At 64.6% G+C, this 57671-nt stretch carries 47 protein-coding genes (1 of these 47 running past the window's edge); 14 read left to right on the forward strand and 33 right to left on the reverse strand.

Features of this window, described 5'->3' with window-relative positions; translation table 11 throughout:
• Position 1: 1 nt before the first annotated feature.
• The 8 genes from ABIB78_RS17440 to ABIB78_RS17475 form a co-directional block, all read right to left on the reverse strand.
• On the reverse strand, positions 2-1702 hold the full coding sequence (locus ABIB78_RS17440) for an acyl-CoA dehydrogenase family protein (protein WP_429026672.1): 1701 nt from the start codon (positions 1700-1702) through the stop codon (positions 2-4).
• On the reverse strand, positions 1699-2343 hold the full coding sequence (locus ABIB78_RS17445; RefSeq protein ID WP_429026675.1) for a TetR/AcrR family transcriptional regulator: 645 nt from the start codon (positions 2341-2343) through the stop codon (positions 1699-1701). The genes ABIB78_RS17440 and ABIB78_RS17445 overlap by 4 nt, the downstream gene beginning before the upstream one ends.
• 380 nt (positions 2344-2723) lie before the next feature.
• Positions 2724-3458, reverse strand: coding sequence for a phosphorylase (locus ABIB78_RS17450; RefSeq protein ID WP_429026677.1), 735 nt, complete (start codon positions 3456-3458; stop codon positions 2724-2726).
• Positions 3455-5416 (reverse strand): squalene--hopene cyclase, encoded by a 1962-nt coding sequence (gene shc / locus ABIB78_RS17455; protein ID WP_429026679.1) that lies wholly within the window; start codon positions 5414-5416, stop codon positions 3455-3457. The genes ABIB78_RS17450 and shc overlap by 4 nt, the downstream gene beginning before the upstream one ends.
• Before the next feature lie 164 nt (positions 5417-5580).
• Positions 5581-6831, reverse strand: coding sequence for a hydroxysqualene dehydroxylase HpnE (gene hpnE / locus ABIB78_RS17460; RefSeq protein ID WP_429026682.1), 1251 nt, complete (start codon positions 6829-6831; stop codon positions 5581-5583).
• Entirely contained in the window at positions 6831-7667 is an 837-nt protein-coding gene (gene hpnD / locus ABIB78_RS17465; protein WP_429026684.1) for a presqualene diphosphate synthase HpnD, read from the reverse strand. Before hpnD ends, hpnE begins: the two co-directional genes overlap by 1 nt.
• Positions 7664-8542, reverse strand: a complete 879-nt coding sequence (hpnC, locus tag ABIB78_RS17470) for a squalene synthase HpnC (RefSeq protein WP_429026686.1) — start codon at positions 8540-8542, stop codon at positions 7664-7666. Before hpnC ends, hpnD begins: the two co-directional genes overlap by 4 nt.
• Positions 8543-8737: 195 nt before the next feature.
• Positions 8738-8977 carry a hypothetical protein gene (locus tag ABIB78_RS17475; RefSeq protein ID WP_429026688.1) on the reverse strand — a complete coding sequence of 80 codons (240 nt, stop codon included), beginning with the start codon at positions 8975-8977 and terminating at the stop codon, positions 8738-8740.
• 405 nt (positions 8978-9382) lie between these two features.
• Between ABIB78_RS17475 and ABIB78_RS17480 the strand changes: the two genes are divergently transcribed.
• Entirely contained in the window at positions 9383-9886 is a 504-nt protein-coding gene (locus ABIB78_RS17480; protein ID WP_429026690.1) for a hypothetical protein, read from the forward strand.
• A 77-nt stretch (positions 9887-9963) separates the two neighbouring features.
• Here ABIB78_RS17480 and ABIB78_RS17485 read toward each other — a convergent pair whose 3' ends face one another.
• The 4 genes from ABIB78_RS17485 to ABIB78_RS17500 all read right to left on the reverse strand — a co-directional run bounded on the left by ABIB78_RS17485 (position 9964) and on the right by ABIB78_RS17500 (position 16446).
• Positions 9964-12348, reverse strand: a complete 2385-nt coding sequence (locus tag ABIB78_RS17485; RefSeq protein ID WP_429026693.1) for an efflux RND transporter permease subunit — start codon at positions 12346-12348, stop codon at positions 9964-9966.
• Positions 12349-12549: 201 nt separating this feature from the next.
• Entirely contained in the window at positions 12550-13344 is a 795-nt protein-coding gene (gene eutC / locus ABIB78_RS17490; protein WP_429026695.1) for an ethanolamine ammonia-lyase subunit EutC, read from the reverse strand.
• A 4-nt stretch (positions 13345-13348) separates the two neighbouring features.
• Positions 13349-14935: a B12-binding domain-containing radical SAM protein gene (locus ABIB78_RS17495; protein ID WP_429026697.1), complete on the reverse strand. Its 1587-nt coding sequence runs from the start codon at positions 14933-14935 to the stop codon at positions 13349-13351.
• Positions 14936-15063: 128 nt separating this feature from the next.
• Positions 15064-16446: an ethanolamine ammonia-lyase subunit EutB gene (locus ABIB78_RS17500; protein WP_429026698.1), complete on the reverse strand. Its 1383-nt coding sequence runs from the start codon at positions 16444-16446 to the stop codon at positions 15064-15066.
• Between the two features lie 347 nt (positions 16447-16793).
• On the opposite strand from ABIB78_RS17500, the gene ABIB78_RS17505 reads away from it, so the two are divergent.
• The 3 genes from ABIB78_RS17505 to ABIB78_RS17515 all read left to right on the forward strand — a co-directional run bounded on the left by ABIB78_RS17505 (position 16794) and on the right by ABIB78_RS17515 (position 21880).
• Positions 16794-18500, forward strand: coding sequence for a methyl-accepting chemotaxis protein (locus ABIB78_RS17505; RefSeq protein ID WP_429026700.1), 1707 nt, complete (start codon positions 16794-16796; stop codon positions 18498-18500).
• Between the two features lie 852 nt (positions 18501-19352).
• The gene (locus tag ABIB78_RS17510; RefSeq protein WP_429026702.1) at positions 19353-20069 is read left to right on the forward strand and encodes a hypothetical protein; all 717 of its coding nucleotides are present in this window, start codon (positions 19353-19355) and stop codon (positions 20067-20069) included.
• 308 nt (positions 20070-20377) lie between these two features.
• Complete coding sequence (locus ABIB78_RS17515) at positions 20378-21880, forward strand: sensor domain-containing diguanylate cyclase (RefSeq protein ID WP_429026704.1); 1503 nt, start codon at positions 20378-20380, stop codon at positions 21878-21880.
• A 40-nt stretch (positions 21881-21920) separates the two neighbouring features.
• On the opposite strand, the gene ABIB78_RS17520 is transcribed toward ABIB78_RS17515, so the two are convergent.
• The 10 genes from ABIB78_RS17520 to ABIB78_RS17565 all read right to left on the reverse strand — a co-directional run bounded on the left by ABIB78_RS17520 (position 21921) and on the right by ABIB78_RS17565 (position 37454).
• Positions 21921-22799, reverse strand: coding sequence for a transglutaminase family protein (locus ABIB78_RS17520; RefSeq protein ID WP_429026706.1), 879 nt, complete (start codon positions 22797-22799; stop codon positions 21921-21923).
• On the reverse strand, positions 22796-25327 hold the full coding sequence (locus ABIB78_RS17525) for a circularly permuted type 2 ATP-grasp protein (RefSeq protein WP_429026707.1): 2532 nt from the start codon (positions 25325-25327) through the stop codon (positions 22796-22798). Before ABIB78_RS17525 ends, ABIB78_RS17520 begins: the two co-directional genes overlap by 4 nt.
• Positions 25328-25347: 20 nt before the next feature.
• Positions 25348-28614, reverse strand: coding sequence for a DUF2126 domain-containing protein (locus tag ABIB78_RS17530; RefSeq protein WP_429026709.1), 3267 nt, complete (start codon positions 28612-28614; stop codon positions 25348-25350).
• Between the two features lie 591 nt (positions 28615-29205).
• Positions 29206-30729: a UxaA family hydrolase gene (locus tag ABIB78_RS17535; protein WP_429026711.1), complete on the reverse strand. Its 1524-nt coding sequence runs from the start codon at positions 30727-30729 to the stop codon at positions 29206-29208.
• Positions 30730-30924: 195 nt separating this feature from the next.
• A complete protein-coding gene (locus tag ABIB78_RS17540) occupies positions 30925-31701 on the reverse strand; it encodes an HpcH/HpaI aldolase family protein (RefSeq protein ID WP_353703721.1) in 777 nt (258 codons plus the stop codon).
• Between the two features lie 39 nt (positions 31702-31740).
• The gene (locus tag ABIB78_RS17545) at positions 31741-32826 is read right to left on the reverse strand and encodes a malate/lactate/ureidoglycolate dehydrogenase (RefSeq protein ID WP_429026714.1); all 1086 of its coding nucleotides are present in this window, start codon (positions 32824-32826) and stop codon (positions 31741-31743) included.
• A gap of 36 nt (positions 32827-32862) precedes the next feature.
• Positions 32863-33591 (reverse strand): ABC transporter ATP-binding protein, encoded by a 729-nt coding sequence (locus ABIB78_RS17550; RefSeq protein WP_429026717.1) that lies wholly within the window; start codon positions 33589-33591, stop codon positions 32863-32865.
• On the reverse strand, positions 33591-35363 hold the full coding sequence (locus ABIB78_RS17555) for an ABC transporter permease subunit (RefSeq protein ID WP_429026718.1): 1773 nt from the start codon (positions 35361-35363) through the stop codon (positions 33591-33593). Before ABIB78_RS17555 ends, ABIB78_RS17550 begins: the two co-directional genes overlap by 1 nt.
• A complete protein-coding gene (locus ABIB78_RS17560) occupies positions 35360-36235 on the reverse strand; it encodes a branched-chain amino acid ABC transporter permease (RefSeq protein WP_429026720.1) in 876 nt (291 codons plus the stop codon). Before ABIB78_RS17560 ends, ABIB78_RS17555 begins: the two co-directional genes overlap by 4 nt.
• Before the next feature lie 73 nt (positions 36236-36308).
• Positions 36309-37454, reverse strand: coding sequence for an ABC transporter substrate-binding protein (locus ABIB78_RS17565; protein ID WP_429026722.1), 1146 nt, complete (start codon positions 37452-37454; stop codon positions 36309-36311).
• 288 nt (positions 37455-37742) lie between these two features.
• On the opposite strand from ABIB78_RS17565, the gene ABIB78_RS17570 reads away from it, so the two are divergent.
• On the forward strand, positions 37743-38738 hold the full coding sequence (locus ABIB78_RS17570) for a GntR family transcriptional regulator (RefSeq protein WP_429026724.1): 996 nt from the start codon (positions 37743-37745) through the stop codon (positions 38736-38738).
• Between the two features lie 24 nt (positions 38739-38762).
• Here the strand turns inward: ABIB78_RS17570 and hpaR are convergent, their stop codons facing one another.
• The gene (gene hpaR, locus ABIB78_RS17575; RefSeq protein WP_429026725.1) at positions 38763-39296 is read right to left on the reverse strand and encodes a homoprotocatechuate degradation operon regulator HpaR; all 534 of its coding nucleotides are present in this window, start codon (positions 39294-39296) and stop codon (positions 38763-38765) included.
• A 111-nt stretch (positions 39297-39407) separates the two neighbouring features.
• On the opposite strand from hpaR, the gene hpaH reads away from it, so the two are divergent.
• The 6 genes from hpaH to ABIB78_RS17605 all read left to right on the forward strand — a co-directional run bounded on the left by hpaH (position 39408) and on the right by ABIB78_RS17605 (position 45969).
• Positions 39408-40214: a 2-oxo-hept-4-ene-1,7-dioate hydratase gene (gene hpaH / locus ABIB78_RS17580; protein ID WP_429026727.1), complete on the forward strand. Its 807-nt coding sequence runs from the start codon at positions 39408-39410 to the stop codon at positions 40212-40214.
• A gap of 21 nt (positions 40215-40235) precedes the next feature.
• A complete protein-coding gene (locus tag ABIB78_RS17585; protein WP_429026729.1) occupies positions 40236-40634 on the forward strand; it encodes a 5-carboxymethyl-2-hydroxymuconate Delta-isomerase in 399 nt (132 codons plus the stop codon).
• Positions 40627-42171 carry a 5-carboxymethyl-2-hydroxymuconate semialdehyde dehydrogenase gene (gene hpaE / locus ABIB78_RS17590; RefSeq protein WP_429026731.1) on the forward strand — a complete coding sequence of 515 codons (1545 nt, stop codon included), beginning with the start codon at positions 40627-40629 and terminating at the stop codon, positions 42169-42171. Before ABIB78_RS17585 ends, hpaE begins: the two co-directional genes overlap by 8 nt.
• A 123-nt stretch (positions 42172-42294) precedes the next feature.
• Positions 42295-43278, forward strand: a complete 984-nt coding sequence (gene hpaD / locus ABIB78_RS17595) for a 3,4-dihydroxyphenylacetate 2,3-dioxygenase (RefSeq protein WP_429026733.1) — start codon at positions 42295-42297, stop codon at positions 43276-43278.
• Between the two features lie 166 nt (positions 43279-43444).
• Positions 43445-44317, forward strand: a complete 873-nt coding sequence (locus ABIB78_RS17600) for a fumarylacetoacetate hydrolase family protein (RefSeq protein WP_429026735.1) — start codon at positions 43445-43447, stop codon at positions 44315-44317.
• A gap of 23 nt (positions 44318-44340) precedes the next feature.
• Positions 44341-45969, forward strand: coding sequence for a thiamine pyrophosphate-dependent enzyme (locus ABIB78_RS17605; RefSeq protein WP_429026736.1), 1629 nt, complete (start codon positions 44341-44343; stop codon positions 45967-45969).
• Here the strand turns inward: ABIB78_RS17605 and ABIB78_RS17610 are convergent.
• From ABIB78_RS17610 to ABIB78_RS17655, 10 genes are all read right to left on the reverse strand, one after another.
• Positions 45966-47180 carry an MFS transporter gene (locus ABIB78_RS17610; protein ID WP_429026738.1) on the reverse strand — a complete coding sequence of 405 codons (1215 nt, stop codon included), beginning with the start codon at positions 47178-47180 and terminating at the stop codon, positions 45966-45968. The genes ABIB78_RS17605 and ABIB78_RS17610 overlap by 4 nt on opposite strands.
• Before the next feature lie 26 nt (positions 47181-47206).
• Positions 47207-47860: a DNA oxidative demethylase AlkB gene (gene alkB / locus ABIB78_RS17615; protein WP_429026740.1), complete on the reverse strand. Its 654-nt coding sequence runs from the start codon at positions 47858-47860 to the stop codon at positions 47207-47209.
• Between the two features lie 12 nt (positions 47861-47872).
• Positions 47873-48616, reverse strand: a complete 744-nt coding sequence (locus ABIB78_RS17620; RefSeq protein ID WP_429026741.1) for a 2OG-Fe(II) oxygenase — start codon at positions 48614-48616, stop codon at positions 47873-47875.
• Positions 48617-48870: 254 nt separating this feature from the next.
• Positions 48871-49557 (reverse strand): DUF2848 domain-containing protein, encoded by a 687-nt coding sequence (locus ABIB78_RS17625; RefSeq protein ID WP_429026742.1) that lies wholly within the window; start codon positions 49555-49557, stop codon positions 48871-48873.
• Positions 49550-50899, reverse strand: coding sequence for an amidase (locus ABIB78_RS17630; protein ID WP_429026743.1), 1350 nt, complete (start codon positions 50897-50899; stop codon positions 49550-49552). The genes ABIB78_RS17625 and ABIB78_RS17630 overlap by 8 nt, the downstream gene beginning before the upstream one ends.
• Before the next feature lie 178 nt (positions 50900-51077).
• Positions 51078-51797, reverse strand: a complete 720-nt coding sequence (locus tag ABIB78_RS17635) for an ABC transporter ATP-binding protein (RefSeq protein ID WP_429026744.1) — start codon at positions 51795-51797, stop codon at positions 51078-51080.
• Entirely contained in the window at positions 51787-52518 is a 732-nt protein-coding gene (locus tag ABIB78_RS17640) for an ABC transporter ATP-binding protein (RefSeq protein ID WP_429026746.1), read from the reverse strand. The genes ABIB78_RS17635 and ABIB78_RS17640 overlap by 11 nt, the downstream gene beginning before the upstream one ends.
• Positions 52508-53428, reverse strand: a complete 921-nt coding sequence (locus ABIB78_RS17645) for a branched-chain amino acid ABC transporter permease (RefSeq protein ID WP_429026748.1) — start codon at positions 53426-53428, stop codon at positions 52508-52510. The genes ABIB78_RS17640 and ABIB78_RS17645 overlap by 11 nt, the downstream gene beginning before the upstream one ends.
• Positions 53421-54344 (reverse strand): branched-chain amino acid ABC transporter permease, encoded by a 924-nt coding sequence (locus ABIB78_RS17650; RefSeq protein ID WP_429026751.1) that lies wholly within the window; start codon positions 54342-54344, stop codon positions 53421-53423. Before ABIB78_RS17650 ends, ABIB78_RS17645 begins: the two co-directional genes overlap by 8 nt.
• Positions 54345-54390: 46 nt before the next feature.
• Positions 54391-55638, reverse strand: a complete 1248-nt coding sequence (locus ABIB78_RS17655) for an amino acid ABC transporter substrate-binding protein (RefSeq protein ID WP_429026752.1) — start codon at positions 55636-55638, stop codon at positions 54391-54393.
• 232 nt (positions 55639-55870) lie between these two features.
• On the opposite strand from ABIB78_RS17655, the gene ABIB78_RS17660 reads away from it, so the two are divergent.
• The 3 genes from ABIB78_RS17660 to ABIB78_RS17670 all read left to right on the forward strand — a co-directional run.
• Positions 55871-56284, forward strand: a complete 414-nt coding sequence (locus ABIB78_RS17660) for a Zn-ribbon domain-containing OB-fold protein (protein ID WP_429026755.1) — start codon at positions 55871-55873, stop codon at positions 56282-56284.
• Positions 56285-56288: 4 nt separating this feature from the next.
• Entirely contained in the window at positions 56289-57428 is a 1140-nt protein-coding gene (locus ABIB78_RS17665; protein ID WP_429026757.1) for a thiolase C-terminal domain-containing protein, read from the forward strand.
• 155 nt (positions 57429-57583) lie between these two features.
• Positions 57584-57671: the start of an SDR family oxidoreductase gene (locus ABIB78_RS17670; protein ID WP_429026759.1), read on the forward strand. It continues 827 nt past the right edge of the window; 88 of the gene's 915 nt are visible here — the first part of the coding sequence; it begins with the start codon at positions 57584-57586; its stop codon lies off the right edge, out of view.

Raw genomic sequence — 57671 nt, forward strand, 5'->3', positions numbered from 1 at the left:
TTTACCGGGGCCCTTGGTGACGAATGACGGAGGCGCGCTCGACGATACTGCCAAGGTCTTCCGATGATGGAAGCGAGCCGAACACATGCATCCCGTCCGCGCCAAGCCTGGATTGCACGAAGAGATCGGCGGCAGCGGCGTCGGCATGCCTCAACATCTCGGCTGCCTGCAACGCATGCGCCATACGGGTGACGAGCGCCCTCGCATGCCCGTCGTCCGGATATCGTGCATGCAATCGATCGGCGAGGTCGCCCGTGCTCTTGTCATAGATCGGGTTGAGGCCCCTGCTCGCACGCAACTCGTCGACGAATGCGTCGCGGCAATTCGCATCGCGCTGCATCGCGCGCAGGACGTCCATGCACATCATGTTCGAGGTGCCTTCCCAGATCGAATTCAGCGGCGCCTCGCGATAGAGCCGCGCCATCGCGTTCTCCATGATGAAGCCATTGCCGCCATGCACCTGCAGGCACTCATAGGTGAAAGCCGGCGCGCGCTGGCAATTCCAGAACTTGACCACCGGTGTCGCGACCCGCGCCAGCAGCCGCTCGTGTTCACTTGTCTGCAAACCCTCGGTCGCACGCGCGACGCGAAATGCGCCGAGCATCGCTGCCTCGCTCTCGAGTGCGAGGTCGGCGAGCACATTGCGCTGCATTGGAAGCTCGGACATCGGCTTGCCGAACCCGGTTCGCGTTTGCGCGTGATTCAGGGCCAGGCTCAGCGCCTGCCGCATCAGCCCGGCGGAGCCAACCGCGAAATCCAGCCGCGTCAGATGCGCATGCGAGAGGATCTCCGCGATGCCGCGGCCTTCTTCACCGACCAGGATCGACCACGTGTCGTGGTACTCGATCTCGCTCGAGGCGTTCGAACGGTTGCCGCATTTGTCCTTCAAGCGCTGAATGTGGACGCGGTTGGCGCTGCCGTCCGGCAACAGGCGCGGCACGAACAGGCAGCTGACGCCGGATTGGGTGCGCGCCAGCGTGTAGAATCCGTCGGCGACCGGCACCGAGAAGAACCATTTGTGGCCGGTGATCGAATAGATCTCGCCATGCGCGCCGCGCTCGACGAAGCGCGCGGTGGTCTGGGTCTCGCGCAGATCGGAGCCGCCCTGCTTCTCGGTCATCGCGTAGCCGATGACCGCCGCACGCTTGGCCTCGATCGGAAGCCGCCGCGGATCGTAGTCCGCCGCCAACGTTCGCTCCCGCCACAAATTGAATTGTGCCTTGCCGGTAAATCCCGCGATTGCCGCGTAAGCCATCCCGGTCGGACAACCGACGCCGTTCTCGATCTGATTCCACAGATAGCTCAGCGCCGCGCGCGCCAGATGGCCATGAGGCTCGCTCGTCGACCAGGCAAGGCCATGGACCTCGCTCTGAAACGCGAGCGCCATCAGCTGATGCCATGCCGGATGAAATTCGACCCAGTCACTGCGATTGCCGTACCGGTCATGGGTCAAGAGCTTCGGTTCGTGCTCGTTGGCAAGCCGCGCCGCCTCCTGCACGGTTTCGCTGCCGGCATGAGCTCCGAGCGCGGAAAGCTTGGCCTTCGCCCACGGTGCGATCTTTGCGATCAGGCCGCTCAAGGCGCGGTCGTCATCGAACGCGTTGAAGCCAGTGGCCGGCCGCGCCTGATTGCGGACGTCGTGGGTCGCAAACGGACCGGCTTTCGGGTCTCCCACAGCAACCGGCTCGGCACGCGCATTCATGCGGAGACTCTCGATACAGGGGTCAGTTCCGGCGTGGCGTGCCGAAACAGCATGCGGGCGGAAAGCCCGGCGATCGCCTGTGCGATCGCCTTTGCCGCATCGGAATCCGGGGCCGCTTCGGGCGCCAGCGGACCAACCAGCGCTTCCATGAAAGCACCGGTCACACAGGATGCCGCGACGTTGGCGTCGATCTCGACGAACTCACCGCTCGCAATGCCGCGCCGGACCAGCCTTGCGATCTGATCGGCCAGGGCGGCCCGGTATTTCAGGCGCGCCGCGTCGATCTCGGGTTCGCAGGGTTCGGCGATCAGCGCGTAGGCCAGACGGCGGCCGCGCATCGCCCGAATCGAGAAGGTGTAGATCGCGTCCACCAGACATTGGGACGCAGACCCATCCGCCTCGACGATCGCGGCAACCACGGCCACCTCGCGCTCGGAAACCAGCCCCAGCACCTGCGCATACAGATCCGCCTTCGAGTCGAAGTAGCGATACACGCTGCCGGTGGCCACGCCGGCCCGTGAGGCGATCAGGGCGATCTGGGCGTCCTTCCACCCACTCAGCGCCACGGCCTCCCTGGCGGCATCCAGGATGCGTGTCTTGGTTTCGACGAGCTGATTGAGGCGAACCGCTGCGATTGCCATAATGAACCTTAGTTCATGAATACAGGATCATAATTCATTCTCGGCTGAACGCCGACATCTGTCAAGTATCCACCCGGTGCCCTCGGCTCACAGAACGGCGTCAGCCGCCACGGTGCGGCGGCATGCCCTACAAGGCCAACGATCCGTCGCAGACCGTCGGCAATCCGCACAGGCGGCAGAGACAGGGCTCGCTAGGACATGCCCCCAGCCGGCAAATGCGGGCCGACAACTCCCACCATCTCAGGAACCGGAACGGCGTGGCAGCAAACCCGTGATCGGGCACCCAAGCAAAAGGCCCGATCGCGATGCGATCGGGCCTTTTTGCTTTCAGCGTTTGTCCAGTGCGGCCCGCCGTGTCTGGCGAGGGCTTACCCGGCCCGTCAGGCTTCCACCGGAACCAGCACGTCGTTGCCGAGCAGGAAGCCGCGGCAGCTGCGCAGCGAGCGCAGCGCGCGGTTGAAGTCGATGCCGGTCGACACCAGCGCCCGCAGCGTCCGCGGATTGCGCGCGATACCGCGCAGCACCTTGCGCAGGTCGATGTCGCCGTTCGGTTTCACCGCCGATTTCGCAAGCTCGGGCAACGCCCGGTGCGCGGGATCGCTGATCACGCGCAGCGCGGCAAACGGAACTCCCGCCTTGGCGGCATAGGCTGCCGCGATATGGCTCTCCATGTCGACCGCCGCAGCGCCCGTCACCGAGCGCAGCGCGGCCTTGCAGGCCTTCGCCGCGATCACTTGTTCCACGCCAGCAAGTCCGCCGCGGACGATCCTGCGGCGCTTCAGCGCGGCACTGGCGATCATCTCCTCGTTCAGTGCGGACGCCGCCAGGAAACGGGTATCGCCGGACATCACCTCGGTCGCGACCACGACATCGCCCGATTTGAGCGACGGGTCGAGCCCGCCAGCCACGCCGAACGAAATCACGCCGCGGAACGTCGTCGGATCCAGCGTCGCCAGCAATGCACGCAGCTGCTGCGGATCGCTCGAACTGCAGATCACGATCATGCCCGGACCCGCTGCGATGCGAGCCTCCTGCACCAATCCAGTCACAATCAATACCGGCCGAGGATCAATTCTACTGCCCACGGTCTCGGCGGCCCCCGCCTCAACAATCACATCCCGACCCCTACCACCCTGCTATTGGTGCTTCTCAAATTTCGATACCGCGCCAGTGCCCAGAGCGGAAAGAACTTCGAGTAGCCATGATATCGCAAGTAAAATACCCGCGGAAACCCCGTAGCGGTGTATCGCTGCTCGTCCCACAGCCCTTTTTCCGTCTGTGTTGCCTTTAGGTACTCCACCCCCCGCGCAACAGCGGGATTTTCGACCTCTCCGGCGGCCATTAATCCAAGCAAGGCCCATGCCGTTTGCGAAGAGGTCGACGGCGCAACTTCATAACCCTTGTAATCCAGCCGGTAACTGACCGCGTCCTCGCCCCAGCCGCCGTCCTGATTCTGGACTGACGCCAGCCAGTCTACCGCTTTCCGAATCATCGGGTCGTTGCGATCGACCCCTGCGACATTTAGCGCTGAGAGCACCGACCAGGTGCCGTAGACGTAGTTCAGGCCCCAGCGGCCGTACCAGGAGCCCTCGGCAAGCTGGGTGCGGCGCAGATAGGCAACGCCGTCGGCCATCGCCTTGCTGCTCGCGGCGGTCTCGCCGAGCTGACCCAGCATCGAGATGCAGCGCGCCGTAACATCCTCGGTCGGCGGATCGAGCAATGCGCCGTGGTCGGAGAACGGGATGTTGTTGAGGTAATATTCGAGGTTGTTGGCATCGAACGCAGCCCAGCCGCCGTCGCGGCTCTGCAGCCCCTCGATCCACTCGCGGCCGCGCGCGATCGCCTCGTCATATTCCCTGGTTCCGGTGTGGCGCCGCGCACGGTCCATCGCCATCACGACGACGGCGGTGTCGTCGAGATCGGGATAGTGGTCGTTGTTGTACTGGAATGCCCAGCCGCCGGGACGGACAGCCGGCGCCTTGACCGCCCAATCGCCCTTCAGCTCCAGCACCTGGCGTGGCTTCAGCCAGTCGAGGCCCTGCCTGGCCTTGGCCAGGGTATCGTCGCTGCCCGTCTCCAGCAGCGCATGACAGGTCAGTGCTGTGTCCCACACCGGCGAGACGCAGGGCTGGCAGTAGGCCTCGTGTTCGCCGATCACGAGCAGCTTGTCGATGCCGCGACGGGTGACGGCGCGCGGCGGAAAATTCTCGTCCTTGCCGAGCGCCTCGTACATCATGACGATGTTGGCCATCGGCGGATAGATCGCGCCCATGCCGTCTTCGCCGTTCAGCCGCTCTTCGATGAAGGCGAGCGCGGCGTCGATCGCACGCTGGCGCAGGCTGTTCGGAAACATCGGCTCGATCACGCGCAGCACGGCGTCGAGCGAGCGGAACAGATAGAACCAGCTCGGGCTCTGATGCGGCGCCTTCGGCGCCATGCGGACCGATTTCGGATCCTCCAGGAACAGTTCGTCGATGCTGACGCCCTTCGGGTTCCTGGCACGCGGCTTCAGCGCGGCGAGCACCATCAGCGGCACCATGGTGGTACGCGCCCAGTAGGAGATCTTGTTGATGTGGAACGGCGACCACAACGGCAGCAGCATGATCTCGATCGGCAACGCCGGCGTCGCGCGCCAGGTCACGACGCCATAGAGCGCAAGCAGAAAGCGCGTGAACACGTTGCTGCCCGCAGCCCCGCCGCGGGAACGGATCGCCTCGCGCGCCCGCACCATGTGCGGCGCGTCGACGGAATCGCCGATCATCTTCAGCGCGAAGTACGACTTCACGCTGGCGCTCATGTCGAACGGGCCGTCATGCACCAGCGGCCAGCCGCCATGCGCGCCCTGGACTCGGCGCAGATAATTGCCGAGCTTGGCCTCGAGTTCGGCGTCGACCGGCTCGGCCAGATAGTGACGCAGCAGGATGTACTCGGCCGGAATGGTGCTGTCGGCCTCGAGCTCGAATATCCAGTGTCCGTCGGACTGGCGATAGCCGAGCAGCGCTTCGGTTGCCTTGGAGATGCTCTTCTCCAGCGCGACCGGGTCGACTGCGACGCCGTGATCTCTCGAAAGCATGTCGCTCGATATCCTCTTCATCGCGGAGCGGCTGATCGACAGCCGCGGCCACTCCAGAACATGGTCCGATTGAATCGGATCATGTTCTTGTCTTTTTGTTTGGTCGCATTTTCTTTACGCGAACCGGTAACCACTTCGCTCGAAAATGCTCCAACAGGCCGAATCTAACGCCTGGCCAGAACCAGATCTGCGGCGCGATCACCGGACCGCACCGACCCCTCGATGGTTGCCGGCAACCCGGTAGCAGTCCAATCGCCGGCAAGGAACAGGTTTTTTTGCGTCGTCTCGGGCCCCGGACGCAGGGCGTTCTGCTCCGGCGTCGCCTCAAATGTGGCACGGCGCTCGCGCACGATCTGCCACGGCGGCAGGTCGCCGGAAACGCCCGACGCCTTGCAGATGTCCCGCCAGATCGCCTGCGCTAGCTCCTCGCGCGGCATGTCGACCAGGCGGTCGCCGTTGCTGATCGTCACCGACAACCGTTGCGGGAACGCGAACAGCCACTCCACGAGGCCGCCGACCACGCCGAGAATGGACGCGGCGTCGCGCGGCGGATCGACGCGGAAGTGCGCGTTCACGATGGCGCGGAATTTGGTCGGCGTTTTCAGGCCGGGCAGCAGGGATGCCGCAGCGCGCGGCGGCACCGCAAGCACGACGGCATCGTCGGCGGCCAGCGCGATCTGGTCGCCACCGCCAAAATCGAGTTCGCTAACGCGATCCCCCGACATGCCAAGCGTCCGCAATTCGTGACTGAACTGGACGCTGTAGCCCCTCTCCTGCAGCAGCTTCACCGCCGGCTCGATCAGGACCGAGCTCAGGCCGTCGCGCGCGATCAGCGGGCGGCAAGCCCGCCCGCCTGCGAGCAGCGTCTCGCGCACGATGGCGCCGGCAAGCCCGGCCGAGCCTTCCGGCGGATCGACGTTCAGCGCCGCGAGCAGCAGCGGCTGCACCAGGCGGTCATACAGCGCACCCTTGCAGGGAATGGTGTTGCCGACCAGCGCCCCGGTGCCGGCCCAGGCCAGCGGTGCCAATGCGAGATAGTCGCGCAGGGTGGTGTCCGGGACGCGGCGCGCCTCGTCGAACACCCACAGCGGCAGGCGGGAATCGCCGAGGTCGAGCTGCCAGCGTTGGCCGGTGGCCAGATCGACGAACGGAAACTGTGCGCGTGCGGGTCCCACGAGGCCGGCCTCGGTGCCGATCGAACGCGCGTAACTCAGCGCGTGACGGTTGCCCGACAGCAGCAGATGATTGCCATTGTCGATGGTGAGATTGGTGGCGGCGTCGAAATAGGAGCGGCAGCGGCCACCGGCCTGCTGCGTCGCCTCGTGGACGCACACCTTGTAGCCGCCATTGGCGAGCCGCATGGCCGCGGAGAGGCCGGAAATACCGGCACCGATGATATGAACGGTCTTTTGCATCAGATGATCGCGTAACGAAGAAGAATGCCGATCTTGGCTGCCTTGGACACATGCACCGGCGCACGCGGAGCCGCGAAGCCGCGCGCGACCAACAGATCGAGGATCGCACGGTAGTATTTCGACATGATCCGCGGCGCGCGCACGGCGCGGCGCGAATTGCGCTTCATGATCTCGTCGGACTTCTGGAAATGCATCTTGGCGCGCTCGGCGAGCGGCGCGCAAACCTTCGGCAGCGCGCGGTCGGCAGTGACGCGGGCCGGGTCGGTATTGGTGATGCCGGCGTGCCAGAGCCACTCACGCGGCAGATAGAGACGGCCGAGACCCGCATCCTCGTCGATGTCGCGCAGGATGTTGGTAAGCTGCAGCGCGCGGCCGAGGTGATACGCGAGCTGGATACCATCCTCCTCGGGCAGGCCGAACACGCGCACCGACAGCCGGCCGACCGCGCTCGCGACGCGATCGCAATACAGGTCGAGCGTCGCAAGATCCGGCGCGCGTATATCCTGCGGCACGTCCATTTCCATGCCATCGACGATCGCGACGAAATCCTCGCGCTTCAAGCCGAAGGTCTTCACCGAGGCGACATAGTCTTTCAGGCGCTCCGGCGGATGTCCCGCATAGAGCGCGTCGATATCGTCGCGCCACTGTTGCAGAGCGGCCAGCCGTTCCGGCCGCGGGCCATCGGAATCGGCGATGTCGTCGACCTGCCGGCAGAAGCTGTAGATCTGGAACATCGCCTCGCGCTGCGCGCGCGGCAGGATGCGCATCGCGGCATAGAACGAGCTGCCCGACGCGGTGCTTCCATAACTTGCGTTGGCCGCCGCCTCAGCACTCATGCCCCTGCCGCCGTCTTGGAGACCGCACGCCGGCCGGTCGCGCGCCGCGCAGTCTCGCCGGCCATGCCGCCGAGGCTCTGCAGCAGCAGTTCGATCGGGCTGAGATGCACGCGCTCGCTGAGCGGATCGCGCACCTTCAGCATGTTGACGATCTTGTCGGCGAAAGCCTGGATCACCGATATCTCGAGCCCGAGCCTGAAATCCTTCACCTCGGCAGCGAGCGACTTGCCCTGGTCAAGCAGTGCCTCGGTGCGCACCGCGAGCGCCTGCAGGCACTTGAGCAGGGCCGGCTGCGACTTCGCCTCGCCGAGCATTTCGACGGTTGCGCCCGCGGCGGCCAGCGCATCGCGCGGCAGATAGACGCGGTTCAGGTTCCGGTAGTCCTTGCCGCAGTCCTGAAGATGATTGTTGATCTGCAGGGCTGCGCAGAGCGCATCCGACGCCGCCCAGGTCGAGATATCCTCGCCATGCACCTCGAGCATGAAACGTCCGACCGGCATCGCCGAGTACCGGCAATAGTCGATCACGTCATCCCAGTTCTCGTAGCGCAGCTTGGTGACGTCGAGGCGGAATGCGACCAGCACGTCGAGCGCGTGCCGCGGCGGCATGCCGCGCTCGGCGAAGGCCCGGCGCAGATTGACGGCTTCCTTCTGGGTCTCGCCATTGCCGAGCAGCTCGGCCTCCATGAGGTCGAGATAGCGCAGCTTCTCCTCGGCGGGCAGCGTGGCGTGATCGGCGACATCGTCGGCGGTGCGGACGAAGTTATAGAAGGCCAGGATCAGGGCACGATGCCGCGGATGAATGATCCACGACGCGACCGGAAAATTCTCGTCGCGGTGGGTCTTTCCGGATCGCAGGTCGCTCGCGGTGGTCATGGGAAATTTGGGCTACACTGGTCAGGGCACGACGCAGGCGCGAACGGTCAGGCGCATGCGGGGATTTGCGAGCCCCATATAGGGGAATACGCCACCAAAACCAATGCTATCTGTGACCGCCAGCATACGTAGCCGCGGTCGGCATGGCTGCCAGCCGCGGTGTCGATAGCGGTCCCTTGAGACCTGAATTCGGTCCTACTGGCCGTGGGTCTTCAGCACCTGGTCACAGGCGGCGCTGATCTTGCTGCGGTTCTGCTGCAGGCAGGCGAGAATGGTGAAATCGCCCTGATCGATCACGGAGCGGCAGTGACGCTGCACGTCGCGCGTGCAGGCTTTTTGCTCGTCGGGTGTACCGCTGCGCGCCTGCTGCTGGGCGAGGACGCTGGATGAAAGCGGGATCGACAACAGGGCAAGAGCCAAGAGAAATTTACGCATCGTATTCCTTCATTTCCGACAGCAGAAAATCTGTTCCCGAAAAGCGTTTCGGCATGGCCGGGACGGATTTTAGGGATTGCAGACGCCACGTAACGCGGCAACGGATTGACGACAAGCACCGTTAAATGCGGCTAAATTTGCGGCGTTGTAAACCCCCGCATAAGCCATTGATTCACAACAGCGATTCATGCCATCACTTTGTCGCGTTTGGGTATTGCGGGTGGCAGTCGCGCAAAGCTACATGCCAGCATGAGGCCGACGGTTTCTGATTCTGTTCGACGACATTATCGGGGTCGCGCGCCGTTTCTGTCGTTTGAACCTAACATTCTTCGGTGACACTAAACCTTCGATGCGGCGAGACGCTTTCTTGCGTAGGAGGCGTTGATTTTGATGGGAAAATTCACAATGAAACTGTTTGGTTCCAGTGGTTATGGTCAGGCTTTCAGGGCTGTGGGCGTCGGCGCCGCACTGATGCTGTCTGCCTCTGCCGTCCATGCCCAGGCCGGCGGACCATTTGCCGGTTTTGCCGGCTCGTGGAGCGGAACGGGCACGGTGGCGTTGTCCAACGGCACGACAGAACGGATTCGTTGCAAGGCGGATTACAAGGTCGCGGCATCGGGCATGAGCCTGAAGCAAACGCTGCATTGCGCCAGCGACAGCTACAAGTTCGACCTCTCCAGCGACGTCACCAGCCAGGGCGACCGGATCTCCGGCAATTGGAGCGAGGCGAGCCGCAACATCTTCGGCAATTTGCAGGGCACCGCAGGCGGCGGGCGGATCGACGTGTTCGTCGAGGCCTCCGGCTTTGCCGCGAACCTGAATCTGCAGACCAACGGCTCCAAGCAGGTCGTCCAGATCGACTCCAAGGGTGAGATCCGCGGCGTCACGATCACGATGACGAAGACCTGACGCTGCCGGCCGATTGCCGGCGAACAAAAAGGCCCGGTTCCGAGCGCATCGGAGCCGGGCCTTTTGTTGTCAGCACATCAGGCCTTTTCGATCGGCGCCGGTTGCCCGCCCTTGCCGCGCAGCCTTTGCGACAGGTTGATCAGGAACATCGAGGTCGGCCGCAGGATGAAGAGGTCGGCGACCAGGGCTGCGACCATCGAGAACGCGCTCAGCCAGCCGAACAGGCGCAGCGACGGCAGGTCCGAGAACACGGTGACGACGAGGCCGCAGGCCAGCACCACCGTGGTCAGGATCAGCGCGGGACCGACCAGCACGGTGGCGCGCTCCACCGCGAGTTCCGGCGTGACACCCGGCTTCATCTCCAGCCGCAGGCGATTGAGGAAGTGGATGGTTGCGCTGAGGCCGAGGCCGAACGAGACGGTCAACGCCACCACGCTGGCGAATTGCAGCCCCTCCCCGAGCAGCCAAAGCACGGTGCCTGACAGCACCACGGGGAAGATGCCGGGCAGGATACAGGAGAACATCACCACGACCGAGCGGAACGCGAGCCCGATGAAGATCGCGACCAGTGCGAACTCCACCGTGAGGCCGCGGTTGAGCTTCTCGATCATGTTGGCGCTGTTGCGCGCGGCAATCACCGACAGGCCCGTGACCGCGATCTCGTAGCCGGGATGCTCGGCGCGCACCTTGTCCAGCGAGTGATCGAGTTTGTTCACCACCGGAAGCAGCTCACTCGAGTCCAGATCCGGAACCCGGCCCGACACCACGACCGCATCCTGATCCTTCGAGATGAAGCGGCGCACGAGATGTTCGGGAATCACGCCGACATATTCCTTCAGCGTCGCGACATCGTTGCTGCCGGCCTTCTCGGCGAGCCAGCGCCGCAAGGTTTCCAGCGACCAGACGTTGCCGACACCGGCACTGTCCTCGACCATCGCGTGAACGTCGGCGATCGTCTTCAGCGTCTCCGGCGAGTAGAGCGATTGACCCTTGGGGAATTCGATCAGCACGTCGACCGGATTGGCGCCTGTGAGCTTGGCGTCGAGCCGGCTCGACGCCGCCACCGCCTGCCGCTTGTCCGGCACCTGATCTGCGAGCCGGTAACGCGGTTCGAGATTGGCATAGATGATGCCGAGGCCGCCGACGACGATCAGCGCGAGCAGGCTGAACAGGCCCGGACGGCCGACCATGCGCACCGCGATCCAGTAGCAGAAATTGCGCAGCGCCTGAACGCCGGCATCCGCGCTCTGGAATTTGACCGCAAAGACGTTCTCGTTGCGCACCAGCAGGATGCCGAACACCGGCACCAGAGAGAGCACCGCGACCAGCGCGATGATGGTCGCCGCAAGCCCGGCCTCGCCGAACTTGCGGATCAGGTCGGAGTCCGAGAACTGCAGCGCAATGAAGGAAATGCCCGCCGTGCCGTGCGTCAGCACGCAGGCCGGGCCGACCACCAGCACCGCGTTCTTGAACGCGGTGAATTTGTCCTGCCCCGCGATCAGCCGGTCGCGCGCCGCGAATGTCAGCTGCATCGAGTCGGAGAAGCTGATCACCATGATGAGCGGCGTCATCACGTTGAGGAACATGTTGAGATTGAAATTGGCCCAGCCGAGGCCGCCGAGCGCGAGCAGGATCGCGATCATCGGCGGGAACGCCGCCGCCACCATGAAGGAAATCTTGCGGAAGAAGATGATGGCGATGACGCAGCCGGCGAGGATGCCGAGGATGTTGTAGGTCAGGCCGTCGCGCTCGACCGCATTGCGGATCTCGAGCTGCATGACCGGCACGCCGGACAGCTGGGCATTGAGTCCGCTGCCGCCGAGATCCTCGGCCATGATCTTCCTGATGTCGCCGACCACCTTGCTGAGCTTGTTGCTGGCGACCACCTCCGGCTCGAGCGACAGCACGACCAGCGCAAGCGTGCCGTCTTCCGACAGCAGCTTGCCGCGGATGATCTCGTTGCTTTTGACGGTCTCGACGAATTTGTCGTAGGCCGCTCCCTCGGGGAGATCATTCGGGAACAGCGCCGCCGGCAGCTTGCCGGGCTCCGGCGCCTGCCGCGCCGAGAACAGCGACACCAGGCCGCGAACGCCTTCGACGAGCTGCAGGTCCGTGACCATGTCACGGAGCTTTCCGAGATTGTCGCGTTCAAGCAGCGTCTTGCCTTCGACCACAACGAGGACGTCGAACTCGGTCGCCGGGAAACGCTTGGTCACCGCCTCATATTGCTTGTAGTCCTTGGATTCGGAACGGAACAGCTGCGACAGCGAGTCGTCGATCTTGATCCGGTGCACGCCGAACACGGCGCCAATCAGCAACAGAACGAGGACGATGCAGGACAGGATCGGCGCCCGCATCGGGATCAGGCCAAGGCGTTCGATCCCGAAGGCGATGCTGGGGCCAGAACGTGGCTCTTCGACCTTCTCGACATGGACCTGACTTTCGGAATTCTTTTCGAGCATGCCCTGTCCAGTTCTGAAAACGGCTCAATCTGTCTAGCTTGGTTGGGTCTAGGGGCGCGAATGAGGCGGGTGAGCGCGGTTGATCGGCGCTAGTCCTTGAAAACACGCGAATATTGACCGGCGCCGGTTTTACCTGTCCGCCCCTTTGCTCGCAAGCGCGAGGGTCGAACCAAATCAGCGAGGAACCGCCGATCCCCGCCATTAAGTATCTGATTTGTCACACCCTGGGAGCGCATCCTGTGACGATCCACCGCCGCTTTCATCTTTCAACGCGACCCCCGTGATTTGGCGTGCCAGGCCCTCACGCACAAGCCAGGAGATCCTGAACGCGGCTTCGGCATAACTCAGCCCGGCGCGGTGGATGTTGGAGATGCAGTTGCGCTCGGCATCGGTGAGGCCTATCCGCGGTGCGAAGGTGAGATAGGCGCCAAGGCTGTCCGGCGCGGACAGGCCGGGCCGCTCGCCGATCAGCATCACCAGCATGCGCGCGCCGAGGATGGCGCCGATCTCGTCACCGAGTGCGACGCGCGCACCCGATGCGATGATCACACCTCCGGCCTCGATCTTGTCGGCCGCGAGCCGCGGCAAGAAATGCCGGATCAACTCGACGGCGTGCACATTGACCGCGGTCGGGGACAGGCCGTCACCGATCACGACGGCGCAGGGGCACGCCGTGATGCCGCTCCCCTCCAGCGACCGCCGCGACGCGGAATCCAGCATGCGCCCGAGATCGGGCCGGCGCAGATAGTCGCGCCGGCTGCGCGCCTGGCTCGACACCTCGCGCGGCGCGAGGCCGAGGCCGGCAAGACCGGCCGCAATCCGGCTGACATCGAAGGCCGCGTGAACGGCGTCGCGGGCGCGGGCGTGGTCGAGCGTGAAGGAGAGCAGCGCATTGGTCGGCAGGCTGGCCCCGGACCGGCCGAGACCGACGCGCGCCGGCGTGAGGTCACGCAGATCGGCAAGCGAATGGGACGATGGTGCCGGCGGTGTCGTCATGCTGCTACTCGGCGGGAACTGAAGCCTCGCGCAACCGGATCGAGTAGTTCGAGGCGTTCTGCCGGCCGCTGGAGGCTGCACGGGCAAACGTGATCAAATGATGCGCAACCAGCGTCGCCGAGATCAGCCCCTCGATGTCGCCGCGCTTGAGCCGGCCCAGCGCAAACTTCCAGAACACGCGCTTGTAGTCGCCGAGCACGCCGACCTTCCAGAAGATGTTGCGCAGCATGATCAGGCCGCGCCGGATGTTGCGCCAGCTCTTCATTTCCGGGCTGACCGGCACCTTGATGCGGTTGGTGTAGGTATAGTTGCATTGATGCAGGTAGCGCTCGAACAGCTTCTCGGGCTGGTAGGCGAGCTCCATGCATTTGCGCCAGGAGCTGACCACGTCCTCATAGGGCAGCAGGAACTCGACGTTGGAATCGCGGCCGTCGTCATCGACCAGCCGCCCCGCCTTTTCGAGCCGATCCCACAACGGCGTCTTCGGCAGCGCCTGCAGCAGGTTGATGGTGAGAAGCGGAATCTGGGACTCCTCGACAAAGGAGATCAGTGCGTCACCGGTCTGGGGCTTGTCGGTATCGAGCCCCATGATGATGCCGGAGACGACCTCCATGCCGAAGGAGTTGATGGTGCGCACGCCGTCCAGGATCGGAACCATCATGTTCTGATCCTTGTGCATGGCTTTCAGTGCGTCGGGATCGGGCGTCTCGATGCCGACGAAGATCGTCACGAAGAAGGCCTCGCGCATCTTCTCCAGGATCTCGGGACGCTTGGCGATGTTGAGCGTCGCCTCGCAGGCGAGGCGCGTGACATAACCGGTCCGCTTCTGCCACTCGATCAGATGCGGCAGCAGCTCGCTCGCAGCCTTGCGGTTGCCGATGAAATTGTCGTCGACGAAATAGACGGTGTCGGTCGCGCCGCATGCGCGCAGCTTGTCGAGTTCGGCGATGATCTGCTGCGGCGACTTCAGGCGCGGATTGCGGCCATAGAGCCCGGGGATATCGCAGAACTCGCACTGATAGGGACAGCCCGAGGAGAACTGGATGCTGCCGAGAAAGTACTTCTTGGTTTCGGCGAGCTCATAGGCCGGCAGCGGGAAATCCGTCATCGGCAGACGGTCGATGGTTTTCAGCACCACCTGCTCGTCGGGACGGCTGGTGTCCTCGGCGAGACGCCTGATCAGCTCATTGGTCGCATCGCCGAGCTCGCCGACATGAAGGTAGTCGAATGAGGGATAGTAATCCGGGCAGGCACTGACCGACGGCCCGCCGATCGCGACCGTCAGGTCATGGTCATGCGCGCGGTGACAGATGTCGTTCATCTGCTGGCGCTGGATGTGCATGCCGCTGACGAACACGGCATCCGCCCACTCGAAATCCTCCGCCGTCGCCGGGCGCAGGTTCTCGTCGACGAAACGGACCGGCCAGTTCTCGGGAAGATATGCGGCGATCAGCAGCAGGCCCTGCGGCGGCATGAACGCCTTCACGCCGTCGGTCAGGGGATAGGCGTGCTCGAAGGTCCCAAAGGACGACGTATAGCGCGGAAAGACGCAGAGGATACGCCGTACAGTCTTTATGCCCTCAGCTCTCATCAAACGACCCCGAAGCACCCGCAAATCTAACCATAGCGTGGAACGCTGGGCCAGAAATTCTTCAACATTGTGGCACTACCTAACGTCACAACGGCGAGATAGTTGCTCTGCAGAATTTTGCCATCCCGTCAGGTCAGCAGCCTGGCAGCGAGGTCGGGCAGCCGCCCCGCGTCGGCAACGAGGCGAAAGTCCTGCCCGGCAAGGCCGACGCGCGCCAGCCAGTCGTCGAATTCGGGCGCCCGCTTCAGGCCGAACAGGTCGCGGACGTAGAGCGCATCGTGAAACGATGTCGACTGATAGTTCAGCATCACGTCATCCGCGCCCGGCACGCCCATGATGAAGTTCACGCCGGCGGCCGCAAGCAGCGTCAGGAGATTGTCCATGTCGTCCTGATCGGCCTCGGCGTGGTTGGTGTAGCAGACATCGATCCCGAGCGGCAGGCCGAGCAGCTTGCCGCAGAAATGATCCTCGAGCCCGGCGCGGATGATTTCCTTGCCGTCATAGAGGTATTCAGGACCGATGAAGCCGACCACGCTGTTGACGAGCAGCGGATCGAACGCGCGCGCCACCGCATAGGCCCGCGCCTCGCAGGTCTGCTGGTCGACCTGGTGATGGGCGTTGGCCGACAGCGCCGAGCCCTGCCCGGTCTCGAAATACATCACATTGTCACCGACCGTGCCGCGACGCAGCGACAACCCCGCCTCGCGCGCCTCCCGCAACAGCGAGAGGTCGACGCCGAAGCTGCGGTTGGCCGCCTCGGTGCCGGCGATCGACTGGAACACGAGATCGACCGGCAGCCCCTGCCCGATCAGTCCGAGCGTCGTCGTGACGTGGGTGAGCACGCAACCCTGCGTCGGAATCTCCAGACGCGTGATGATGTCGTCCAGCAGCCGCAGCAGGGTGCCGATGACTTTCGGATCGTCGCTCGCCGGATTGATGCCGATGCAGGCATCGCCCGAGCCCAGCAGCAGCCCGTCGAGGATCGAGGCGGTGATGCCCTTGGGGTCGTCGAACGGATGGTTGGGCTGCAGTCGCGTGCTCATTCGCCCGCGCAAACCGACGGTGTTGCGGAAGCGGGTCGTCGCCACGCATTTCTTCGCGACCAGGATCAGATCCTGGTTGCGCATCAGCTTCGATACCGCCGCCACCATCTCCGGCGTGATGCCGCGCGAGATCTTCTTGACCGCGTCCCCGGTGGCGGCATCCGACAGCAGCCAGTCGCGGAAGCCGCCGACGGTGAACGACGACACCGGCAGGAAGCCCGCAACGTCATGGCTGTCGAGGATCAGGCGGGTGACTTCGTCATCCTCATAGGGGATCACCGGCTCGTCGAGGAATTGCTTGAGCGGAACGTTGGCCAGCGCCAGCCGTGCGGCGATCATCTCCTCCGCGGTGTCGGCCGCGATGCCGGCCAGGCGATCGCCGGAACGCGGCGGCGAGGCCTTGGCAAGCAGGGCGCGCAGATCGGCGAATGCGTAGTTGGTGGCGTCGATGGTGTGACGATAGAGCATGGGAGTTCGCGTCGAAGGCTGGGGCAGCGCAACCTAGCACCTCTTTGCGAAAGTCGTGCCATCAGCTTCGCCCGGTGCGCCGGGGATGTTGACGAATGGTGACGATGGCGGCTCGTCATTCGACACCGCGGCAAGGAGGCGGGAAACCCGGCAGCTCGAAGCGCCTCATAAGGCATTGGGATTATTTAGAGATTTTAACGGTTGCGGCTGTGCAAAACGCTCGCGTTAAGAAATTGTCCATGAAGATTTTGCATAAGCTTTAATCGGCCGAAGGTACTCCCCGGCCTCTTGGAGTGCCCGCAATGCCTGCCCCCGTCACATCCCCCATTCCCATGTCCCGGCCCCCGATGGCATCCCGATTCTCGCTTGTTGCCAGGCTGTACTCGACGTTTGCGCTGATTGCGGCGCTGACCGCGGCCATCACTTTCCTGTCCGACTACAACGCGCGGCGCAATGCCGAGCTGACCGAGGCCGTCGACCTCGCAAGCCGTGCCGCGCTCAATGTCGAGCGGGTCAATTCGCTGGTCTATGCGGTGGTGATGGAATCCCGCGGCATCTACATGTCGACCGAACCGGCGGCGGTGAAGAAATACGGCGCCGGGCTGCTGGCGTTCAACGAACGCATCCTTGGCGTGGTCAAGAACTGGGAAACCCTGGTGCAGGCCGACGACGCCGCCCAGTTCGCGGTGTTCAAGAAGCGCATCGAGCAGTTCATCGAGTTTCGGAAAGAGCTGGTACGCCGCGGCATCGAGATCGGCGCCGCAGCCGGGCGCGAGTGGGGCGACAACGACGCCAACCGCGACGTCCGCACCGCGCTGAACAAGGATCTCGAGGCGCTCTCCAAGGTCTATGCCGAGCGTAGCAAGAGGCTGGCGCAGCAGACCGACACCAACCGCGCCATGGCGCTGGTGCTGACCGGGCTCGGTGCGGCCGCCCTGATCGTGGTGGTGCTCGGCGTGCTGATCATCGCCCGCTCGGTGGCCCGGCCACTGTCGCAGATCACCACGACCATCAAGCACGTCGCCGAGGGCGCCGACCATGTCGAAGTGCCGCATGTCGGTCGCAGCGACGAGATCGGCGCACTGGCACGCGCCATCAAGGTGTTCCAGGAGGCGATGGACCGCAATCGCAGCCTGAACGCCCAAGTCGTGCAGGATTCCGAGGCCCGCGTCGCGCGCGGCCGCCATATTGAGAGCTTCGTCGACGCATTCCGCGGCACCATCGGTGAGGTGCTCCGCGCGGTGCACGACAACGCCGCGACGATGCGGCAAACCGCGCAGACCATCGCGACCGTCGCCGCTGACGCCAGCGGCCGGGCGGTTGCGGCAGCCGGCGCGACCGAACAGGCTTCGAGCAACGTGTCCGCTGTGGCGGGCGCAGCCGAAGAACTCTCCGCCTCGGTCGAGGAGATCGGCCGCCAGGTCAAGCAGTCGTCCGGCGCGGTCGATCAGGCAGGTGCGCGCACCGACCGGTCGATCACCGAGATCGAGAGCCTTGCCGCCACCACCCAGCGCATCGACGGCGTGCTGAACCTGATCCAGGCGATCGCCGAGCAGACCAATTTGCTCGCCCTCAATGCCACCATCGAAGCCGCCCGCGCCGGCGATGCCGGCCGTGGCTTCGCCGTCGTCGCGCACGAGGTCAAGGCGCTGGCCGGGCAAACCGCAAAGGCAACCGCCGAGATCGGCGAGAATGTCGGCCTGATCCAGGCTTCGACCCGCAACTCGGTGGCCGCCGTGCGCGAGATCGGCCAGGCCGTGCGCGAGATCAGCAACGTCACGGCAAATATCGCAAGCGCGATCGGCCAGCAGGACGCGGCCACACGCGAAATCTCCGCCAATGCGCAGATGGCCGCCCAGGGCAACGAAACCCTGGTGACAAATGTCGGCTCGCTCCGCGACGACATGGACCAGACCAGCAAAGCGGCGGAATCGGTGCTCGCGGCATCGAACGATCTGACCGCAACCGCCGAGACGCTGTCGCGCGAGGTCGAGCAGTTCTTCCACAACCTGCGCAGCGACGGCGCCGACGGCCTGCGGCGGACCGGGACGTAGCAATAACGTGGCTGCTGGGGCTGATTCAAAACTTTCAAATGGCATGTTGGGTGTCGTCACCCGCGCATGCGGGTGATCCAGTATTCCAGAGACGCCGGAGCTCGAGCTAAGAAGGCCGCGGCGTACTGGATGCCCCGCCTGCGCGGGGCATGACAACGGGGAGAGTATGAGTTCGCATTCTCGCGGCGCGTTTCGCCCGAGCTTTGCTTTTCGTTTCGCCCTCTCTTGAAGAGGGCGCAGGGAAAGCCGGGTGCCGATCGCACCCATGGGCCCCGAGCAAAAGGTAGAAAGCTCGGGGGTAGGACCACAGGTGTAACCGGAGCAATCCGGCTTTCCCTGCGCGATGGGCTACGGCTTACTTCGTGCTCTCCCCGGCGAGACTGGGCTTGCTTGTCACCGTCTTCACAACGCGCATCGCGCAATGCGAAAAGACACCTACCACTAGGGCGTCAGGACCACACGACTTCGCCGTCCGCTTCATGCGCACTCGTCAGTTGCGCAATCCGCGTCCACCGCATCTCGACCCACGTTCGTGACGACCGCGATCCGCCCCTCGATCGGGTGAGACGGGCAAACCATACACTGAGTTGCGTTTCGGATAAAGCGAAATATTTTTGCTACAGGGGCTTGCGCCGTCGGGCAAATCAGTGATTGGCCTTTAAACACCGGCACACGCGGTGGGTTTCGCCTGGCCGTGACACCCGGCCAGAAGGCGATAGCGAACAGGCTCTTGCGGAGGCGATCCGCGCGTTCGATGGCCGGTGTGCCGGGCCGCATCTTCAGGCCATGAATAATTAAGTGCTACCTTGACCGCGTCTTTCATTTTGCTCGAGCCTAACCCGGGGAGACCAGATGGACTCCATTGATAACGAAATGCCATGGAACAGTGCGCCGGATGCCATGGCGTGCAATTTTGCGCTCGGCCACCTCGTAGGAGAACTGGCACGCCGTTTGACCGCCGACGGCCGAATTCATGCCGAAAGCTACATTTCAGCAGTCGGCGCAATCGCAGGGTACGCCGCGCAGCGTACGCTGTTTGCCGAGAGTCCGCCCGTCGTGGGCGTCAATATCAATCGTGCGACCGTGGCTTCCGGCGAACACTACTGGTTCGGTGACAGCCTGAATTACATGTTGGTGCCAAGAACCATGGCCGAGGGAAATCGATGTGTCTGGTCACTGGCGGCCAGCGCGGCGGTGATTGCCGGCCTCCCGCACCAACAAGTGCCAAAGCTCGACCTGATGTTCAAACGCATTACGGCGACAATTGGCGGGGCCGACGAGGGCAAATCTTCAGTCCCCGCGCGACATCAAGCCCATCTGCCCATGAAAGACCTGCTGAAGGTGGTCTGGCCGATGGCCATGATATGCTTTTCGGGGAAACTTCCGGGTGTCAGCCGCGAGTTCGGCGCAGCGCCCATCGCCTGGTGGTCGGCCATTGCCGCGCAGGCTTCGAGCCGGCCCATTCTCAACGTGAAGGATGTGCTGCCGCCCGACATTGCGCTGACACTGCTGATGGAGTCCGCGATCTATTGCAGCAAACTCGACCAATCGGAAATTGAGAGGACGTAGTGCACGGGTGTGCTGAGCCCGTCGCGAAAACATCAATGCTCACTCACGGAATGGAAATGATGGGCATCGCTTCGAGCAATTCTTCCGCAACCTGCGCAGCGACGCCCCCGACGGCCTGCAGCGAACGGGAACCTGAGCGGATCGGGCGACGCGCGCCCGGGACCTGGCGATCGGTCCGGCCGATCCGGATGGTTAAGGCTCTCCCAACGAACGTGCGCAAATCGCACGCGCTTCAGGTCGCCTTTCTCAATTTGATGCCCCTATAGAAAGTGACAGAGCGCGGGGGCGCGGGGAAGTGGAAGCAAGCAATGAACGGGCTGTTGCCAAAGCCGAAGGCGGTGCCGACCAAACGGCTGCTCGCGCTGGGGATCGGCCTCGTCTTGTGCTTTTCGGCGATCTGCGCGTCCGTTCTGTGGGAGATGGCCGGCAAGGATTATCAGCATGCGAAGGAAGCCGCGACCAACCTCGCCGCCTCAATCGCCAGCGAGATCGACCGCAACATCGAGCTCTATGACCTGTCGCTGCAAGCGGTCGCCGACGGCGTCAAGCTACCGGAGTTCGGGAAGATCAGCCCTGAGCTTCGCCAGGTCGTGCTGTTCGACCGCGCCGCAACCGCCAAGGATCTCGGCTCGATCCTCGTTCTGAACGCGACGGGAGACGTCACGCTCGATTCCCGGACATTGACGCCGCGGACCGCAAACTTCGCCGATCGGGACTTCTTCCGGGTGCATCAGTCGCGCGCGGACAACGGACTGTTCATCAGTACGCCGTGGATTACTCCGGACGGCGAATATCTGATCAGCCTGAGCCGCCGCATCAGCAACGACGACGGATCCTTTGCCGGCGTGGTCGCGGGCAGCATGCGGCTCAGCTATTTCCACAATCTGTTTCGCAAGTTGAACTTCGGCTTCGGCGACAGCATGGCGTTGTTCAACACCGACGGTGTCATGCTGATGCGAGCACCGTTCGACATCAGCAAGATCGGGCAAAGCATCAGGGACTCCCTGGTCTTCAGGCAGTTCCCGGCACGGCAGTCCGGCTTCTACACGACGAAATCGATCGTCGATCATGTCAGCCGGCTCTATGTCTTTCAGCAGGTCGGACACCATCCCCTGCTCATCGCCGAGGGTCTCGCGCTCAGCGGCATCTATGCCGACTGGTGGCAACAGCTTTGGCTGATCGGCAGTGTGGTGGCCGCGCTCTGCGCGTTCTCGATCGTCCTGATGTTCTACCTGCTGGCCGCTCTCAAACGGCGGGCCGCCGCGGAAGGCCAGCTCGCGCACCTCGCGAGCACGGACGCGCTGACAGGCCTCGCAAACCGCCGCCGCCTCGACGATATCCTTGACGTGGAATGGCGTCGGGGCATGCGCGCAAAGGCGCCGGTGTCACTTCTGATGATCGACGTCGATCATTTCAAGACCTTCAACGACACGCACGGACATCAGGCCGGCGACGACGTGCTCGCTACCGTGGGGCGGTGCATCGCAGCGAGCACCAAGCGCGCAACCGATCTCGGCGCCCGCTATGGCGGCGAAGAATTTTCGGTATTGCTGCCTGGCATCGGCAAGGCGGGCGCATTGGAAGTCGCCGAACAGATTCGCGCGAAGTTGACGGCTGCGCGCGAATCCGAGCACGAGCTGCCGACCGTCAGCATCGGGTTGTCCTGCCTCGTCCCGGACCACGAGCGCACGTCGCGTGATCTGCTCAAGGCCGCGGACCTTGCGCTCTATCAAGCCAAGCGTGAAGGCCGCGACCGCGTCGTCGTCAGCCCGATCGGATGGGATAAATCGGGCAAGCGGCACGTCGCCTGATCGAGGTCCGTTGGCGCGGTCGAAACGCGCGCCCACTCGTTCACTCCACCGGCAGCACGTCGACCGCGACGCTAAGTTTCTGCTTACGCGCGCCGACGATGACGCCGTCGACCGGCGAGACGTCGGCGAAGTCGCGGCCGATGGCGAGAATGATGTGGTCGCCCCCGACCATGAGATCATTGGTCGGATCGAACCCGACCCAGCCGAGTTCGCTGCCGCACCAGACCGACACCCAGGCATGGGTTGCGTCCGCGCCCTGCAGCCGCGGCTGGCCCGGCGGCGGGATGGTGCGCAAGTAACCACTGACATAGGCCGCAGGCAGGCCGAGCCCGCGCAGGCCCGCGATCATAACATGGGCAAAGTCCTGGCAGACACCATGGCGCTTCTCGAACACGTCGCGGAGCGGCGTCGAGATCACAGTCGCCTTGGGATCGTATTTGAAGTCGTTGCGGATGCGGCGCATCAGGTCGGCCGCGCCGGCAAGGATGCCGCCGCCGGGCGAAAAGCTCGCGGACGCGTAAGCCGTCACCGGCCGCAGCACCGGCACCAGCGCGCTGGCAAAGACATAGCCGACCGGCGAGGCCGCATCGAGGCTCAACGCCTCGAACGCGTGATCGCGCACGCTCTCCCAGGACGGGCTCACCGCGTCACGCAGCGGCGGCTGCCGCACGACCGATACCCGCGAGCGGGAGTCGATGCGCAGGCTGCGATGCGCCGTCTCGATCAGCACGCTTTCGGTCAGCGTGCCGAAGAAGTCGCGCCGCGCGGTGCGCTCGGCGTGCTTGGGACGGATCTCGACCGAATGCGAGATCAACTGCTGTCCGTCGCCGCTGAGCGGCTCCAGCCGCAGCGAGCAACGCGCGAAGCTGACCTGAGTCTCGTAGCTGTAGGTCGTGACGTGACGGATGTCGTAGATCACGCCAGCCCCGTGAGCTTCTCCGGCCGGCTGGCATTCGGTCCGTGCGGGAAATAATGCAGCCCGACCGCGTCGGCGAGGTTGAGCAGATCCTGCTCCAGCGCAAACAACGTCTTGACGTCGAGGCTGGCGGCTTCGGCCGTCGTCAACATGGCCTCGACCGCGACTGCGAGCCGCTGCGGCCGCTCGATCAGGCCGTGCTCCTTCAGGCTCGGCAGCGCGGCGATATGCTCGTTCAGCGCCGCGACCTGGAATGCGACCGAGCGCGGATTATAGGGGTCGAGCACCGCCAGATCGCGCACCGGTGTGAGCAGCGGCTGCACCAGATAGCGCGAGCGATAGGTGATCTGGCAGTCGACCAGCGTCAGCAGGACGTCGAGGTCTTCATCACCGGCTTCGTCGTAGGCGAACTGGCGAGCAAAGCGCGTGGTGTTGATGGCGCGCTCGGCGCGGCGGCCCATCTCGAGGAAGCGCCAGCCGGCAGCGCGGTTCATGTTCTCCTGCGCGAGGCCCGCGAAACTCGCAAGCTCCTGCAAGGTCAGCTCGGCGGCGCTGACGACTCCGTCGTCGTCATGAACCTCGATCGCGAGACGATCGGCCATCTCGGTGATGACCTGCCAGGCGTCCGGCGACAGCCGCTCGCGGAGCGAGGTTGCCGTGCGCTGCGCCGATCGCACCAGCGACAGCGCCGAGCCGAACTTCTCGTCGCTCTGCAGCGCTTCGAGTGCAACCTTGGCTGGATTGGCGCGCGCTGTCTGCGAGGCCGCTCCCCAGACGACCAGCATGCGCTGGGTGCGCTCGGCCGAATGCATCGCCGGCGTGGAGCCGGTCGAATTCGCCCGCGCAGGATCGCGCAGCGGCGTGCACAGCGCGCGGATCAGCCGGATGGTGGCCTCGGCGCGCTCGAGATAGCGGCCGAGCCAGAACAGGTTGTCGGCCGCGCGGCTTGGCAGCACGCCGGCGATGCGGCGGATGCGGACGGTGTCGACCGCCGGCAGCAACGTCGAGGTCGCAACCGCCTTGTCGGAGACCACCCAGACATCGGCCGACACCGCGCCATCGCCCATCGATACCGCGCGCGCATCCGCCCGATCGGCAATCCGGCAGAAGCCGCCGGGCAGCACGGTCCAACCATCCGGTGTCGCCGCCGCGAACACCCGCAGCACGAACGGACGCGGCGCAATGCGGCCATTCTCCCACACCGGCGTGGTCGACAGCCGCACCAGCTCCTGTCCGACATAATCGATGCCGCGATGGCTAATGGCATCCTTAAGGCGGTCGCGGTCCGTTGCCGACAATTCGCCCGGGAGCACCGGCCCGCTGTCGGGAAAATCCGCGACGCCGCGGCCATAGGCGCCCTCGATCGCGAATTCGTCGAACCGCGACAGCACCTCCTCGCGGGCGGATTTCTGGCCGCACCACCAGGTCGCGATGTGCGGCATCATCAGGTCTTCGCTGAGCAGGCGCCGGCACAGATTGGGCAGGAAGCCGAGCAGCGCCCTCGCCTCCATCACGCCCGAGCCCGGCATGTTGGCGACCACGACGCCGCCCTTGCGCAGGACCTCGACGAGCCCGGGCACGCCGAGATAGGAGGACGCATCGAGCTCGAGCGGATCGAGCATGTTGGAATCGACCCGGCGCAGCAACACGTCGAGCCGCTTCAAGCCGGCGACGGTGCGGATGTGGACGCGGTCGCCGGAGACCGCGAGATCGTCGCCCTCGACCAGCAGGAAACCGAGATAGCGCGCGAGCGTTGCGTGCTCGAAATAGGTTTCGCTGAACGCGCCCGGCGTGAGCAGGCCGATCCGCGGCTCGTCGCGGTCGGCGCTGGCGCGAAGTGAATCGCGGAACGCTTCGAAGAACGGCGCAACGCGCTCGACATTCATCGACTTGTAGAGATTGGAAAAGGCGCGCGACAGCACCAGGCGGTTTTCCAGCGCATAGCCCGCGCCCGACGGCGCTTGCGTGCGATCGCCGAGCACCCACCAGCGGCCGTCGGGTCCGCGGCCGATGTCGGCGCCATAGAGATGCAGGTAGCGGCCGCCCGGCGGCTTGATGCCGCTGACCGCGCGCAGATATTCGCTGCTGCCGGCGATCGCCGCAGCGGGGATCGCTCCCTCGGCGACGAGACGGCCTTCGCCGTAGAGATCGGCCAGCACCATTTCCAGAAGCTGCGCGCGCTGCGCGACGCCGGCGGCGAGCTGCTGCCAATCGGCCGCGTCGATGATCAGCGGCAGATGGCTGAGCGGCCAGATCCGGTCGGAGGTGTCGCCGGGCGCGCGATAGGTAACCCCGGCTTCGCGCAGATGGCGATCGGCCGAGGCGAAGCGGCGCTCGATGTCGGCCGGCGACAGCGCGGCAAAAGCGTCGAAGAAGCGGGCCCAGGCCGGCCGCGGCGCGCCGTTCTCGGCAATATACTCGTCGGGAATGCCGGGAAGCCGGACATAATCGCGGGTCCATTGCGCCATCCGGCGCTGACCGGGACGGGCCCTGCTCTCTTGACTACTGCCTTGGCCACCCGACACGGTCATTGCACTTCCCCCGAACGCAATTAGTGCAGGAGCGGCGTCCGCAAGTCGAGGGTCAACGGAAACTCAATTGTGCGTTCCTCCGGCGGCGCTTCGATCCTGCCGGGGGTGTGGCCGTGCTCCTGGAAACGCGCCAGCCGCCGCGCCTCGGCCTCGTAGGAATTGACCGGCTTGGTCTCGTAGTTGCGGCCGCCGGGATGGGCGACGTGATAGACGCAGCCGCCGAGCGAACGGCCGTTCCAGGTATCGATCAGATCAAACGTCAGCGGCGCGTGCACGGGAATGGTCGGATGCAGGCCGGAAGCCGGCTGCCAGGCCTTGAAGCGCACGCCGGCGACTGCCTCGCCGGCGCGGCCGGTCTCGGTCATCGGCATCCGCCTGCCATTGCAGGTGACGACGTGGCGGCCCTCGACGAATCCGGTCGCCCTCACCTGCAGCCGCTCGACCGACGAATCGACGTAGCGCACGGTGCCGCCCGCCGTGCCCTCCTCGCCCAGCACGTGCCAGGGCTCGAGCGCCTGCCGCAGTTCGAGGCCGACGCCACCGTGATGGATGCGGCCGAAGGCGGGGAAACGAAATTCAAGCTGCGCCTGATACCACTCGGGCTCGACGTCGTAGCCGGATTGCTTGAGCTCGGCGAGCACGCCCATGAAATCCTGCCAGAGGAAATGCGGCAGCATGAATCGGTCATGCAACGCGGTACCCCAGCGCACAAACCGGCCCTGCTGCGGCTCGCGCCACAGCTTTGCGATCAGCGCGCGGATCAGCAGCTGCTGGGCCAGCGACATGCGCGGGTCGGGCGGCATTTCGAGCGCGCGGAATTCAACGAGGCCGAGCCGGCCGGTCGGACCATCGGGCGAATAGAGCTTGTCGATGCAGATTTCGGCGCGATGGGTGTTGCCGGTGATATCGACCAGGATGTGCCGGAACAGGCGGTCGACCAGCCACAGCGGCGCGTCCATGCCCGCAGGCGGCACGTGCGACAGCGCGATCTCCAGCTCATAGAGCCCGTCATGCCGCGCCTCGTCGATGCGCGGCGCCTGGCTGGTCGGGCCGATGAACATGCCGGAAAACAGATAGGACAGCGACGGATGCCGCTGCCAGTACAGCACGAGACTCTTCAACAGATCGGGCCGGCGCAGGAACGGCGAATCCTCCGGCGTCGAACCGCCGACCACGATGTGGTTGCCACCGCCGGTGCCGGTGTGGCGGCCGTCGATCAGGAAACGGTTGGCACCGAGCCGCGTCTTCGCGGAGTCCTCATAGAGGCCGAGCGTGATGTCGACGGCCTCGCGCCAGCTTTGCGCCGGTTGTACGTTGATCTCGATCACGCCGGGGTCGGGCGTCACCTTGATCACCTCGATGCGCGGATCGAACGGCGGCGCGTAGCCTTCGACGTTCACCTGCAGCTGCAGTTCCTCGCCAGTCGCCTCGATCGCGGCGATCAGCTCGAGATAATCCTCGACCTTCTCGACCGGCGGCATGAAGGCGCACAGCACGCCGTCGCGCACCTCTATCGACATCGCGGTGCGCACCGGCACCGGCTCTTCAATGTCCATGAGCGCCTGCTTCAACTCCGGATCGATCTCCCCCAGTACATCGCGTGGTGCCATCGGATCCTGCTCGATGACATAGGGAAAATCCTCGGGCGGGACGTGTTCGAGCGAGCCGATCGGAAGCCGCAAGCCCAGCGGGGAATCGCCCGGAAAGAGGAACAGGTGGCTGCGCCGGATTTTCCAGCGCTCGCTGCGCCAGCGCGCCGGGACGCGATCGCCAAGCGGCGTCCAGCGCTGGATCGGCAGTACATAGCCCTTCGGCGTCGTCAGTCCCTCATCGAACACCCGCGCGATCCGTCCGCGCTCTTCCGCATCCGCCAGCCTGGAATTCGCAGGACTGACATTGGCCGGCAACGCCGCCTCGCGTTGCAGCCAGAACGTGGTGTCTTCGTAAGCAGGCGTGACGTAGTCCGCCTTCAGACCGAGCCGCGCAGCGATCCCGATCGCGAAGTGCTCCGCATCCGCGATCTCGGCTTTACGCGGATTTTCGATTGAAGCGATCAGGTCGGCGTTCTTCCAGATCGGCTTGCCGTCCTTGCGCCAGTAGAGGCCGAACGCCCAGCGCGGCAGGGTTTCGCCGGGATACCATTTGCCCTGGCCGTAGTGCAGCAGACCGCCGGGCGCGAACCGCGTGCGCAGCTTGCGGATCAGATCGTCGGCCAACGCGCGCTTGGTCGGACCGACCGCAGCGACATTCCACTCCGGCGATTCCAGATCGTCGACCGAAACGAAGGTCGGCTCGCCGCCCATCGTCAGCCGCACGTCGTCCGCCTTCAGGTCGGCATCGACCTGCTCGCCGAGCCGGTCGAGCCGCGCCCAGGATTCATCCGAGAATGGCCTGGTGATCCGCGGCGCCTCGCGGATGCGCTTGACGCTCATCTCGAAGCCGAACTCGACATTGGCGAAGCCCGCCGTGCCCGTCACCGGCGCGGCCGAGCGGTAGTGCGGCGTGGCGCAGACCGGAATGTGGCCCTCGCCCGTCAGCATGCCGGAGGTGACGTCGAAACCGATCCAGCCCGCGCCCGGCAGATAGACCTCGGCCCAGGCGTGCAGGTCGGTGAAGTCGCTCTCGACCTCGCGCGGCCCCTCGAGCGGATCGATATCGGGCCGCAGCTGAATGAGATACCCGGAGACGAAACGCGCGGCGAGCCCGAGATGGCGCAGCGTCTGAATCAGCAGCCAGGCCGAGTCACGGCAAGAGCCGGAGCCCGCGGCCAGCGTCTCCTCCGGCGTCTGGATGCCGGCCTCCATGCGGATCACGTAGCCGATCTTCTTCTGCAGCTGCGCGTTCAGCTCGACCAGGAAATTGACGGTGCTGTCGGCCTTGCGCGGAATGTCCTTCAGGTAAGCCGCGAGCAATGGCCCGGGCTCATCGGTCTCAAGGTAAGGCGCGAGCTCGGTCTTGAGATCGCCGGGATATTCGAACGGAAAGCTGCTGGCATAGGGCTCGACGAAGAAGTCGAACGGATTGACCACGGTCATCTGCGCGGTGAAGTCGACCTCGACCTTGAGCTCGGTCGCCTTCTCCGGAAACACGTAGCGCGCCAGCCAGTTGCCCTGCGGGTCCTGCTGCCAGTTCACGAAGTGGTTGGCGGGCGTCACCTTGAGCGAATAGCTCAAGATCGGCGTGCGGGTATGCGGCGCGGGCCGGAGCCGAATGGTCTGGGGCCCGAGATCGATCGGCCGGTCGTATTTGTAGTGCGTGACGTGATGCAGTGCGACGAAGATCGACACGGACCGAGGACTCCAGCAGCTTTTTTGAGCAGAACACTGGTTCCGGTGTGGATCAAGCACTAACAACGGGCAGCGGTTGCCTACGCGAGGAGCGGTCAGGGCCTTCCTCGCCGAGGACATGGGCTACCAACGACGCGCCGTCGCTCAATCCGGTCGTTCCTCGACTTGAGTCCCGCATGCAGCACAGAATTTCGCGCGTGGCGTTCGCAATAGCTTGCCGCACGAGGAACACGGCGGTCCGAACAAGCTCAGCCGGTGGTGCCAAATCGCGTTAGCATTCGTTTCTCGGAAGCCCGTAATTTCGAAATAGCGTCGTAAGGCGCCCTCTCCATAGACCCACTTCTTCGCCTCATGGAGGCCAATTCCACGAGTCTGACGGATGCTCTGCATTTCCTCGATGCCAGCTTGGAGATCAGGCAAAACTTGCTCCCATTCCGACTCGTCGAGCATGGGCACGTCGATTTTGCAGCGCCAACAGTAGGTCGTTTTCGCCACGGATTCCGCCCTCCTTGGCGTCGCGTCGTTGCGAGAAGCGCTAGGGACGAAACTATCGCAAGTGATAGCCCGTCGTGTGGGCCCCGCCACCGAAACCTACATCGTCGCCCCCAGGACCCATGGCGCGAACTCGGCGCCGCCGAAATCAAAGCTCTCGCTCTTGGTCGGCTGGCCCGACGCGGTCTTGAGGATGAGGTCAAAGATGCGCTGGCCGCATTCCTGCACGCTCTCCTCGCCGTCGAGGATGGTGCCGCAATTGACGTCCATGTCGTCTTCCATCCGCTTGTACATCGGCGTGTTGGTGGCGAGCTTGATCGACGGCGCGGGCTTGCAGCCGAACACGCTGCCGCGCCCGGTGGTGAAGCAGACGAGGTTGGCACCGCCGGCAACCTGCCCTGTGGCGGCAACCGGGTCGTAGCCGGGCGTGTCCATGAACACAAAACCCTTCTTGGTGACGGGCTCGGCGTAATGCAGAACGTCGACGAGATTGGTGCTGCCGGCCTTTGCCATTGCGCCCAGCGACTTCTCCAGGATGGTGGTGAGGCCGCCGGCCTTGTTGCCGGGGCTCGGATTGGCGTTCATCTCGGCGCCTTCGCGCTGGGTATATTCCTCCCACCAGCGCATCAGGCCGACCAGCTTCTCGCCGACCTCGCGGCTGACGGCGCGGCGCGTCAACAGATGCTCGGCGCCGTAGGTCTCGGGCGTCTCCGAGAGGATCACCGTGCCGCCGTGACGCACCAGCAGATCACTCGCGGCGCCGAGCGCCGGATTGGCCGACACGCCTGAGTAACCATCGGAGCCGCCGCATTGCAGCGCCACGGTCAACTCGCTCGCCGGCACCGCCTCGCGCTTGACCTTGTTGGCGTCGGCAAGCGCCTCCTTCACGAAGGCAACGCCGGCTTCCACGGTCTTGCGCGTGCCGCCGACCTCCTGAATGTCCATCGCGCGCAGGCGGCCGGCAAGCTTCTGTTCCTGCATCAGGCCGCCGATCTGATTCACCTCGCAGCCGAGGCCGAGCACGATGACGTTGGAGAAATTGACGTGCCGCGCGTAGCCGCCGAGCGTGCGGCGAAGCAGCGCTAAGGGCTCGTCCTGGGTCATGCCGCAGCCGGTCTTGTGGGTCAGCGCGACGACGCCGTCGACGTTGGGGAAGTCGGCGAGCGGGTTGTCGCCGGTGAACGGGTTCTTCTTGAACATGTCGGCGACGATGCCGGCGACGTGAGCGCTGCAATTCACCGAGGTGAGAATGCCGATATAGTTGCGGGTCGCGACACGGCCGTCAGCGCGGCGGATGCCCTCGAAGGTCGCCGGCAGATCGAAGTTCGGCACCGCCTTGACGTCGACGCCATAGGCGTAGTCCTTGGCGAAATCGCCCATGCCGCAATTCTGGGTGTGCACATGCTGGCCGGGCGTAATCGGCTGGGTCGCAAAGCCGATGATCTGGCCGTAGCGCCGGATCGGCTCTCCCTCTGCGATCGGCTTGATGGCAACCTTGTGGCCCGCGGGAATCCGATCGACCGTGGTGACGCCCTCGGTCACCTCCAACCCCGGCGGCAGGCTCGCGCGCGCGATCAGGACGCTGTCGTCGGCGTGCAGGCGGATCACTTGTGCCGAGGCCATGGGGGTTCTCCTTTGGAGTTCTTCACCTCTCCCCGCCCTTTTGCGGGGAGAGGTCGGATCGCGTCAGCGATCCGGGTGAGGGGCGAGGCACAATATCAATCACAACGACAGTGCCCGCCGGATAGAAGCCCCTCACCCCAACCCTCTCCCCGCAAGAGCGGGGCGAGGGAGCAGAGCTAACATTGCGGACCGAGCTTACGCCTTGCCGCCGGACTTCTCGCGGGTCTGATTGACCTGCATCTTGGCATAGACCTGCATCAGGCCGACTTCGTTCGACAGCGTCACGAGCTTGAAGCCCATGTTGATCGCGCGCACCGCGCCTTCGGCGCCGGAGCAGTGGATGCCTGGGTTGAGGCCGCGCTTGCCGCACTCCTTGATGATCTTCTCGTAGATCTTGAGGATCTCCGGCTCATCGCGATCGAGCTTCGGCACCAGGCCGTAGGAGAAGCCGAGATCGGACGGGCCGATATAGACGCCGTCGATGCCTTCGACATCGAGGATGGCTTCCATGTTCTCGACCGCGGTCTTGGTCTCCATCATCGGCAGCAGCACGATCTCGTCGTTGGCGGTCTGCTGATAGGTGCCGGCCGAACCATACATGCCGGCGCGGATCGGGCCGTTGGACCGCACGCCCTTCGGCGGATACTTGGCGTAGGAGACGAGGTTCTTGGCTTCCTGCGGCGTGTTGACCATCGGGCAGATCACGCCGTAAGCACCGCCATCCAGCACCTTGCCGATGATGCCGGGCTCATTCCAGGGCACGCGGACCATCGGGGTGACCGGATGGGCATGCATCGACTGGAAGCATTGCACCATCGAGAGATAGTCCTGCACGCCGTGCTGCATGTCGACGGTGACGCTGTCGAAGCCGCATTGCGCGATCACTTCGGCCGAGAACCCGGAGGGGATCGCGAGCCACGCGTTCACCACCGCCTTGCCTGATGCCCAGACTTGCTTGACCTTGTTTGCCATTGATCGCGTTTCCCTTTGCGGTTTATTGGGGGACGAGCCTCAGCTGGTCGCCCGCTGGATAGAAACTTCGCTGACGCCGACTTCGCGCGCGGTATTCACTATCGCCGCCCAGGTGTCGTCAGGCAAGGGGATGCCATTCCTGGTGCGCTCAGTGCGGGTTTTCCGCTCCGGATCGCCTGGAACCAGCACGGAATCCGTGCCCGCGACCGGCCTGGTGGCGCGGATGAAATCGGTGTAGCGGGTGATTTCGCCGTCGAAGAAATTGCTGGTGTCGATCACCTTGGGATCGATGTAGAACGCCATCATGCCGTTGGCGAAGCGCCGGTCCGACGATGTCGCGCCGGTGCCGGTCAGTGCGCCGCCGAGCAACTCGCAGATGAATGCGAGACCCGAGCCCTTGTGATCGCCGAAGGCGCGGATCGCGCCAGTTCCCTTGGTATGATCACGCGGCCCGTCCGGCGTGTACGGGCCATACAGCACGTGCGGATCCTCGCTCAGCGTGCCGTCGGCATCGACGAGCGCGCCTGATGGCAGCTTCTTGCCACCGCGGCTCGCCACCAGGCACTTGCCCTCGGCGACAACGGAAGTGGCAAAATCGAGCACGATCGGGTCCTGACCCTGACGCGGAATGCCGACGCAGTACGGCGCCGTCGACAGCCGCTTCTCGACGCCGCCATAAGGCGCGACCAGCAGCGAGCCCGCCGCGGTCACGAAATGAATCGAGACGAGGCCTTCGGCGGCGGCCATCTCGGCCCAGTCGCCGACGCGACCGAGATGGCCGGAGTTGCGCAGCGCGACCGCGGCGAGCCCGGCCTTCTTGCACTTCTCGATGCCGAGCCTTACTGCAATCGGCGTAACGGTCTGGCCATAGCCGAACCTGCCGTCGACCACCGCGAGCGACGGCGTGTCGACCACGACCTCAGGGGTCTGGTTCGGCACGATCGAGCCCATCTTCTTCCACCTGACATAGACCGGCACGCGGATCACGCCGTGGCTGTCATGCCCGGTGAGGTTCGCGGTCGTCAGGTAGGTCGCGATGCGCTTCGCCTCTTCCGGAGAGGACTCCGAATGGGAAAACACTTCGGACACGAAGCTGATGAGATTATCGACCTTGATGGTGACCATGAAAAACTAGCTCGCTCGAGAAGGCACGGAACGTTGTCAGGCGTGGGATTTGGCGTGGCCGCCGAGATAGGCCGCGGCGATGGCTTCGTTGCCCCACAATTCGTCGGGCTTGCCGCCCAGCACGATCCGCCCGGTTTCGAGGACGAAGCCGTGATCGGCGACCGAAAGTCCCATGCGCGCATTTTGCTCGACGAGCAAGACCGTGGTGTCCCTCCTGATCTGCGAAATGATGCGGAACACCGCCTGCACGATCACAGGCGCCAGCCCGAGCGACGGCTCGTCGAGCAGCAGCAGCCGCGGCTTGGCCATCAGGCCGCGCGCGACCGCGACCATTTGCAGCTGACCGCCGGACAGCGTCCAGCCGAGTGCATTGGAGAAGGCGCGGATGTCGGGGAACAGGTCGAACATCGCATCGGCCTCGCGCGAGATCTGCGACGCCGACACCTTCCGGTTCGACGCGCCGAGCATGATGTTCTCTTTCACGGTGAGGCCCGGAAACACGCGGCGGCCTTCCGGCACGTGTGAGATGCCGAGCCTGACGATCGCTTCCGGCCCGAGGCCGGCGATCGAGTCCCCGTCGAACAGGATATCGCCGGAAACGGGCTTGGCGAGGCCGCTTATCGCGCGCAGCGTGGTCGATTTGCCGGCGCCATTGGCGCCGAGCAGCGTGACCACCTGCCCTTGTTCCACGGCGATGGTGACGCCGCGCAGCGCCTCGATCTCACCGTAGCGGACCACGAGATTGCGGATTTCGAGCAGCGGCATCATTCGCTCCCGAGATAGGCGGAGACGACGTCGGGATGACGCAGCACCGCCATGGACTCGCCGTCCGCGATGCGGCGTCCGAAGTTCAGCACGGTGATGTGCTGGGCGGCTTCCGAGACCAGCGTCATGTCGTGATCGATGATCAGGATGGTGAGGCCTTGCGCCGCGATGCGCTTGAGCAGCTCGTGCAGCTCCAGCTTCTCGGTCGAGTTGAGGCCGGCGGCCGGTTCGTCGAGCAGCAGCAACGTCGGGTTCGATGCCAGCGCCCGCGCGATCTCGATCAGGCGCTGGTGGCCGTAGGAGAAGCTCGAGATCAGCTCGTTGGCGCGGTTGCCGAGGCCGACGAAGGTTAGCGCCTCCATCGCGCGCTCGGTCAGCGCATCCTCGCCCTTCCCGATCATGGTGTTGCCGGGACGCTCGGCGCCGATCTCGACATTCTCCAGCGCCGTCATCGAGCGGAACAGGCGGATGTTCTGGAAGGTGCGGCCGAGACCTGCAGCAGTGCGGTGATGCGGCGCCATGTTGGTGATGTCGGTGCCGTCGAGCACGATCTTGCCTGATGTTGCCTTGTAGAGGCCGGATAGCACGTTCAGCGTCGTGGTCTTGCCGGAGCCGTTGGGACCGATCAGCGCATGCACGCCGCCGCGCTTCACCGCGATGTCGACGCCATCGACCGCCTTGAGGCCGCCGAAATGCTTCGAAAGCCCGGTTACTTCGAGCACGATGTCGCCGCCGGTCGTCGCGGGCTTGAGCTGGAGCGCTCCGGCAACAGGCGGCGCCTTGGTATGCGCGCGCAGGCGCGTGAACGCGTCCGACACGAAGCCCCAGATTCCGTCCGGCATGAAGCGGATGATCAGGATCACCGACAGGCCGTAGATGGCGAGGTAGAGACCCGGCACGCTCTTCAGGAAGCGCAGCCATTCCGGGATCAGGATCAGGAGACCCGTGCCGATCGCCGAGCCGATCGGCGAGGCCACGCCGCCGAGCAGCGACATGGTCAAGAACACGATCGATTCCGCAAACGAGAACTGGTCCGGGCTGACATAGGCGAAGCCGCCGGCGAACAGGCCTCCGGCCAGTCCGCCGAGCAACGCGCAGAGCCCGAAGGCGTAGATCTTGGTGCGGAACACATCGATGCCGTTGACGCCGGCCGCGAGCTCGTTGTCGCGCACCGCGCGCATGGCGCGGCCAATCTTGGTGTCAGGCAAATGCCAGACCAGATAGCCGACGATCGCGAGCATCGCGACGCAGAAGGCGAGATAGCCCTGCGAGGTCTGGAACAGCTCGGGCCGGCGAATGTTGGCGACACCGTCAGGTCCGTGGGTCAGCCCGATGGCGTTGATCATCACCAGCGTCACGATCTGCTGGAACGAGATCGTCACCATGGCAAGGTAGTGGCCGCCGAGCCGCAACGTCGACATGCCGAGGAACGCGCCGGCGACGAGCGCGAATGCGCAACCGCCGACCAGACAGAGCCAGAAGTTCAAATGCAGGTCGGCGGTGCCGAGGCCAACCGCGTAGGCGCCGAAGCCGAAGAAGGCCGCCTGCGCCAGGTTGATCTGGCCGCACAGGCCGAGCACGACCGAAAGCCCGAACACCGCGATCGAGAAGGTCGTGGCCTGGAGCAGGATGTTGAGGATGTAACCGTCGAACCGCATGCCGGCGGCGAGCGCCACCAGCACCGCGGCGCCGAGGAAATACGGCAGATGACGGATGATCAGCGGTTTCGAGCGCACGGCCGGCGCCGGAATCGTGTTGTCGCTTGCGCTCATGCTTTCTCCGCGACACGTTCGCCGAAGATGCCCTGCGGCCGGAACACCAGGAAGGCGATCAGCACCAGGAAGGCAAAGCCGTCCTTGTACGGCACCGAGATGTAGGCGGCGCCGAACGTTTCGATCACGCCGAGCGCCAGGCCGCCGACGATGGCGCCGGCGACGTCGCCGAAGCCGCCGATGATGGTCGCGGCAAACGCCTTCAGCGCAATGGTCGAGCCCATCTGAATCGAGACGAACAGCACGGGCGCCACCAGGATGCCGGCGAGACCGCCGAGCACGGCCGAATAGATGAAGGTGATCATGATCATGGTGGATACGGAAATGCCGAGCAGCGAGGCCATTTCCTTGTCCTGCGAGGTCGCCTGCAGCTTCTTGCCGAGCAGCGTCTTCTCGAAGAACCAGAAATTGAACAGCACCAGCAGGATCGTGACGCCGATGATCAGCAGATACTGGCTGTCGAGATAGACCGGGCCGAGCTGGATGCCGGGCGTATCGAACCAGCCTTGCAGCACCTGCGGCTGCGGACCGTAGATCGCGAGCACCGAGTTCGACAGCAGGATCGAGGCGCCGATGGTGGCGATGATCACAGGCAGATAGCTGCGGTGGCGCAGCGGATAGTAGACGCCGAGATTGAAGATGACGCCGAACAGCGCCATGCCGGCGAGCGCGAGCAGGAACGACAGCCAGTAGGGCCAGCCGAGATCGACCGAGAACACCACCATCAGATAGGCGGCGACCATCGAGAACTCGCCTTGCGCGAAGTTCACCACATTGGTGGCGCGGAAGATCAGCACGAAACCGAGCGCGACCAGCGCGTAGACCGCACCGATGCCGATGCCGGTGAACAGAAGTTGTAGGACCAGATCCATGACAGGCGCTCGATCAGAACAGTGTACGCAGGAGACCGGCCTCGACGGGTTCGGCGGCGAGGCCGGTCCGCGATCAATCGTTGAAGTCGATATGCTTGTCGTAGACGATCTTGCCTTTGTCGTTCTTCACAACATTGTAGCCGTGCAGACCGTCGCCGTTCTTGTCGAAATTATACTCGCCTTCGGCACCGGCGAATTTCTGCGTCGCCAGGATGGCGTCGCGGATCTTGTTCGGATCGGTCGAACCGGCCTTGTTGATCGCTGCCGACAGGATGGTGATCGCGTCGTAAGGCCAGGCGCTCTGGTTGTCGGGCGCGGTCTTGTAGGCATCGCGATAGGCCTTGCCGAACGTCTTCGAGGCTTCGCTGGAGTCTTCGGCATAGTCAGCAACGCCATAGGTGCCATAGAGCGCGGGACCGGCGAGCTTGGTCGAGGACACCGCGACCACCGAGGGCGAGCCGACCCAGGGGATGTTGACGCCGAGCTGACGCAACTGCCGGGCAAAGATGCCGAGGTCGTTCTCGAAGGTGAAGTAGGTACCGAGCACGTCGGCGCCGGACTGCTTCACGGCGAGCACGACGGGGGTGAAGTCCTGGCTCTGGTTGGCGTAGCCCTGGTCAAGCACCGGCGGCGCGCCGAGCTTGGTCAGGGCTTCGGAGAGCGCCTTGCCGCCGGCGGTGCCGAAGGCATCGGTGGAATGGACGATCGCCCATTTCTTCTTGCCCAGCGTGTTGACGCCGAAGTCGGCGATCACGCGCCCCGAGTAACTGTCGTTCGGACGGAAGCGGAATAGCCAGGGGTTGCCGGAATGGGTGAGATCGGGATTGGTGCCGCCGATCATCACCGGCTTGCCGACCTTGATCACGTCGGGCGCCATCGCCTGCACCTGGGTCGAACGGATCGAGCCGAGGAAGGCCACAATGTCGGATTGCGCGGCGAGCTTGGAGAAGGCCAGCACAATGCCAGGATTGGTGGTCTGGTCGTCCTCGATGACGAGCTCGACTTGCTTGCCGAGCACGCCGCCGGCCTTGTTGACCGCGGCCAGCGCCAGCTTGGCGCCGTTCTGGGCCCACAACCCCTGCTCCGCTGCCGGTCCGGTAACGGGCACGCACATGCCGATCTTGATCGTCGCTCCCTGCGCCCAAGCGCTGCGCATCAGCGCGGGAGCAGCGAGACCTGCCGCCACGCCGGCGGAAAACTCACGCCTCGTCAGTTTCATTCAATCCTCCCTGTAGTGCGCCGAACTTGCCTGTCGGCTGCGTTGAGACGAGCTGACGCGTCGATCCGTTGCCCTATCCGCAGCCATCAAACGGCGCGACGAACAAACGTGAGCGCCGCTGCAGCGCACCCGACGTGCAACGGCGACCATCAATCTGGCGTTTGACGTAGCTAAACATGATTGCACATTGCACGCAATAGTCAAAAGTTCGCTGGCAGCGGTGCGTAAATGCCTGCTAGGAGCGACTTGACGCGATCACGTGATAGTGTGGCCAGCGGGCAGCCATCGATGTCGATTCCAAGAACGAAATCGCAGACCAGACGGAAACAACCGGCCTATGCGTTGATCAAGAGCGCATTGGCAAAGCACATCCGGACCGGCGACGTTCCACCCGGAACGGTTCTCTCCGAATCGGCAATTGCGACCTTGTTCGGCTCCAGCCGCTCCCCGGTGCGGCAGGCCTTCGAGCAGCTGGAGCAGATCGGCCTGGTGCGCCGGTTCGACGGCCGCGGCGTCATCGCCGGCAAGCGCAAGGTCGAAGCTCGGCGAGTCCCGATCACACCGGAGATGTTTGGGCTGACCGACGGCCCCGTCGAGGCGGTGCGCAGCGACACCTGGGACGCGCTTTATTACAAGCTCGAACGCGAGATCATCTACCGGTCGCTGTTCGGACGCTTCCGCGTCAGCGAGCTGGCGCTAGCGCGGCATTTTCGGGTCGGGCGCACGGTTGCGCGCAATTTGCTGCTACGCGCGCAAGCGATCGGAATCCTGGAGAAAGGCGCCAAGGCCCATTGGTACGTGGTGCCACTGGACGAGGATCGCGTCCGCGACATCTTCGAGGTGCGCGCAACGCTGGAGCCGCTGCTGCTGAAATCCGCCGCCGCGAGGATTCCGGCGGCGCTGCTGGACCGGATGGCGGAGCGGCTGCGCGAGGGGATCCAATGCCGCGACCGCATCGGCGTTGCCGAACTCGACGAGATCGAGGGCGATCTCCATATCCAGTGCCTGGGTTACGGCGTCAATCGCGAGATGATCGAAGCGCTCAAGCGCACTCACTGCGCTTTCGTGATCGGCAAACACATTCAGGTCGCCCTGACCGCGCCACAGATCGATTCCTTCATGGACGAGCATCTGGTGATCATTGAAGCCTTGCGCGCGCGCGACGGCGATGCGGCGGCCGCGACCTTGCGCCGCCATATCGAGTGGTCGCACTCCAAGGTCGCGGGCTGGATTGCCGAATTCCGCGCCATCAACGTGATCTCGCGCGTGCCTTACATGGCTTGACCGCGATCCCGCGCATCATTGCGGCTACTCGTCAGCCTCGACTTCGGCGTCATCGGCCGAGCCCATTCCGGCGAGGCTTGCCTCCAGCGCGCCCAGCATTTCGTGCAACTCGGCAAGCTTGCGCGCGCCATATCGTCGTGTGATCTCGGCGTAGATCGCCTCCGACGTCGGCGCCACCGCCTCGATCAGCTTCAACCCCTTGGCCGAGATCGAAACCACCGCGCGCCGCGCGTCGTTTTCCGCCGCCTTGCGCTCGATCAACTGGCGGGCCTCGAGGTCACGCAGGATTCGCGACAGGCTGGGGCCGAGCAGGAATGCCACATGGGCGAGCTCGGTGACCTCGATCTCGTCGACCGCGGTGAGCGCCCGCAGGATCCGCCACTGCTGCTCGGTCAGCCCGTGATTGCGCAGCGACGGGCGGAATTGCCGCATCACCGCCTCGCGAGCACGGAGCAGCGACATCGGCAGCGAGCGCGAGAATTCGCGCATCGGGGTGCGCCGCGACGACGGATCGTCGCCCTGCCCCGACCGAATCTCGTCCAATTTCTTGCGCGCCATTGCTCAATCCACCGCAACGAACTTTTGCGTTGCAGCATGCCCTGATTCAGTTTGCGGGAATTCACTTAACATGTTAATCATCTCCCCGGCATCCACTTTTGTGTATCACGCATGGCCCTGTCCAAGGACGATATCCGCGCTGCCGCCGAACGGCTCGACAATGCGGAAAAGACCCGCAAGCAAATTCGCCAGCTCTCGCTGGAATACCCCCGCATCACCCTCGAAGACGCCTATGCGATTCAGAAGGCCTGGGTCGAGATGAAGGTGGCGCAGGGGCGCGTCGTCAAGGGCCACAAGATCGGCCTGACCTCGAAGGCGATGCAGAGCGCACTCAATATCGACGAGCCGGATTCCGGCGTCCTGCTCGACGACATGTTCTTTGCCGATGGCGGCCTGGTGCCGACCGACCGCTTCATCGCAACCCGCGTCGAGGCCGAGCTCGCCTTCGTGATGAAGCATCGCCTGGCGGGGCCGAACTGCACACTGTTCGACGTGCTCAATGCCACCGATTTCGTGGTGCCCGCGCTGGAGATCCTGGATACAAGGGTCGAGCGCGTCGACCCCGAAACCAAGGCGACGCGCAAGATCTTCGACACCGTCGCCGACAACGCCGCCAATGCCGGCATCGTGCTCGGCGGCCGGCCGATCCGTCCGCTGGAGGCCGATCTGCGCTGGATCGGGGCGCTCTGCTTCCGCAACGGCCAGCTCGAGGAAACCGGTCTGGCCGCCGGCGTGTTGAATCATCCGGCGACCGCGGTGGCGTGGCTCGCCAACAAGATCGCGCCGAACGGGCTGGCGCTTGAGGCCGGACAAATCGTGCTGGCAGGCTCCTTCATCCGCCCGATCGAGACCCGCAAGGGCGACACCATCCAGGCGGACTACGGACCTTACGGTTCCGTGAGCTGCCACTTCGCCTGACGCACTCAGCAGGAGAGCTGCATGCCGCACTTCACGCTTGAATACTCGGCCAATCTCGACGGTCTCGTCGACATGGATGCGACGGTCGAACTGGTCCGCAAGGCCGCGGTCGAGACCGGCATCTTCCCGCTCGGCGGCATCCGCGTCCGCGCCATCAGATGCGAGCACTACGCGATTGCCGACGGCCGCAAGACCCACGGCTTCCTCGACATGGTGCTGCGCCTTGGCGAAGGCCGCGACCTCGCCACCCGCAAGAAGGCCGGCGAGCACATCTTCAAGGCGCTGTCGGCCCATCTCGATCCGGTATTCGCCAAGATCAAGTTCGCACTGTCGTTCGACATGCAGATCAACGACAAGGAAACGAGCTGGAAACGCAACAACATCCACGACGCACTGAAGGTGGAGACGGTCAATGGATAAAGCCACCCCGAAATCCACAGCCGAAATATTCCAGGCCAACCGCGATCGCGCCGGCGGTCTTCTGGCGAAGTTGAAAGACGAAGGCATCGGCCATGTGATCGACGGCAAGGTCGTGCCGGCGGTCCCCGGCCAGACTTTTGAGACGAAATCGCCGATCGACGGCTCGGTGCTGGCGACGGTCGCACGTGGTAATGCCGACGATATCGACCGCGCGGCAACCGCTGCGTCAAAGGCCTTCAAAATCTGGCGCGACATGCCGGCGGCGCAGCGCCGCAAGTTGCTGCATCGCGTGGCCGATGCGATCGAGGCGCGCGCCGCTGACATCGCCGTGCTCGAATGCATCGACACCGGCCAGGCACATCGCTTCATGGCCAAGGCCGCGATCCGTGCCGCGGAGAATTTCCGCTTCTTCGCCGACAAATGCAGTGAAGCCCGCGACGGCCTCAACACGCCCTCGGACGAGCATTGGAACATCTCGACCCGGGTGCCGATCGGCCCGGTCGGCGTAATCACGCCGTGGAACACGCCGTTCATGCTCTCGACCTGGAAGATCGCGCCGGCGCTCGCGGCCGGCTGCACGGTGGTGCACAAGCCGGCCGAATGGTCGCCGGTGACGGCTGATCTCCTGGTCAAGCTGGCAAAGCAGGCCGGCCTTCCCGATGGCGTGCTGAGCACGGTGCATGGTTTCGGCGAGGAGGCCGGCAAGGCGCTGACCGAACATCCCGCCATCAAGGCGATCGGCTTCGTCGGCGAGAGCACGACGGGCTCGGCGATCATGGCGCAGGGCGCGCCGACCTTGAAGCGCGTGCATTTCGAACTCGGCGGCAAGAACCCGGTGATTGTGTTCGGCGATGCCGATCTCGACCGTGCGCTCGACGCCGTCGTGTTCATGATCTACTCGCTCAATGGCGAGCGCTGCACGTCGTCGAGCCGGCTCCTGGTTCAAGAGACCGTTGCCGACAAATTCATCGAGAAGCTGACCGCGCGCGTGAAGGCGCTCAGGGTCGGCCATCCCCTCGATCCCGCGACCGAGATCGGGCCGCTGATCCATGAGCGGCACCTGGCCAAGGTCTGCAGCTATTTCGACATCGCAAAGAAGGACGGCGCCACGATCGCGGTCGGCGGCAAGCCGCATGACGGCCCCGGCGGCGGTCACTATGTGCAGCCGACACTGGTCACCGGCGCGAACCCGAATATGCGCGTCGCGCAGGAAGAGGTGTTCGGCCCATTCCTGACCGTGATCCCGTTCCGCGACGAGGCTGACGCAATCGAGATCGCCAATGGCGTGCAGTATGGCCTGACCGGCTATGTCTGGACCGGCGACATGGGCCGCGCACTGCGCGTCGCGGATGCGCTCGAAGCCGGCATGATCTGGCTCAACTCGGAAAACGTCCGCCATCTGCCGACCCCGTTCGGCGGCATGAAGTCGTCCGGCATCGGCCGCGACGGTGGCGACTACTCGTTCGACTTCTACATGGAAACCAAGCACGTCTCGCTCGCGCGCGGGACGCACAAGATTCAGAAACTGGGAATTTAACCAGCCGTCGTTCCGGGGCGCGAAGCGAACCCCAATGCGCAATTGCGCATTGTGGAACCTCGAGCTCCGGGTCTGGTTCTTCGGACCATCCCGGAATGACAGAAGAAATTGAGGGAAACATCTATGCCCGTTCCGACGCACGTTTTCGATCCGCCGTTCAACATCATCCGCTGCAGCCATGCCGTGCTCGACGTCACGGATTTGGAGAAGAGCGCCACCTTCTACGAGAAGACGGTCGGCCTCCATATCGAGGACCGCGACGACAAATCGGTGTATCTGCACGCCAGCGAGGAGCACCAGCATCACTCGGTGGTGCTGCGCAAGGCAGCGAAGGCCGCCTGCAACCGGCTCGGCTTCAAGGTCGGCAATGACGGCGACCTCGACAAGGCGGCCGCCTTCTTCTCCGAGAACGGCGTCGCCTACGCTTTCGTCGACCAGCCGTTCCAGGGCCGCACGCTGCAATTCACCGATCCGTTCGGTTTCCAGATCGAGCTCTACGCTACGATGGAGAAGCGCCCGCATCTGCTGCGGCGTTACGATCTCTACAAGGGCTGCCATCCGCAGCGGCTCGACCATTTCAACGTGTTCGCCGCCGAGGTGCAGGACACGGTCGACTTCTACGCGCGGCTTGGTTTCCGCCTCACCGAATATGCCGAGGAGGACGGCGACAACGGCCGCATCGCCGCCGCCTGGATGCACCGCAAGGGCAATGTCCACGACTTCGCCATCACCAACGGCCGTGGCCCGCGCCTGCACCACATCGCCTATTGGGTGCCGACCGCGATGAACATTGTGCATCTCTGCGACGTGATGGCTTCCTCCGGCTTCGTCAAGAACATCGAACGCGGCCCGGGCCGGCATGGCATCTCCAACGCCTTCTTCCTCTACATCCGTGATCCCGACGGCCATCGCATCGAACTCTACACCAGCGACTATTTCACCGGCGATCACGACCATGAGCCACTGCGCTGGTCGCTGCGCGATCCGCGCCGCCAGACACTGTGGGGCGCACCGGCGCCGCGCTCCTGGTTCGAGGAAGGTTCGACCTTCGCGCGCCAGGCGGTGCGCGAGCCGCGCTTCGTCGCCGACGTGCTGGTTGCAGACTAGTGCACGCCTCCCTCCACACGTCGTCCCTGCGAACGGAGGGACCCATAACCACAGGACCGCGTTGCCGCCAAGATCGTCGCCCAGCGTGCCATAATGAGAAGCCTGTGGTTATGGGTCCCGGTTCGCGCTTCGCTTGGCCGGGACGACATCAAGAATTGGATTGCTAATGTCAGCCCCTCGCCTCGCCACCTATTCCGTCAACGGCGCCACGAAGTATGGCGCCGTCACCGACGCCGGCATCGTCGATCTCTCGTCACGCTTCGCCAAGGACTATCCGACCCTGCGCGAGGCGATCGCCGCCGGCGCGCTGACCAGGCTCGTGGAAGAGGCTGCCGAGCGCGCGCCCGACCATGCGCTGGACACGGTCGCCTGGCAGCCGCCGATCCCGGCGCCGGAAAAGATCATCTGCATCGGCGTCAACTATCCGGACCGCAATGCCGAGTACAAGGACGGCTCGGACGCGCCGAAATATCCCAGCATGTTCCTGCGGGTGCAGCGCTCCTTCGTCGGCCACAACACGCCGGTGGTGCGCCCCCGCATCTCGCCGCAGCTCGACTATGAGGGCGAGCTGGTGCTCGTGATCGGCAAGGCCGGCCGGCACATCCCGGAGAGCGCCGCGCTCGATCACATCGCCGCAATCACGCTCTGCAATGAAGGCACCATCCGCGACTGGGTGCGCCACGCCAAGTTCAACGTCACCCAGGGGAAGAATTTCGATTCCACCGGCAGCCTCGGCCCCTGGATCGTGCCCTACACCAGCGAGGCGCAGATCGCCGATATCCGCCTGACCACGCGTGTCAACGGCGAAGTCAGGCAGGATGACCGCACCTCGCGCTTGATCTTCGGCTTCCGCTACCTCATCAACTACATCTCGACCTTCACGACGCTGGTTCCCGGCGACATCATCGTCACGGGCACCCCGACCGGCGCAGGTGCGCGGTTCGATCCGCCGCGCTATCTGAAGCCCGGCGATGTCGTCGAGGTCGAGGCCGAAGGCGTCGGCATCCTGCGCAACAGCGTCGTCGACGAAGCCAGCTAACCCGCAAGCAAGTGGACAGTGCCATGACCTCAACATCCGGCGGCGAAGCGATCGTCAACGGCCTCGTCGCCCACGGCGTCGACACCGTGTTCGGCCTGCCCGGCGCACAGATCTACGGCCTGTTCGACGCATTCCACCAGGCGCAGCTCAAGGTGATCGGCGCCCGGCATGAGCAGGCCTGCGGCTACATGGCGTTCGGCTATGCCCGCTCCTCTGGCAAGCCCGGCGTGTTCAGCGTGGTGCCCGGCCCCGGCGTGCTCAATGCCTCGGCGGCGCTGCTCACGGCCTTCGGTTGCAACGAGCCGGTGCTGTGCCTGACCGGCCAGGTGCCGACGCAATTTTTGGGCAAGGGCCGCGGCCATCTGCATGAGATGCCGGACCAGCTCGCGACGCTGCGCAGCTTCGTGAAATGGGCGGACCGGATCGAATACCCGGACAACGCGCCCGCGATGGTGTCGCGCGCGTTCCAGGAAATGCTGTCGGGCCGACGCGGCCCGGCTTCGCTCGAGATGCCGTGGGACGTCTTCACCCAGCGCACCCAGGTCGCGCCCGTCAAGCCGTTCGATCCATTGCCGGCGCCACAGCCCGATCCTGACCGCATCAAGGCGGCCGCCGATCTGGTCGCCGGCAGCAAGGCGCCGATGATCTTCGTCGGCAGCGGTGCCATCGAGGCCCGCGAGGAGATCCTCGAGCTGGCCGAGATGATCGACGCGCCGGTGGTCGCATTCCGCAGCGGACGCGGCATCGTCTCCAACGCGCACGAGCTCGGGCTCACCATGGCTTCCGCCTACAAGCTCTGGCCGAAGACCGACCTGATGATCGGTATCGGCACCCGCATGGAGCTGCCGACCATGTCGCGCTGGCCCTATCAGCCGGCCGGTCTGAAATGCGTGCGCATCGACATCGATCCGGTCGAGCTGCGGCGCTGGCCAGCCGATGCCGCCGTGATCGCGGACGCCAAGGCTGCGACCGCCGACCTCGCCGCCGCGGTCCGCAAGGCCGACTACAGCAAGACCACGGGCCGCCGCGCCGCGATCCGCGAGGCAACCGCTGCCACCGAGCATGAGATCCAGCGCATCCAGCCGCAGATGGCCTATCTGAAGATCCTGCGCGAGGTGCTGCCGGCGAACGCCATCGTCACCGATGAGCTATCGCAGGTCGGGTTCGCGTCCTGGTACGGTTTTCCGATCTACGAGCCGCGCACCTTCGTCACCTCGGGCTATCAGGGCACGCTCGGCTCGGGCTTTCCGACCGCGCTCGGCGCCAAGGTCGCCAATCCGAACAAGCCGGTGGTCGCGATCACCGGCGACGGCGGCTTCATGTTCGGCGTGCAGGAGCTCGCCACCGCCGTGCAGTTCAAGATCGGCGTGGTGACGCTGGTCTTCAACAACAACGCCTATGGCAATGTCCGCCGCGACCAGCGCGAGCGTTTCGACGGCCGCGTCGTCGCCTCCGATCTGGTCAATCCCGACTTCGTCAAGCTTGCTGAGTCGTTCGGCGCCGGCGCCGCGCGCGTCACCTCGCCGGATCACTTCCGCCCCATGCTTGAGAAGGCGCTGGCCGACGGCGGGCCCTACGTGATCTCGGTGGAAGTGCCGACGGATTCGGAGGTCAGCCCCTGGGCGTTCATCCATCCGGCAAGGAACAATTAGGCGTTTTTCAAGCCGCGCTGCAGCCGCGACGCGGCGATCACGAGCAGGCCGGCGCCGGCGACCGACCAGCAGGCGACCGGCGCCCAGTGCACCAGCGGTGCATAGTCCGGTATCTTCTGCAGGCCGCCCGCGACCGCCGCCATCCGCGCAAAGGTCGCAAGCGCCAGCGCCGAGAATACGAGGCCGGTGACCTTGCCTTCCGCGCCGGTCTCCCCGATCGCAAGTGCCGCGGACACCGCGCTCATCAGCATGCAGCCCCAGGCAGCGCCCGCCATGAACTGCGCCACGATCAGGACGTTGAGGCTTCCGGCGATCTCCGCGGCGACGATGGCGAATGCACCGAGCAGCCCCGCCGCACCCATCACGATCAGACCGCCACGATGCTTGACGACAACGCTCGCCGGAAACATCGCGATGTTGAAGCCGATCCAGAACACCGGCATCAGCCATTGCAGATTGTCCGGCCTGGCGAAGCGCAGGTAGAACGGGACGCTGTTGATGTTGAAGTGCAGTTGATAACCGAGCGAGAGTAGCACCATCGACGCGATCAGGAACATCGGCACCGCCCCGAGCCGTTTTGCCGGAGGCGCGACGCTCGCCGGCTGCGCCTCCGCGGCGATGCGGCGCTCGATTCCTGAAAACGCCAGCGCGGTCAGCAGCAGCACGGCGCCCGACAGCACGAACGGCAATCGCGCATCCTGGTTGCGCAGCACGACCCCGAGGTAGGGCGACACGGCACCGGCGAGGCCATAGCCCAGCATCGCCAGCGCGGCGAGGAACGGGACCGACGGTTGCGCGCGATACTTGCCGAGCAGCGTCAATGGCGGCGCGCGCAACGCAGACGAGGTGACGGCCCAGATCACGATCAAGACGATCAGCCAGACCTTTGCGCCCGGCCCGGTGCCGGCGACGTAAGGCAGCGCGATGAAAGCGGCGCAGGAGATCGCGGCAAGGATGCCGACAAACACGCCGAGACGGCCGACCAGGCTCGAAATCCGGTCGGCGGCCATGCCCATCGCAGTGTCGGTGATGGTGAAGATGCCCTGGTCCATCATCAGGATCAGGATGACGGTCGCCGGCGCGATGCCGACATCGGCGCACAGCTTCGGCAGATAGATCAGGTAGGTGGTCCAGCCCAGCGTGAACACGAGCTGCAGCACGGCGAGATAGATGCCGGTGCGGTTGACGGCGCGGTCGGCCTTGGTGGTCATCCGCCAAGTCTAGACTACTCGGCGCTTCAGCGCACCTTGCGGAAGGTCAAATTGATGCGCTGGCGGCCGAACACGCTGTGCTCGCCATCGGCGAGCGCCGCGACGCCGTGATAAAATAACCGTGACGGTCCGCCCCACACCGCAACATCGCCATGTTCGAGCCGGTAGCGGCGCGGCGTGTCGCTGCGCTTCAGCCCGCCGAACAGGAAGATCGCCGGCAGCCCGAGCGAGATCGAGACGATCGGCGCGCCGTAGTCGAGCTCATCCTTGTCCTGATGCAGCGACAGTTTTGCACCGGGGACATAGCGATTGATCAGGCAGGCCTCCGGCGCGAAGCCGTTGAAGCCGGCCTCATCAGCGGCATCGGCGGCGAGCCTGCGCAACACCTCCGGCATCGCCGGCCAGGGCTGCCGCGTGTCGGGATCGATCGGGTCGTAACGATAGCCGCCGGGATCGGAGACCCAGCCAACGCTGCCGCAATTGGTCATCGCGACCGACATCCGATGCCCGCCCGGCGTGATCAGATGCCGAAACGGCGCCTGCTTGACGATTGCGCGCAGCGCCGGAAGCAGCTCGGCTTCGAACGGCCGCGCAAAACCGCGCAGCAGCACCGCGCCCTCCGCGATCGCCTCGCGCGACGGCCACGCATCGCCAATGGTCTCGAACAGATCAGCAGCCACGCTTTTGCGCACTCACTTTGCGTCGTGGAAGATCACACCAACGGTGTGGCGATGGCCCGACCTGATACGGCTGACGCCGTGGCGCAGATTGACACGGTAGGGCCCGCGCATCCCTTGCACCGGACGGTGGTGCACGGCAAACGCCACCGCATCGCCCTTGGTCAGCGGCACCACCTCGGGCCGCGACTGCATCCGCGGCCGCTGCTCGGTCAGCACGAATTCGCCGCCGGTGAAATCGCGCCCCGGCTCGGACAGCAGGATCGCGACCTGGATCGGGAACACGTGCTCGCCATAGAGATCCTGGTGCAGGCAATTGTAGTCGCCCTCGCCATATTGCAGCAGCAGCGGCGTCGGCCGTGTCTGCCCGGCGTCATGGCAACGCTTCAGGAACGCCGCGTGCGACGCCGGATAGCTGATCTCGATCCCCATCGTCTCGTTCCAGCGATTGGCCGTGGCGGTCAGCCGCGCATATAGCGCCGGCCGCAGCTCGGCGATCAGCTCCGGCAGCGGATAGGAGAAATACTTGTACTCGCCGCGGCCAAAGCCGTGGCGCCCCATCACGACCCTGCTGCGGAACCGGCTGTCGTCGGGATAGAGCGCGGCGATACCATCGCATTCCCCAGACGTCAGCAGACCGTTGAGGACGGCACAGCCCTGGCCGTCGAGGTCAGATGTGATCTGGTCCCAGTCGAGTGCGTCGATGCGGGCCGGGATGTCGGTGGTGGGGCGGGTGATGGTTTTGGCTGTTGCTGTCATGGAGTTGAATCTGGCTCATGATCGCGGCTCGCGCCACCCGATTTCCGGTCGAAATATGCCGAGAACGCGGGCACAATCACAGTGTCGTCCCTGCGAAAGCAGGGACCCATAGCCACCATCGTCATTTGTTTGAGAAAGCTGGGGCCACAGTGTGCCAACCACAATATCCCGTGGTTGTGGGTCCCTGCTTTCGCAGGGACGACGCGTGGAGAAAGTGCCGGTCGACTCTCGACTGGACGACACGCGGAAAGAATCTAGCCCCGCACCGGCAGCGTCACCACGTCATAGCCGTGGCTGATCTTTCGCTTCAGCACCGGGTCTTCCAGCTCGAACTCGAAACGGCTGGCCGGGCGGATGCCGCCCTTGGCCGCGAAGGTGCCGCCGAACATGGCGCAGCCGTCGGGCAGCGCGCCCTTGTCGAAGCCGCGGGCGATCAGGTCTTTCACCGGCAGCATGTGATCGAGCGTGCCCTCCTGGTAGAGCACGCGCCGGCCGCCGATCACGGCCCAGGAGCGCAGCACCAGCTGGTCCCAGTGACCGATGACGTCCTCGAGCTCCCAGAGTTCGGCCGCCATCGGCTTGTCGCACATCTGCTTCGACACGGTAACGCTGTAGCTCTCGACCTTGCGGTCGGTATGATCCGAGCCGCAGCCGACGAAGATGCGGCCCTGCCAGCCGATCAGCACGAACTCAACCTCGCCGCTGGAGTCCTCGCCGCAGACCTCGATGGCGTCGGCGAAGGTGAGCCGGCGCGCCGAGCAGCGGTAATAGATCGGCGTGGTCGCGGGCCGCGCGATGCCGAGCGCTTCGAGCTCGGCGATATGCTTGTCGCGCGCCACGGGATCGCGGCCGGTCCAGCCGGCGATCACGGCCTGTTTGATTTCGAGCGTGAGCGGCGTCGCGACGCCCTTGTCGTCGACATTGAAGGTGAGATCAAACACGGATGACGGTCTCCATTCCGGCCGCAAGCTCGAAAATGCGGCGATCCGAACCGCCTGCGGCTGCGAGCATCAGGCCGACCGGGGCCTCGCCCTTGCTATGCGCAGGCAACGAGATGGCGCAGCCATCGAGCACATTGATCAGCGAAGGATTGCGGAGCACACGCAGGTTCTCGACGGCGAACGCCTTGTCGTCGGCGAGGTCGGCAATGACGGGCGGCAGGTTCGCCGTGGTCGGCAGCACCATCGCATCATAGGGCGCGATCCGCGCCTCGGTGCGGGCGATGAAGGAGCGGCGCGCGTTGAGCAGATCGATGTAGTCGGCGGCAAGAAAACCCTCGCCGCGCTGGATCCGCACGGCGACGCGGGGATCGTAGATGTCGCCCTTACTGGCGAGCAGGAAGCGATGCCAGGCATAGCTTTCGGCGGCAGCAAAGCCGCCCTTGGCGTTCATGACACCGACATCGAGCAGTTCGGGCACCTCGATGTGCTCGATCAGCGCGCCGGCGCGCGACAACGAAACGAGCGCGCGCTCGAAGGTTTTTGCGACGGCATCATCGAGATCATCGAGCGCAACAGTCATCGGCACCGCGAGCCGCATGCCCTTGACCGGGCGCGGGGTGAGCGGCGTCACCGGCTGATCGGCCAGCACGGCATCGAGCGCGGCGCAGCAGGCGACTGAATTGGCCAGCGGGCCGTAGCTGTCGAGGGTGAACGACAGCGGCACGCCGCCATCGAGCGGAATCCGGCGCTGGGTCGGCTTGTAGCCGACGATACCATTGAAGGCGGCCGGAATCCGGCAGGAGCCGCCGGTGTCGGTGCCGAGCGCGCCGAATGCCATGCCGTCGGCGATCGAGACCGCCGCGCCGGAGGACGAGCCACCGGGCACATGGCCAACGCTCCGGTTCCAGGCGCTCTTCGGGGTGCCGTAATGCGGATTGATGCCGATGCCGGAATAGGCGAACTCGGTCATGTTGGTGCGGCCAATCACGATGAAGCCGGCGCGCTTGAGCCGCGCCACGACAGGCGCATCGGCGTCCGCCGGCGCGGAATCCTCCAGCGCCCGGGAGCCTGCGCGTGTCACCTGCCCCTTGATGTCGAACAGATCCTTGATCGAGACCGGAATGCCGGCAAACGGCGACGGCGTTGCATTGGCCTTGCGCAACCGGTCCATCGCGTCGGCGGCTTCCAGCGCCGCATCTCGGTCAACATGAATGAAGGTACGCTGACCCTCGCCTGACGGATCGGCGATCCTGGCCATGCATTGCTCGACGAGCTTGCGGGCAGAGGTCGCACCGCTGGCGAGGTCGGCGGCAAGGGAGGCGAGTGTCGGATTTTTGGGCATGGTTTTCACTTTAAGGCTTGCACTTCACGGCTTGCAATTCAAAAGGTCTTGCAGCTGATTGTGGCGCGAACCGGCGCCGATTTCCAGATCGGTGCGCCGGCCCGCTAGAGCGTCTTGTTTGACGCGCTTTCTTCACGCGAACCGGTGTTCACTTCGCTCGAAAACGCTTCTGCCAGCATCACTTCAGCCCGAAATAGGCCCGGTGCAGCTCTTCATTGCCGCTCATCTCGGCAACCGTGCCGGAGAAGCGGATCCGCCCGCCTTCCAGCACGAATACGCGGGTGGCAATCTCAAGAAAACCGATATTTTGCTCGGCGATCAAGAGCGCCAATCCGCGGCCTTGCAGGCTCGACAGGGCGCGGAGCACCTCCTTGACGAACAGCGGCGACAGCCCGGCCGAGGGCTCGTCCATGACCAGCAGTTTCGGCTCGGCCGACAGCGCCTTGGCGATGCCGAGCATCTTGCGCTGGCCGCCAGACAGGCTGGAGGCCGGATCGCGGCGCTTGTCGCGTAGCACCGGAAACAGGCCGTACAGCTCGTCGACCCGTGCGCCCGGATTGGCATGGCCCAGCGCCTGCGCGCCGACGCGGATGTTCTCCTCGATCGACAGGTCGGGAAACACCGCAAGCTCCGACATGTAGGTCATGCCGAGCTTCATGCGGTCCGAAGACCGCATCTTGGTGATGTCCTCGCCGCCGAGCTTGATGTGACCGCTACGGGCCTCGATCAGGCCGACCAGCGATTTCAGGAAGGTGGTCTTGCCCGCGCCGTTGGCGCCGAGCAGCAACACGGTCTCGCCGGGGCGGACGTCGAGATCGACGCCCCACAGCACCTGCATGGTGCCATAGCCGGCATCGACGCCCCTGGCGTCCAGAAGCGGCGCTGCGTCAGTGGGCATGCTCGCCTCCCAAAAACACCTCGATCACCTGCGGCTCGCGCACCGCGGTGGCGAGCGTACCCTCGAAGATCTCCCTACCCGCATTGAGCACGATGACGCGGTCGGTGATCTGCTCGATGAAGCCCATCAGATGCTCGACCACGATGATCGCCATCCCGGTCGCGGCCAGCGCCTTGATGCGGCCGGCGATCCAGTCGAGCTCCGCCGGGTTGAGCCCGGCTGCGAGTTCGTCGAGCAGCAATAGCCGCGGTCGCGTGGCGAGCGCGCGGGTGAGATCGAGCATCTTCTGCTGCGCGCTGTTGAGATCGGCAGCGGGGCGGTCGGCGACCTCTTTCAGCCGGTACTCCTCGAGCAGCTCGGCGATCGACGGCGGCGTGCCGGTCGCACCGCCATAAGCCAGCGCCACCTGGATGTTCTCGCGCACCGTGAGCGACAGGAATGGCTTCGGCACCTGGAAGGTGCGGTTGATGCCGCGGTGAACGAGCTTGTGCGAGGCCACGCCGTCGACGGACGCGCCGTCGAACACGACCTCGCCGCCGTCTGGCGCATAAAGGCCCGAGATCACGTTGATCGCCGTGGTCTTGCCGGAGCCGTTCGGACCGACAAGCCCGAGGATCTCGCCGGGCACGACGTGAAAGCTCAGGCCATCGAGCGCGTGGAAGCCGCCGAAGCGCTTGACCAGCTTCGCGACCTTGAGGATGGAGTTGTTCTCAGGGGACATGCCACCCCTTGCGCGTTGCCAGCGACACCAGCCCCGCGGGCAGGAACAGCACGAGACCCATGATCAGGAGCCCGTAGATCAGCTGGAAATATTGCGGCGTGGTGAAGCCGATCAGATTGTAGATGCCGTAGAGGATCAGCACGCCGACGATCGGTCCGGTGATGGTGGCAACCCCGCCGAACAGCGCGAACACGATCGCGAAAATGCTGAACTCGCCGGAGAACACGTTGTCCGGATAGAACACCGAGACGTACCAGGCGTAGATGCCGCCGGCGAGGCCTGCGACCAGCGCCGAGGCGAGCCAGGCGATCACCCGCATCTTGATGATGTTGACGCCGGCCATCGAGGCCGACACCGCATCCTCGCGCACGGCCTGCAGCGCAAGGCCGAACGGCGAGTTCTTGAGATAGACGACCGCGCCGACGGTCAGCGCCATCACGACGACGGCGGCGTAGTAGGCGTGGGTCGGGTTGAACGTGCCGGTGAGCGACACGCCGTAGGGGCCCTTGGTGATCCCCTCCAGCGCCGGGTTGGCGACGAAGTGCAACACGGCCAGCGAGGCCGCGAGATTGGCGATCGCGAAATACGCGCCCGACAGCCGCAGCAGCGGCGTCAGCAACAGGCCGAGCGCAACCGCGACGAGGCCGCCGACCAACACGGCAAACGGCGCCGGCATCTGCAGATGCATCACCATGATGGCAAAGCCGTAGGCGCCGGCGCCGAAGAAGCCGACATAGCCGAACGGCAGATAGCCGGTGAAGCCATAGATGATGTTCACGCCCTGCGCGAGGATCAGGAAGATCACGAAGTTGAACAGCAGCAGATGGTTTTGATAGACGCCGGGCAGCAGTGCAAACACCACCACCAGCGGCGCCAGGATGAACAGCAGGTGTTTCGAGGCGTTAAGCAACGCGCACCCGCCTTCCGAGCAGACCGCTCGGGCGCAACAACAAGATCACGATCAACAACACATAGGGCAGCAAGTCGGCCCAGGAACTGAGATAGGTCTGCACCAGCATGTAACAGAGTCCATAGACGACACCGCCGAGCGCGGTGCCCAGCGGATTGCCGAGCGAACCCAGCACCACGATCGCAAACGACGTCACCGTCGCATCGGCGCCGAAGGCCGGCGTCACCGAGCCGAACATGAAGGGCGCGAACACGCCGGCGACGGCCGCGATTCCGAGACCGATGCCGAACGCCGCCGCCGAGACGCGATCGACATCGATGCCGGTCGCCAGCGCCTCGTCGCGGCGCGACATCACCGCGCGCGTCAGGGTGCCGAGCCGCGTGTGGTAGAGATAGAGGTAGACCAGCGCGATCGCGATAAGGCTGGTGATGGCCGCGATCACCCAGGGCGCGGGAAAGCCCTGGCCGAAAATCTGGATCGGCCCTGCCCCGCCGGCCTTGCCGCCGAACCATTTGACCTTGATGGTCGTGAACACACTGCCGAGCAGCCGGCTCTGGATCGACCGCTCGCTGGTGCCGGCGAAGATCGTGGTGACGGCCTCGATCACCTGCGACAGGCCGAAGAACAGGATGATCGACAGCATTTCCGGATTGGCCGAGCCCTGCAGCCGCGGCACCAGCACCCAGTAAAGCAGCACGCCCGCGAGCACGAACACCACAAACGCCAGCGGCACCGCGAACAGCGGGTCGATCCCGGCGATGCCGACCACGCCGAGCGCGATGAAGGCGCCCAGCATCAGGATGTCGCCATGCGCAAGGTTGACGATGCGCATGACGCCGAACACGAGATTGAGACCGATGCCGACCAGGCTGAAATACAGCCCGAACAGCACGCCGGCAACGAGCGCATAGGTCATGCTACCGCCCGCCGCCGAAGGTTACGCCTGCCGCTCCAAAACCGCATCACGGCGCCGGATAGATCGGCTTGCCGGTGGCGGTCTCGTGCGGATAGATCGACACGAACTTGATGTGATCATGCTCGTCAACCGTGAGCTGGCCGAGCGGCGTCAATTCACCGATCTGGCCGCCGGTCTCGTCCAGCGCGAAGGTGCCGTCGAGGGTCTTGAGCTGGCCGCTGAGCGAGAACACCGCGCGGCGTAACTCCATCTGGTCGAGACTGGTCGCAACCGACAGCGTCTTCTCGATCACCAGCGCCGTGGTGTAGCCGGCGACCGCGTTGAACCCGAACTCCATCTTGCCGTCGTTGTACTTCTTGGTCCAAGCGGCGCGGAAATCCCTCATGTTCATCCCGAAATTGACGGGATAATCCAGCTCGGACGGCGGCACGTAGGTCCAGACGTGCTCGAGCCCCTTGGCGCCGACGTTCTTCTCGAGCAACTCGGTCTCGAGGCCGGCATAGATCGCGAACAGCATCTTGAACTTGGTGCCGACGTCCTGGACGTTGCGCAGGAAGGCGATATCGTTCGGCGCATAGCCGAAATGGATTACCGCGTCGGGATTGGCGTTGCTGATATTGTTGATGATGACGTTGTAGTTGGTGGTCTCGGTCGGAACGCCCTGGTCGTAGACGATCTCGATCGGCGCGCCGGACTCCTTGACGAACTTGCGGAACGCGTTGGCCTGGGTGCCGGTGAACTCGTTGGTCGCGTAGAGGATGGCGATCTTCTTGATGCCGAGGCCAGGGCCGTCATGGCTGATGAAATCCGCGACCGGCTTCGGCCAGACCGTCGACACCGGATCGGCCATCAGCGCGATGTAGGGATTGTCCTTGGAGAAGAAGCTCGCGCCGGTGCCGGTCTGGTCGAACAGGAACATCTTGTGATCGCGCGCGATCGCAACCGCGGGCGCGGTCAGCACCGATCCGGAATCGGCGACCAGCAGGTCGACCTTATCCTGGGTGACGAGCTGATTATAAAGCGTCGAGGCGGTCGCCGTGTTGCTCTGGTCGTCATAGGAGACGAGCTTGATCGGGATCTTCTTGTCGAACGCCTTCACGAAGACGCCACCCTCGGCATTCTTCTGCTCGACCCACAGTTTCAATGAGCTGTAGACCGGCATCGAGATCGAGGCGTAGCGCCCGGACGACGCGTAGAGCGTGCCGATCTTGATCTCCGACGGTGCGTCGGCGGCCATCGCCTGCGTAGCAAATGCGAGGCTGGCAGCGAGTGCCGCGCCGATGATCCTCAGCATGATATTATTCCTCCCGGGTATCTTGAACGTCTCTTGGACAGGTCTTGGACGCGGCCCTTCTACGCGCCGGATCGAAGCGACACAAGCATCGCGGCCTTAGCAATTGTGCGAGGGGCGGAATATGCGGCATGCGCGGGACACAGGCGGCTGCGCAAGGTCCGGATAGACCGTTGACGGCCGTTGGTCCGATGGCGCATCAAGACTGTAACGATTTCGGGAGGAAACATCAGACATGGCCGAGCCCGCGCGCGCGAAACCAAAGCCGACACCTGAGACCCAGCATTTCTGGGATGGCACCAAGGCCGGCGAACTGCGCCTGCAACGTTGCGACGCCTGCGCCAATGTCTACTTTCCTCCGCGGCCGTTCTGCCCCTCCTGCGCCTCGCGCAAGGTCTCCATCTTCAAAGCCAGCGGCAAGGGCAAGCTCTACAGCTATGTCATCAACCATCGTCCCGCTGCGCCCGGCTTCACGCCGCCTTACGCGATCGCCGTGGTCGAACTCGACGAGGGCCCGCGTATGATGAGCAACATCATCGATTGCCCGCAGACGCCGGAAGCGCTCGAGCTCGACATGCCGCTCGAGGTCGCCTTCGAGGCGCTCGACGACAAGATCAGCCTTCCTTTGTTCCGTCCGGCAAAGGGGTAACGCGATGCGCAGGAACCAGGTTGCCGTCGTCGGTGCGGCCGAAACCACCGAACTCGGCGTCATCCCCAACATGTCGCAGATCCAGCTGCATGCGGACGCCGCGCTGAATGCGATCGCGGACGCTGGCCTGAAGCTGTCCGACATCGACGGCTTCGCCACCGCGGTCGAAACCCCGCAGCAGATGGCGCACTATCTCGGCATCACGCCGACCTGGGTCGACGGCACCTCGGTCGGCGGCTGCTCCTTCATGCTGCATGTCCGCCACGCCGCTGCGGCGATCGAGGCCGGTCTCTGCAAGACAGTGCTGATCACCCACGCCGAGAGCGGCAAATCGATGATCGGCAAGCAGCCGCGCTTCACCGCTCCCGACAGCCTCAACGGCCAGTTCGAGTCGCCGTTCGGCGTCTATGGACCGCCGAGCATGTTCCCGATTCCCGTGCTGCGCTTCATGAAAACGCACGGCGTCACGCATGAGCAGCTTGCGATGGTCGCCGTCGTGCAGCGCGAATGGGCGGCGAAGAATCCGCGCGCGACCATGAAGGATCCGATCACGGTCGCCGACGTGCTGAACTCGCGGATGATCGCCTATCCATTCCGGCTGTTGCAATGCTGCCTCGTCACCGATGGCGGCGGCGCTCTGATCCTCACCTCGGCCGATCGTGCCAAGGATTTCCCGAACAAGCCGGTCTACATCCTCGGCACCGGCGAGAGCGTGGAAACGCCGATGGTCAGCCAGATGAAGACTTTTGACTCGTCGCGCGCCTTCAAGGTGGCGGGGCCGCTCGCCTTCAAGGAGGCCGGCATCACCCACAAGGACGTCGACCATCTGATGATCTACGACGCCTTCGCGCATCTGCCGCTCTACGGCCTCGGCGACCTCGGCTTCATGCCGCACGAGGAAACCGGCAAGTTCATCGCCGACGGCAACACCCGCCCCGGCGGCAAGCTGCCGCTCAACACCAATGGCGGCGGCCTGAGCTACATGCACTCCGGCATGTACGGCATGTACGCGCTGCAGGAGAGCGTGCGGCAGATGCGCGGCATCGCGCCGGCGCAGGTGCCGAACGCGAAGATCTCGGTCTGCCACGGCGTCGGCGGCATGTTCGCCGCATCAGGCACGATCATCTTTACGAACGAACGATAGCAATGGCCGGTGCGAACGCAGCGCTCAATCTGTCATTGCCGGGCTTGACCCGGCAATCCATCTTCTTCTGAAGAAGGATGGATGCGCGGGTCAAGCCCGCGCACGACGAGTGGGTTCTGCATCGACGTACGGACACACAGAACCAGGAGAACCACATGGCAAAATCACTGCAGGACAAGGTCATCATCGTCACCGGCGCGGGCCGCGGCATCGGCCGCGAGATCGCGCTGCTCTGCGCGGCCG

Source organism: Bradyrhizobium sp. I1.14.4 (genome assembly GCF_050435825.1).
GTDB lineage: Bacteria > Pseudomonadota > Alphaproteobacteria > Rhizobiales > Xanthobacteraceae > Bradyrhizobium.

Coding starts and splice junctions, on each gene's coding strand:
- ABIB78_RS17440 (WP_429026672.1), bottom strand. CDS start 1,702: ATGAATGCGCGTGCCGAGCCGGTTGCTGTGGGAGACCCGAAAGCCGGT.
- ABIB78_RS17445 (WP_429026675.1), bottom strand. CDS start 2,343: ATGGCAATCGCAGCGGTTCGCCTCAATCAGCTCGTCGAAACCAAGACA.
- shc (WP_429026679.1), bottom strand. CDS start 5,416: ATGCTTTCGAGAGATCACGGCGTCGCAGTCGACCCGGTCGCGCTGGAG.
- hpnE (WP_429026682.1), bottom strand. CDS start 6,831: ATGCAAAAGACCGTTCATATCATCGGTGCCGGTATTTCCGGCCTCTCC.
- hpnD (WP_429026684.1), bottom strand. CDS start 7,667: ATGAGTGCTGAGGCGGCGGCCAACGCAAGTTATGGAAGCACCGCGTCG.
- hpnC (WP_429026686.1), bottom strand. CDS start 8,542: ATGACCACCGCGAGCGACCTGCGATCCGGAAAGACCCACCGCGACGAG.
- ABIB78_RS17475 (WP_429026688.1), bottom strand. CDS start 8,977: ATGCGTAAATTTCTCTTGGCTCTTGCCCTGTTGTCGATCCCGCTTTCA.
- ABIB78_RS17480 (WP_429026690.1), top strand. CDS start 9,383: ATGAAACTGTTTGGTTCCAGTGGTTATGGTCAGGCTTTCAGGGCTGTG.
- ABIB78_RS17485 (WP_429026693.1), bottom strand. CDS start 12,348: ATGCTCGAAAAGAATTCCGAAAGTCAGGTCCATGTCGAGAAGGTCGAA.
- eutC (WP_429026695.1), bottom strand. CDS start 13,344: ATGACGACACCGCCGGCACCATCGTCCCATTCGCTTGCCGATCTGCGT.
- ABIB78_RS17495 (WP_429026697.1), bottom strand. CDS start 14,935: ATGAGAGCTGAGGGCATAAAGACTGTACGGCGTATCCTCTGCGTCTTT.
- ABIB78_RS17500 (WP_429026698.1), bottom strand. CDS start 16,446: ATGCTCTATCGTCACACCATCGACGCCACCAACTACGCATTCGCCGAT.
- ABIB78_RS17505 (WP_429026700.1), top strand. CDS start 16,794: ATGGCATCCCGATTCTCGCTTGTTGCCAGGCTGTACTCGACGTTTGCG.
- ABIB78_RS17510 (WP_429026702.1), top strand. CDS start 19,353: ATGGACTCCATTGATAACGAAATGCCATGGAACAGTGCGCCGGATGCC.
- ABIB78_RS17515 (WP_429026704.1), top strand. CDS start 20,378: ATGAACGGGCTGTTGCCAAAGCCGAAGGCGGTGCCGACCAAACGGCTG.
- ABIB78_RS17525 (WP_429026707.1), bottom strand. CDS start 25,327: ATGACCGTGTCGGGTGGCCAAGGCAGTAGTCAAGAGAGCAGGGCCCGT.
- ABIB78_RS17535 (WP_429026711.1), bottom strand. CDS start 30,729: ATGGCCTCGGCACAAGTGATCCGCCTGCACGCCGACGACAGCGTCCTG.
- ABIB78_RS17540 (WP_353703721.1), bottom strand. CDS start 31,701: ATGGCAAACAAGGTCAAGCAAGTCTGGGCATCAGGCAAGGCGGTGGTG.
- ABIB78_RS17545 (WP_429026714.1), bottom strand. CDS start 32,826: ATGGTCACCATCAAGGTCGATAATCTCATCAGCTTCGTGTCCGAAGTG.
- ABIB78_RS17550 (WP_429026717.1), bottom strand. CDS start 33,591: ATGCCGCTGCTCGAAATCCGCAATCTCGTGGTCCGCTACGGTGAGATC.
- ABIB78_RS17555 (WP_429026718.1), bottom strand. CDS start 35,363: ATGAGCGCAAGCGACAACACGATTCCGGCGCCGGCCGTGCGCTCGAAA.
- ABIB78_RS17560 (WP_429026720.1), bottom strand. CDS start 36,235: ATGGATCTGGTCCTACAACTTCTGTTCACCGGCATCGGCATCGGTGCG.
- ABIB78_RS17565 (WP_429026722.1), bottom strand. CDS start 37,454: ATGAAACTGACGAGGCGTGAGTTTTCCGCCGGCGTGGCGGCAGGTCTC.
- ABIB78_RS17570 (WP_429026724.1), top strand. CDS start 37,743: ATGTCGATTCCAAGAACGAAATCGCAGACCAGACGGAAACAACCGGCC.
- hpaR (WP_429026725.1), bottom strand. CDS start 39,296: ATGGCGCGCAAGAAATTGGACGAGATTCGGTCGGGGCAGGGCGACGAT.
- hpaH (WP_429026727.1), top strand. CDS start 39,408: ATGGCCCTGTCCAAGGACGATATCCGCGCTGCCGCCGAACGGCTCGAC.
- ABIB78_RS17585 (WP_429026729.1), top strand. CDS start 40,236: ATGCCGCACTTCACGCTTGAATACTCGGCCAATCTCGACGGTCTCGTC.
- hpaE (WP_429026731.1), top strand. CDS start 40,627: ATGGATAAAGCCACCCCGAAATCCACAGCCGAAATATTCCAGGCCAAC.
- hpaD (WP_429026733.1), top strand. CDS start 42,295: ATGCCCGTTCCGACGCACGTTTTCGATCCGCCGTTCAACATCATCCGC.
- ABIB78_RS17600 (WP_429026735.1), top strand. CDS start 43,445: ATGTCAGCCCCTCGCCTCGCCACCTATTCCGTCAACGGCGCCACGAAG.
- ABIB78_RS17605 (WP_429026736.1), top strand. CDS start 44,341: ATGACCTCAACATCCGGCGGCGAAGCGATCGTCAACGGCCTCGTCGCC.
- ABIB78_RS17610 (WP_429026738.1), bottom strand. CDS start 47,180: ATGACCACCAAGGCCGACCGCGCCGTCAACCGCACCGGCATCTATCTC.
- ABIB78_RS17620 (WP_429026741.1), bottom strand. CDS start 48,616: ATGACAGCAACAGCCAAAACCATCACCCGCCCCACCACCGACATCCCG.
- ABIB78_RS17630 (WP_429026743.1), bottom strand. CDS start 50,899: ATGCCCAAAAATCCGACACTCGCCTCCCTTGCCGCCGACCTCGCCAGC.
- ABIB78_RS17635 (WP_429026744.1), bottom strand. CDS start 51,797: ATGCCCACTGACGCAGCGCCGCTTCTGGACGCCAGGGGCGTCGATGCC.
- ABIB78_RS17640 (WP_429026746.1), bottom strand. CDS start 52,518: ATGTCCCCTGAGAACAACTCCATCCTCAAGGTCGCGAAGCTGGTCAAG.
- ABIB78_RS17650 (WP_429026751.1), bottom strand. CDS start 54,344: ATGACCTATGCGCTCGTTGCCGGCGTGCTGTTCGGGCTGTATTTCAGC.
- ABIB78_RS17655 (WP_429026752.1), bottom strand. CDS start 55,638: ATGCTGAGGATCATCGGCGCGGCACTCGCTGCCAGCCTCGCATTTGCT.
- ABIB78_RS17660 (WP_429026755.1), top strand. CDS start 55,871: ATGGCCGAGCCCGCGCGCGCGAAACCAAAGCCGACACCTGAGACCCAG.
- ABIB78_RS17665 (WP_429026757.1), top strand. CDS start 56,289: ATGCGCAGGAACCAGGTTGCCGTCGTCGGTGCGGCCGAAACCACCGAA.